The sequence below is a fragment of the Pseudomonas flavescens genome (assembly GCF_013408425.1).
GTDB classification, from domain to species: domain Bacteria; phylum Pseudomonadota; class Gammaproteobacteria; order Pseudomonadales; family Pseudomonadaceae; genus Aquipseudomonas; species Aquipseudomonas fulva_A.
Genome location: NZ_JACBYV010000001.1, coordinates 1093591 through 1151261, shown reverse-complemented (window position 1 = coordinate 1151261; position 57671 = coordinate 1093591). Strand labels below are relative to the sequence as shown.

At 59.8% G+C, this 57671-nt stretch carries 49 protein-coding genes and 4 tRNA genes (2 of these 53 only partly in view); 19 read left to right on the top strand and 34 right to left on the bottom strand.

Going from position 1 to position 57671, the window contains the following annotated elements:
• The 3 genes from FHR27_RS04995 to FHR27_RS04985 form a co-directional block, all read left to right on the top strand.
• Positions 1-967 carry the end of an acyl-CoA dehydrogenase gene (locus FHR27_RS04995; protein WP_179537977.1) on the top strand. It extends 1481 nt beyond the left edge of the window, so the window shows 967 of its 2448 coding nt (coding positions 1482-2448); its start codon lies beyond the left edge, outside the window; its stop codon occupies positions 965-967.
• Positions 968-1042: 75 nt separating this feature from the next.
• Complete coding sequence (locus tag FHR27_RS04990; protein WP_042556636.1) at positions 1043-1453, top strand: PA2817 family protein; 411 nt, start codon at positions 1043-1045, stop codon at positions 1451-1453.
• A gap of 138 nt (positions 1454-1591) precedes the next feature.
• Positions 1592-2158, top strand: a complete 567-nt coding sequence (locus tag FHR27_RS04985; protein ID WP_042556637.1) for a TetR/AcrR family transcriptional regulator — start codon at positions 1592-1594, stop codon at positions 2156-2158.
• Here the strand turns inward: FHR27_RS04985 and FHR27_RS04980 are convergent.
• The 6 genes from FHR27_RS04980 to FHR27_RS04955 form a co-directional block, all read right to left on the bottom strand.
• The gene (locus FHR27_RS04980) at positions 2127-3470 is read right to left on the bottom strand and encodes a glycosyltransferase (RefSeq protein ID WP_179537976.1); all 1344 of its coding nucleotides are present in this window, start codon (positions 3468-3470) and stop codon (positions 2127-2129) included. The genes FHR27_RS04985 and FHR27_RS04980 overlap by 32 nt on opposite strands.
• Positions 3471-3533: 63 nt before the next feature.
• On the bottom strand, positions 3534-5297 hold the full coding sequence (locus tag FHR27_RS04975; protein WP_179537975.1) for an isocyanide synthase family protein: 1764 nt from the start codon (positions 5295-5297) through the stop codon (positions 3534-3536).
• Complete coding sequence (locus tag FHR27_RS04970) at positions 5297-5755, bottom strand: protein tyrosine phosphatase family protein (RefSeq protein WP_052493874.1); 459 nt, start codon at positions 5753-5755, stop codon at positions 5297-5299. The genes FHR27_RS04975 and FHR27_RS04970 overlap by 1 nt, the downstream gene beginning before the upstream one ends.
• 5 nt (positions 5756-5760) lie before the next feature.
• Positions 5761-6966: a Bcr/CflA family efflux MFS transporter gene (locus FHR27_RS04965; protein WP_042556640.1), complete on the bottom strand. Its 1206-nt coding sequence runs from the start codon at positions 6964-6966 to the stop codon at positions 5761-5763.
• 56 nt (positions 6967-7022) lie between these two features.
• The gene (locus FHR27_RS04960) at positions 7023-7694 is read right to left on the bottom strand and encodes an HAD family hydrolase (RefSeq protein WP_042556641.1); all 672 of its coding nucleotides are present in this window, start codon (positions 7692-7694) and stop codon (positions 7023-7025) included.
• Complete coding sequence (locus FHR27_RS04955; protein WP_179537974.1) at positions 7694-8716, bottom strand: isocyanide synthase family protein; 1023 nt, start codon at positions 8714-8716, stop codon at positions 7694-7696. Before FHR27_RS04955 ends, FHR27_RS04960 begins: the two co-directional genes overlap by 1 nt.
• A gap of 222 nt (positions 8717-8938) precedes the next feature.
• Here FHR27_RS04955 and lpdA point away from each other — a divergent pair, with 222 nt between their 5' ends.
• On the top strand, positions 8939-10372 hold the full coding sequence (lpdA, locus tag FHR27_RS04950; RefSeq protein WP_042556642.1) for a dihydrolipoyl dehydrogenase: 1434 nt from the start codon (positions 8939-8941) through the stop codon (positions 10370-10372).
• Positions 10373-10902: 530 nt separating this feature from the next.
• On the opposite strand, the gene FHR27_RS04945 is transcribed toward lpdA, so the two are convergent.
• The 8 genes from FHR27_RS04945 to FHR27_RS04910 all read right to left on the bottom strand — a co-directional run bounded on the left by FHR27_RS04945 (position 10903) and on the right by FHR27_RS04910 (position 21202).
• Positions 10903-13179, bottom strand: a complete 2277-nt coding sequence (locus FHR27_RS04945; protein WP_231570244.1) for a TonB-dependent receptor — start codon at positions 13177-13179, stop codon at positions 10903-10905.
• A gap of 149 nt (positions 13180-13328) precedes the next feature.
• Positions 13329-14306: a siderophore ABC transporter substrate-binding protein gene (locus FHR27_RS04940; RefSeq protein WP_042556644.1), complete on the bottom strand. Its 978-nt coding sequence runs from the start codon at positions 14304-14306 to the stop codon at positions 13329-13331.
• Positions 14303-15085: an iron ABC transporter ATP-binding protein gene (locus tag FHR27_RS04935; RefSeq protein ID WP_042556645.1), complete on the bottom strand. Its 783-nt coding sequence runs from the start codon at positions 15083-15085 to the stop codon at positions 14303-14305. Before FHR27_RS04935 ends, FHR27_RS04940 begins: the two co-directional genes overlap by 4 nt.
• On the bottom strand, positions 15082-16032 hold the full coding sequence (locus FHR27_RS04930; RefSeq protein ID WP_042556646.1) for an iron chelate uptake ABC transporter family permease subunit: 951 nt from the start codon (positions 16030-16032) through the stop codon (positions 15082-15084). Before FHR27_RS04930 ends, FHR27_RS04935 begins: the two co-directional genes overlap by 4 nt.
• A complete protein-coding gene (locus FHR27_RS04925; protein ID WP_082045926.1) occupies positions 16029-16973 on the bottom strand; it encodes an ABC transporter permease in 945 nt (314 codons plus the stop codon). Before FHR27_RS04925 ends, FHR27_RS04930 begins: the two co-directional genes overlap by 4 nt.
• Positions 16970-18739, bottom strand: a complete 1770-nt coding sequence (locus tag FHR27_RS04920; protein ID WP_179537973.1) for an ABC transporter ATP-binding protein — start codon at positions 18737-18739, stop codon at positions 16970-16972. Before FHR27_RS04920 ends, FHR27_RS04925 begins: the two co-directional genes overlap by 4 nt.
• Complete coding sequence (locus FHR27_RS04915; protein WP_179537972.1) at positions 18733-20523, bottom strand: ABC transporter ATP-binding protein; 1791 nt, start codon at positions 20521-20523, stop codon at positions 18733-18735. The genes FHR27_RS04920 and FHR27_RS04915 overlap by 7 nt, the downstream gene beginning before the upstream one ends.
• Before the next feature lie 160 nt (positions 20524-20683).
• A complete protein-coding gene (locus FHR27_RS04910; protein WP_042556650.1) occupies positions 20684-21202 on the bottom strand; it encodes a sigma-70 family RNA polymerase sigma factor in 519 nt (172 codons plus the stop codon).
• Positions 21203-21431: 229 nt separating this feature from the next.
• Here FHR27_RS04910 and FHR27_RS04905 point away from each other — a divergent pair, with 229 nt between their 5' ends.
• Complete coding sequence (locus tag FHR27_RS04905; RefSeq protein WP_179537971.1) at positions 21432-23585, top strand: condensation domain-containing protein; 2154 nt, start codon at positions 21432-21434, stop codon at positions 23583-23585.
• A 46-nt stretch (positions 23586-23631) separates the two neighbouring features.
• Here the strand turns inward: FHR27_RS04905 and basC are convergent, their stop codons facing one another.
• The gene (gene basC / locus FHR27_RS04900) at positions 23632-24948 is read right to left on the bottom strand and encodes a putative histamine N-monooxygenase (RefSeq protein ID WP_306456072.1); all 1317 of its coding nucleotides are present in this window, start codon (positions 24946-24948) and stop codon (positions 23632-23634) included.
• Positions 24949-25028: 80 nt separating this feature from the next.
• Positions 25029-29360, bottom strand: coding sequence for an amino acid adenylation domain-containing protein (locus FHR27_RS04895; protein ID WP_257026822.1), 4332 nt, complete (start codon positions 29358-29360; stop codon positions 25029-25031).
• Between the two features lie 161 nt (positions 29361-29521).
• Here FHR27_RS04895 and FHR27_RS04890 point away from each other — a divergent pair, with 161 nt between their 5' ends.
• The 4 genes from FHR27_RS04890 to FHR27_RS04875 all read left to right on the top strand — a co-directional run bounded on the left by FHR27_RS04890 (position 29522) and on the right by FHR27_RS04875 (position 34171).
• On the top strand, positions 29522-30670 hold the full coding sequence (locus FHR27_RS04890) for an isochorismate synthase (RefSeq protein WP_231570246.1): 1149 nt from the start codon (positions 29522-29524) through the stop codon (positions 30668-30670).
• A 26-nt stretch (positions 30671-30696) separates the two neighbouring features.
• Positions 30697-32532, top strand: a complete 1836-nt coding sequence (locus FHR27_RS04885; protein ID WP_179537968.1) for a (2,3-dihydroxybenzoyl)adenylate synthase — start codon at positions 30697-30699, stop codon at positions 32530-32532.
• A 39-nt stretch (positions 32533-32571) separates the two neighbouring features.
• Entirely contained in the window at positions 32572-33750 is a 1179-nt protein-coding gene (locus FHR27_RS04880; RefSeq protein WP_042556656.1) for a histidine decarboxylase, read from the top strand.
• 85 nt (positions 33751-33835) lie between these two features.
• The gene (locus FHR27_RS04875) at positions 33836-34171 is read left to right on the top strand and encodes an isochorismate lyase (protein ID WP_179537967.1); all 336 of its coding nucleotides are present in this window, start codon (positions 33836-33838) and stop codon (positions 34169-34171) included.
• A gap of 868 nt (positions 34172-35039) precedes the next feature.
• Here FHR27_RS04875 and FHR27_RS04870 read toward each other — a convergent pair.
• The 4 genes from FHR27_RS04870 to FHR27_RS04855 form a co-directional block, all read right to left on the bottom strand.
• Positions 35040-35115, bottom strand: a tRNA-Gly gene (locus tag FHR27_RS04870).
• Between the two features lie 10 nt (positions 35116-35125).
• A tRNA-Glu gene (locus FHR27_RS04865) sits at positions 35126-35201 on the bottom strand.
• A gap of 47 nt (positions 35202-35248) precedes the next feature.
• A tRNA-Gly gene (locus tag FHR27_RS04860) sits at positions 35249-35324 on the bottom strand.
• Between the two features lie 27 nt (positions 35325-35351).
• Positions 35352-35427, bottom strand: a tRNA-Glu gene (locus FHR27_RS04855).
• A 375-nt stretch (positions 35428-35802) separates the two neighbouring features.
• Here FHR27_RS04855 and FHR27_RS04850 point away from each other — a divergent pair.
• Positions 35803-36573, top strand: coding sequence for a hypothetical protein (locus tag FHR27_RS04850; RefSeq protein ID WP_179537966.1), 771 nt, complete (start codon positions 35803-35805; stop codon positions 36571-36573).
• Between the two features lie 9 nt (positions 36574-36582).
• On the opposite strand, the gene FHR27_RS04845 is transcribed toward FHR27_RS04850, so the two are convergent.
• On the bottom strand, positions 36583-37065 hold the full coding sequence (locus tag FHR27_RS04845; protein ID WP_179537965.1) for a GAF domain-containing protein: 483 nt from the start codon (positions 37063-37065) through the stop codon (positions 36583-36585).
• The gene (locus FHR27_RS04840; RefSeq protein ID WP_179537964.1) at positions 37062-37952 is read right to left on the bottom strand and encodes an ATP-binding protein; all 891 of its coding nucleotides are present in this window, start codon (positions 37950-37952) and stop codon (positions 37062-37064) included. Before FHR27_RS04840 ends, FHR27_RS04845 begins: the two co-directional genes overlap by 4 nt.
• Positions 37953-38051: 99 nt before the next feature.
• Between FHR27_RS04840 and FHR27_RS04835 the strand changes: the two genes are divergently transcribed.
• Positions 38052-40361 carry a hybrid sensor histidine kinase/response regulator gene (locus FHR27_RS04835; protein ID WP_179537963.1) on the top strand — a complete coding sequence of 770 codons (2310 nt, stop codon included), beginning with the start codon at positions 38052-38054 and terminating at the stop codon, positions 40359-40361.
• 4 nt (positions 40362-40365) lie between these two features.
• On the opposite strand, the gene FHR27_RS04830 is transcribed toward FHR27_RS04835, so the two are convergent.
• The 3 genes from FHR27_RS04830 to msrB form a co-directional block, all read right to left on the bottom strand.
• The gene (locus FHR27_RS04830) at positions 40366-40818 is read right to left on the bottom strand and encodes a MarR family winged helix-turn-helix transcriptional regulator (protein ID WP_179537962.1); all 453 of its coding nucleotides are present in this window, start codon (positions 40816-40818) and stop codon (positions 40366-40368) included.
• On the bottom strand, positions 40811-41299 hold the full coding sequence (locus FHR27_RS04825; RefSeq protein ID WP_042556663.1) for a glutathione peroxidase: 489 nt from the start codon (positions 41297-41299) through the stop codon (positions 40811-40813). The genes FHR27_RS04830 and FHR27_RS04825 overlap by 8 nt, the downstream gene beginning before the upstream one ends.
• A 116-nt stretch (positions 41300-41415) precedes the next feature.
• Complete coding sequence (msrB, locus tag FHR27_RS04820) at positions 41416-41814, bottom strand: peptide-methionine (R)-S-oxide reductase MsrB (protein ID WP_042556664.1); 399 nt, start codon at positions 41812-41814, stop codon at positions 41416-41418.
• Positions 41815-41961: 147 nt separating this feature from the next.
• On the opposite strand from msrB, the gene FHR27_RS04815 reads away from it, so the two are divergent.
• From FHR27_RS04815 to FHR27_RS04800, 4 genes are all read left to right on the top strand, one after another.
• A complete protein-coding gene (locus FHR27_RS04815; RefSeq protein WP_042556665.1) occupies positions 41962-43173 on the top strand; it encodes a pyridoxal phosphate-dependent aminotransferase in 1212 nt (403 codons plus the stop codon).
• 21 nt (positions 43174-43194) lie between these two features.
• Positions 43195-43641, top strand: coding sequence for a hypothetical protein (locus tag FHR27_RS04810; protein WP_042556666.1), 447 nt, complete (start codon positions 43195-43197; stop codon positions 43639-43641).
• 226 nt (positions 43642-43867) lie between these two features.
• The gene (htpX, locus tag FHR27_RS04805) at positions 43868-44740 is read left to right on the top strand and encodes a protease HtpX (protein ID WP_042556667.1); all 873 of its coding nucleotides are present in this window, start codon (positions 43868-43870) and stop codon (positions 44738-44740) included.
• A gap of 104 nt (positions 44741-44844) precedes the next feature.
• A protein-coding gene (locus tag FHR27_RS04800; RefSeq protein ID WP_179537961.1) for an IS3 family transposase occupies positions 44845-46064 on the top strand; the annotation gives its coding sequence in 2 pieces (ribosomal slippage) (positions 44845-45193 and positions 45193-46064; 1221 coding nt in all).
• A 59-nt stretch (positions 46065-46123) separates the two neighbouring features.
• Here the strand turns inward: FHR27_RS04800 and FHR27_RS04795 are convergent.
• Positions 46124-46774: a thiopurine S-methyltransferase gene (locus FHR27_RS04795; protein ID WP_179537960.1), complete on the bottom strand. Its 651-nt coding sequence runs from the start codon at positions 46772-46774 to the stop codon at positions 46124-46126.
• 106 nt (positions 46775-46880) lie between these two features.
• Here FHR27_RS04795 and FHR27_RS04790 point away from each other — a divergent pair, with 106 nt between their 5' ends.
• A complete protein-coding gene (locus FHR27_RS04790; RefSeq protein WP_179537959.1) occupies positions 46881-47648 on the top strand; it encodes a DODA-type extradiol aromatic ring-opening family dioxygenase in 768 nt (255 codons plus the stop codon).
• Here the strand turns inward: FHR27_RS04790 and pabB are convergent.
• The 4 genes from pabB to FHR27_RS04770 all read right to left on the bottom strand — a co-directional run bounded on the left by pabB (position 47645) and on the right by FHR27_RS04770 (position 52430).
• Positions 47645-48997, bottom strand: coding sequence for an aminodeoxychorismate synthase component I (pabB, locus tag FHR27_RS04785; protein WP_179537958.1), 1353 nt, complete (start codon positions 48995-48997; stop codon positions 47645-47647). The genes FHR27_RS04790 and pabB overlap by 4 nt on opposite strands.
• 197 nt (positions 48998-49194) lie before the next feature.
• Positions 49195-50877, bottom strand: a complete 1683-nt coding sequence (locus tag FHR27_RS04780; protein WP_444964374.1) for a DEAD/DEAH box helicase — start codon at positions 50875-50877, stop codon at positions 49195-49197.
• A gap of 324 nt (positions 50878-51201) precedes the next feature.
• Positions 51202-51600: an ester cyclase gene (locus FHR27_RS04775; RefSeq protein WP_179537956.1), complete on the bottom strand. Its 399-nt coding sequence runs from the start codon at positions 51598-51600 to the stop codon at positions 51202-51204.
• Positions 51601-51656: 56 nt separating this feature from the next.
• Positions 51657-52430, bottom strand: coding sequence for a spermidine synthase (locus FHR27_RS04770; protein WP_218878450.1), 774 nt, complete (start codon positions 52428-52430; stop codon positions 51657-51659).
• 167 nt (positions 52431-52597) lie between these two features.
• Between FHR27_RS04770 and FHR27_RS04765 the strand changes: the two genes are divergently transcribed.
• From FHR27_RS04765 to FHR27_RS04755, 3 genes are all read left to right on the top strand, one after another.
• Positions 52598-53944, top strand: coding sequence for a class II 3-deoxy-7-phosphoheptulonate synthase (locus FHR27_RS04765; protein ID WP_042556673.1), 1347 nt, complete (start codon positions 52598-52600; stop codon positions 53942-53944).
• A 152-nt stretch (positions 53945-54096) separates the two neighbouring features.
• On the top strand, positions 54097-54264 hold the full coding sequence (locus FHR27_RS04760; RefSeq protein ID WP_179537955.1) for a DUF2897 family protein: 168 nt from the start codon (positions 54097-54099) through the stop codon (positions 54262-54264).
• A 44-nt stretch (positions 54265-54308) separates the two neighbouring features.
• Positions 54309-55064, top strand: a complete 756-nt coding sequence (locus tag FHR27_RS04755; protein ID WP_179537954.1) for a CPBP family intramembrane glutamic endopeptidase — start codon at positions 54309-54311, stop codon at positions 55062-55064.
• 52 nt (positions 55065-55116) lie between these two features.
• On the opposite strand, the gene FHR27_RS04750 is transcribed toward FHR27_RS04755, so the two are convergent.
• From FHR27_RS04750 to FHR27_RS04735, 4 genes are all read right to left on the bottom strand, one after another.
• Positions 55117-55647 carry a hypothetical protein gene (locus FHR27_RS04750; RefSeq protein ID WP_179537953.1) on the bottom strand — a complete coding sequence of 177 codons (531 nt, stop codon included), beginning with the start codon at positions 55645-55647 and terminating at the stop codon, positions 55117-55119.
• Positions 55648-55764: 117 nt separating this feature from the next.
• Positions 55765-56352 (bottom strand): hypothetical protein, encoded by a 588-nt coding sequence (locus FHR27_RS04745; protein WP_179537952.1) that lies wholly within the window; start codon positions 56350-56352, stop codon positions 55765-55767.
• On the bottom strand, positions 56349-56939 hold the full coding sequence (locus FHR27_RS04740) for an RNA polymerase sigma factor (RefSeq protein WP_179537951.1): 591 nt from the start codon (positions 56937-56939) through the stop codon (positions 56349-56351). Before FHR27_RS04740 ends, FHR27_RS04745 begins: the two co-directional genes overlap by 4 nt.
• A gap of 2 nt (positions 56940-56941) precedes the next feature.
• On the bottom strand, positions 56942-57671 hold the final stretch of the coding sequence (locus FHR27_RS04735; RefSeq protein ID WP_373565114.1) for a vWA domain-containing protein. Its footprint extends 932 nt past the window's final position; only the last 730 of its 1662 coding nucleotides appear in the window; the start codon falls outside the window, past its right edge; the stop codon is at positions 56942-56944.

The following is a 57671-nucleotide window of genomic DNA, read 5'->3' as shown; positions in this document are numbered from 1 at the left end:
GATCTTCATCACGGTCGAGGGCGCCAACATCCTCTCGCGCAACCTGATGATCTTCGGCCAGGGGGCGATCCGCTGCCATCCTTACGTACTCAAGGAAATGGCCCTGGCCAATCGCGAAGACCGCGACCAGGCGCTGGTGGAGTTCGACGAGTTGCTGATGCAACACATCGGCTTCGCCGTCAGCAATGCCGCCAGCACGCTGATTCTCAGCCTCAGCCTGGGCATGCTCGGCAAGGTGCCGGGCGACCGCATCAGCCGCCCTTACTTCCGCGCCCTGAACCGCCTGAGCGCAGCCTTCGCCATGCTCGCCGACCTCAGCATGATGCTGCTGGGCGGCGAGTTGAAGCGTCGCGAGCGCCTGTCGGCACGCCTGGGTGACGTACTCAGCCATCTGTATCTGGCCTCCGCGGCACTGAAGCGTTATCACGATCAGGACTACCCGGAGCATGTCCGCCCGCTGCTGCACTGGGCGCTCGAGGAGAGCCTGGGCAAGGCCGAGGACGCCATCGACGCCCTGCTCAGCAACTTCCCCAATCGCTTGCTGGGAAGCGCCCTGCGCGTGCTGGTCTTTCCCTTCGGCCGTCGTCACCAGGGCCCAGACGATCACCTCGACGCTCAGGTCGCAGCGATCATCGGCCGCAATGCTGGCGATCCGGCACTCGAAGAGCTGCTCGAAGGCTGCTTCCGCCCAAGCGCCACGGACGATCCGGTTGGCGCCCTGCAACACGCCTTCAATCTGCTGCAGGAAACCCAACCGCTGCAGAAGAAGCTGCACAAGGCCGTCAAGGCCGGGCAGGTTCGGGAAACGCCGGGGCAGAACGAGATCGAAACGGCAGTCGCTGCCGACGTACTCACTGCCGAGGAAGGCCAGCAGTTGCAACGGGCCGAGCTCGCCCGTCGTGTGGTGATCGATGTCGATGACTTCAGCAAGGAAGAGCTGCTGCCGAGCGAGGGTAAAGTCAGGTAGGCATACTGCAGGCACGACAGCGGGCGCCGTGGACTTTATACTCCGGCGCCCGTTTTACTTTCAGGATCACCGGACATGGCCAACACCCATCTCGATCACCACATCGCCCTGCTCAACCACCTGCGCACCATTCTGGTCGCCCTGGGCGAAGCCGAGCAGATTCTCGATGACAGCCATGCCAACTTCCTCGAGCGCTATGACGAACTGCTGGCGGAGCTGCCAGTGGATTTCGAACGCAGCCAGTACCTGGGTCAGGACCTGATCAGCCAGATCTTCCAGCGCTACCCGCAGATCGCCCACCTGGTGCCCCGTGACCTGCTGTGGTTCTTCGGCGGCGACTGCCTGCACTTCATGCCCGACGAAGAGATCGAGCTGTATCAGCAACTCGACGAGCGTCGTTTCTACGCCGAAGAAAACGACGAACCGTTCGACTGGAATCAGGAAAAGCAGCTGCTGGCGATGCCGGCGCCAACCAGCCGCCACTGACAAAAAAATCGCCAGCACTCAACCCATGCTGGCGGCCTCAGAAAGCCAATCCGGATCGCATGATGGGCATCGCCCGGCCATAAACTCGCATTGAACTCGAGTCAGATATGAAACTGTGGGTCTGGAGCCAATGAAGACATGAACAATACTGCCGAACGAATTCTCGACATTGCGGAGCGCCTGATCCGTTCACGAGGCTATCAAGGGTTCGCGTTCAGAGAAATTGCCGAGATCATCGGCATCAAGAGCGCCAGTATTCATTATCACTTCCCCGCAAAGAAAGACCTGGTGGAAGCGGTCATGAAGCGCTATCTGGCCCGCTTCGAGCTGGCTCTGAACAACCTTGACAGCCAGCCCGGTACGCCGCTGCAACGTGCGGAGCGCTACATGAACATGTACCGCGAAGAAATTACCAGCCATCGAACCATGACACTGTGCATGATGTTGGGCGCGGATATCGAGATACTCCCTGACAGCGTTGTCAGTTCCCTGAAGAACTTTTATAGGCTGAACCTGGATTGGATCGGAAAAATCATCCTCAACATGGCCTCATCACTCAGCCGTGACGAACAAGGGAAGATAGCTGCACAGATACTTGCATCGCTCAATGGCGCGATGATTGGCGCACGCGCCCTGGACGATATGGCATATTTCGACCACGTCGCCGAAGGCGTCAGTGTACGTCTTCGCGCATTGGTGCATTGATTAGACTGCTGCGCAAAATGGGCGGCAACGTCCATGATGCGGCGCTGAGGCGGGCTTGCTCTGCACGTTTCGAAGCATCCGTCGACTCTCTGCTGGCGGATGCATCATCGAAATCGATGACACGCTGCACTAACTGCGGCAGTTGCTGGCGGTAGTCCATAGACCCTAGTTGCTCGGCCAGGACTCGCACGCTGTGCTGGCATTCGCCATTGAGCAATGACTGCACCCGGCTATCGAAACGGCCGGAGGCGATTTCGCCGGGACGCAACAGATATCCACCTCCCAGGCGCTGCAGGTTGCTCATGGCCAACAACTGGTCCATGTTCACCGCAACTCCCAATACAGGCGTGCCCGCGGCCAGAGCCTGATAAGACGAAGGACTGCCGCCATTGGTAATGACCAGGCTGGCGCGTCTGGCGATCACTTCACCAGCGACCAAAGGCGCAGACCTGACTCTATGATCCCAGCTAGCCGGTCGATCCTGTTTGGCAACACCGCTGACGACTAATTCGAGCCCCAAGCGCATCAAGCGCTCGACCACCGCCCCAAGCACTCCCGCCCCCGCCGATGACCCGAGTGCCACATACACAAAGGGGTCGGCCAGCCCATCAAGCAATTGATCCGAAGGAGGCACCGCGGTCGGCTGCCACGGCACGTGACCGATGAAATGATGGTTGGCAGGTAGCGCTGGCAAATCGAAATGCGCAGGCACGTCGTAGTAGGCCGTATGGTCGCCGAAAGTCCAACCATGCAAGCAATGTGAAAACGGCGGGAGGCCGAAGTGCTCACGGGCTTGATTCAAGGCCCTGCCTTGAACATGGAATATGATTCTGCTCATCAGTGGCATTACGTGTTTCATACCGGGAATGCGATGTAGCGCAACCTGTCGCAGCTGTGGAACGGGCAGCACCATTTGATGCTGCCAAGGGCTCCAATAGGCATTGATCAGGTTGATATACAGGGCGCGAGCCAGACGCGTGCTTATCGATAACGAGTGCCTGAAGTCGCCCATGACCAGGTCGGGCGACAGCCGCCTGATCAACTCGACCTCTTCACCCACATAGTCGATAAGCTCTTGGGCCGAGTAAAGGCAGCGGCCGGTTTCTACACGTTCTAGAAAGCGCCCATGCGCTACCGACTCAATCCAGTGATGCTCGATATCCGGCTGGTCGAATACGAACTGGAATCGATCGGCACTGGCAAAGTGCACCCGGTAGCCAGATTGCACGAGTACCTTGGCCAACTGGTAGGGGCGAACCAAATGCGCGAGCGTGACGGCCTCAGCGAAAATGAGTATTTTTTTTGCTGGCATATCAATTCCTCGAAGCCTGCGAGAGTTGAAGCGCTGGTTACGCGGACCTCGCCGGTTCGACGATCAATAGATTTGGATGCGCCACAGTTCACGCGACCGCGAACGCTCGGTCATCGGCAGACGGCCATGGAGCATTAGCCAATTATCGATAAGTACCAGATCATCCTGCGCCCACTGGTGCTCGATAATGCAATCGGGGTCATAAGCCAGGCTGTTCACTTCGCCGAGGATGCTGCGTTGCTCTGCCGTCGACATATCATCAATGTTTAAGTCGAAGGTTTGCAGTGCCGAATCGCTGCCCTCCTGATATCTAAAGATCAGCCGGCCATCGAAGGGGTGCGTATCGACCAGTGGGTAGCTGCGCGGATTGCCTCCAAAGTAAGTCATTTTCGTAAAGTAGGTGACGCGGGTTCTAGCCCACTCGCGCACCTTTGCCAGCCCGGCCTTAGCCAATACATTACGGCCGTCGACGATCGTAGTTTGGCCCTCCCCCCCACATGGTGGTGTCTTGCAATAGAGCATGAACTTGCTGGCGCTGAATTTTTCATTTCCAACTACGTCCTCATGGGTCAAGGGCAACATGCTCAAATCCCAATGCAAAGGCGTTTTCTCCAGCGAATGCACGAACCCTTCCGGCTCATCTTCGGGCTTGACCACATGCACGGCGCCAAATTTCCACTGGTAGATTTTTCCGAATCCTTCACAGCGGCGAGTGAAGGCTTCTTGATCGGTAAACGCGTAGCCACTCAGGCACACAAAACCGAAAGTTTCGGTCAGCGAGGCGAGAAGAACGCTAGACAACGTATCGAAGCCTTTTCCAAGCGGGTCTCGTACCGCCAACCCGAACAGCGGCAGCTTCTGGAGTTCGTACTCGAATTCCAGAGCCCGCGGATCATCCACCTGGTGATACAGCCAGGGCCGACCTTGATAAGTCACCAACACATGTTTTTGCGCATCGACCTGATTGCGGCATCGCAGTGCCTGGGGGCCATCCAGACCGCACACCGGGACCATATGCCAAGGACTGACAGGTCGTTGCAGGCCAGTCTGCAGAGAAACGGTATATTTAGGGCCCGCGTTATCGTATTGGTGGACTGAAAGACGAATGTCATCAGGGAACGCGCGCTTGAGGACAGCATTCAGTGCGTGCCCGCGCTGCATCATTTGCCAGGCCTTAGTGGAAATATCCTCCAGATACTGGTCTTCTGACTGATCGGCCTGTTTGCCCAGCCGCAGATCGTTGTACAGGTAGCTGCATAGCTTATCGTGACTTGCCGCCAGCTCATGATCCTGCTTGCCCAGAGCCATCAGCCTGTCGATAGATGCATAGGGTAATTGGGCGTGGCGCAGCAGCTCACGCCGCTGCTGCGCCGGTGAATCAGTCGCTGGCAAACAGTCGGCCAGACTCGCCCAAACGATGGTATGGGTGTGACACAAGTCGCGTAGGGCGTCGTTGTACTTCTCGCGGCATTCGTCATCGACACCGACGATATCGTTGAAGGTTGTGCCGTCACTGACGATGGTCACTATGCAGCCTGGCGCATGATGATCCGCCAGGGCGCTGCCTAACTGGTCTAGCCGCTGGATGGCCATGACCTCACCATAGTCGGGCAATACTCCCAGGCTCTTGTCACGGCTATTGGGCGACTTGCAGGGAAATCCGGGGAACAATAGACGCAGTGGCCGCTGCTGGTCGAAGCACACTGCAAGCTGCTTGGCCAGTGCGTTGCGCCCCCGCTCTTCAAAGCGGTCACCGGTAGCACGCAACAAGAACGGCTCGATGATCTCGATGGCCGCTCCAATCCAGTTCTTGCGATTTTCATTCATCAGGCTTGCTCCTGCAGTGCCATGAGTTTTCGAGCCAATGCATCCCACACGGGAAACTCTTCGATATTCCATACGTCACCGATCAACGCCTGGCATTGCTGCGCGGACCACCCCAGTGCGCTCATGGCGTACACACCGTAGAACACACTGACCCGATAGTTGGCGGCGCAGTGAATGAGCATCCGCTCACTCCTCAGCTCATCCAGCGTGGCGGCGAAAAGCTCAAAGTCGGCGATCGTGGGGTTTTGGAAGCTGACCGGCTGATGCACATAACGCATCCCTAAGCTCTGCACCAGTTCCTGCTCGTTAGGTAACGAGTAGCGAGGATCAATAGGCGCTATGTTCATCACCAGGGCAAAGCCGAGCTCATGAAGTGCCACAAGCTCCGTCTTGCTGGGCTGCCCGGCAGTCCAGACCGACTCACTGATGATCCGCAGACTCTTGATGTCATGGACCACGTTGCTCATCCTTGTGCGGTGCAGAGGGGCGTGGTGCCACGGCCAACACTTGTCACACACAACAAGGCCAGGGTGGCGCTGCCCACGACTACTCCAGCCAGGGTGAGGGGGCCAAGGCGTGACAGCAGCAAGGCAGACACCAGCGTGACAGCGAAGGCCAATAGCGAGCTGATCACGTTCATGGCACTAGAGCAGGTGCCTGCACGATGATCCGCGGCGCGCATAACCACGGAGGTTCCCGTAGGGATCGCAACACCGATGGACATCGTTACCAGCATGAACGGCACGATGACCTGCAACGCCGAACTCAGCGATGTCACCCAGAGGCTGATCGTCAGGACAAGGCTGCCCAGCATCGCGCCCAGCACGCCCAGACGAGTGACATGCAGTTCGCTGTATTTACGGCATAGAACCTTGGCGAGCGCCCCGCCACCGCCGAATGCCCCTGCGATGGGAATGAAGGTCAGACCGATTTGCACAGGGCTGTACCCTAAGCCTGCGAACAGGAAAGGACAAAGCGTCAGATACGCCATGTACATCCCGATGCAAAGCCCGAGCGCCAGAAAAATACCAGTCATCCGCCACTGCCCCAGCACCACCGCGTAGCCTTGCAACAGTGACTCGCGACGCTGGCTGTCTGGCATAGCGACAAGGGACTCGCGAAACCCTAGCACCGTCCAGGCAATCAACAGCGCATTGATAGCCAGCAGGAAAATGAAGATTGAGCGCCATCCCCATTGCTCGGTAAGCAGGCCGCCAAGCAGTGGCCCCAATGCGGGGGAAATCCCCAGAAACGGCATGACGATCGCGAAAACCCTCTGCACCTGGGCTGGCGGGTAGATATCGACAACCATTGGCTGCCACAACACATAAGCAGCACAAACACCCGCCGCCTGAATAAAGCGACCTGTCAGGAACCACTCGACAGAAGCGGCCATCAAGCAAGTGAAGCTACCGACCGCGAACACGACCAAGCCCACCAGCAAGACGGGCTTGCGACCAAAACGGTCGGACATCGCGCCATAGATTGGCAATGTCAGCACTGAGCCAATAAAGAACAGACTCAATGACCAACCGACCCAAGTGGAGTCAGTGGCGAAATCTCGCTCGAGAACAGGAAACGCCGACACATATATATCGGAGGCCAACAGATTGACCATGGCCAGCAGAATGGCGAAGAAGATGAATCCTCGCTGCTTTCTCTCATTCATAACCAGATCTCTTCCTGAGGTTTTCCAGCACAAGGCGCCCGTTAAAGCGCAGGCAGTCAGTCGAACAGAAAACTTGCCAACTGGCCGGGCTCTTCGAAGACAGCATGGGGGCTCAACGCCATCAGCGACTGCCTACTCCCGTAACCCCACAACGCGGCGCCGGCGCGCATGCCTGCAGCTCGCGCTGTGAGTACGTCACTCTGGGTATCTCCCAGCAACAGGCAGCACTCTGGACTTGCCCCAATCTCCGCTGCAGCGAAAAACGCCCCCTGGGGGTTTGGCTTGAGGGGCCTTGAAGCGCTGGCGCCAACTGTCGTGACGAATGGAATAGTTGGCAGCAGCGCATCCAATAATCGAGACGCCATAGCCTGGCTCTTGTTGGTGACCACGGCCATGGGTAGAGCCCTGTCACGGCAATGTTCGAGCAGGGCAAGCACACCATCGAAAGGCCGGGAGCGATTTAAAAGACACTGCTCATACAAACGGAGGTATTGCTCGTGCCACTGTTCATCCCAAGGCAATTGCGCATTGGCGCAGACGGCCTGCAACATCGCTCGTGTCCCCCCACCGACCAACCGCCTCAGTTGCGTATCGTCCAATAGCTCCAGGCCACGATCGTTCAATAGGCGGCCCAGTGCCTGGCTAATGTCGGGAAGCGTGTCGATCAGGGTTCCATCGAGGTCCAGCAACAAGGCTTGGAAACCATCTGCTTTGACAGGCCGGGTCATCAGCACTGACTCACGTAATGACACGGGCGACCGTTATGGAAGACCAGGTGATTGCTGCTTTCATCGATATTGCTGCGCTTGTCCAGAGATATCTCGCCGTGACGTTTTACGGCCACCGAATGCCACGGCGTGCGCCAGATATCGCTGCTTGCAACCAGCTGTATGCCGATTTTCGATGAGACCTCGAATTGCGGATGAATGGAGAGGCGTACAAATCCTGGGTAACGCACCTCGAGCAACTCACTCCACGCCTCACTGCGCTGAATCACACGAAGGGCGGCAAGCTTCGCCGCTTTCTGGATCTGGGTATTGGAAACACCCCTGAAATCAACGAGCCCGGAATAGTCCTCAGCCAGAAACCGGGTAATGCCCCGATACATGGCCATGGCGCGAGGTTCACTAAGGGAGCGCTCCTTGAGTTGAATCAGCGAGGTGCCGTGCTCAATCATCAACTCTTCACGCATGGACTCCAAACAGCTCAATCGCGGATAGGCGTCCTTGAGATCGAACATGGCAAAAAGACCTGGATGGGTCTGCTCTGCATAGCGCTGCAAATCCTGGGTGTAGCCCTGTACATGGTGATCCGGAATCTTCACCAGATCGGAGAACACGTAGCCGTCCGAACAGATATGAATTCTGGCACCGGGCGCATGCAGAGCGCGGATCTCCGCGCACAGGCGTCCCAACTCATCGATCGCATGACGTTCGGCAAGATCGGGCAAATGACCAAGGGTCTTTCTTCTGTTGGGCGATTTCCCCGGAAAGGCAGGCAGGATCATTTCAATCGTGCGGCCTGCCACTACCATCGCTGCAATCACGGAAAGATGTGGCCGCAACACATGCGCAGGCGGTAACTCAGATTCATTCCGCCCCGTGACACTCGCCGATCGGCGACCAATGACACAGCGGCGTTTGAACAGGCAATGCAAGATCTTTAGTGCCGTGCCCTCACCATCCAAGGTTGAACGCGCCGGGTGCAGGCCCAAGACATTTGCATTATAGCGAAGCGTTGGTTCGGTCATGTTCATTCCCTTGTATGACACCTTAGACGCCATCAAGCATCTACCTATCTGAAGATAGATTCCTAAAATAGTGTTTAAAGATCAATAGGCCTATCGGCAAAAAATCGGGTTATGCAGTGAAAAATTAGGAATAAGCACAGAACCACAGGATTACTTGCCTTACCGTGAGTCAGGCGATAAGGTCTTGAAACCTACCTGGTGATAGTCAAAAAGGAGATCACCATGCCGTCGTACTTCTCTACTCAGGTATTGGTAATAGGCGCTGGCCCAGGCGGTTATAGCGCAGCCTTCCGAGCTGCGGATCTGGGGCTGCAAGTCACGATGGTGGAGCGCCACACCAATTTGGGTGGCGTGTGCCTGAATGTGGGGTGCATCCCTTCCAAAGCATTACTGCACGCGGCCAATGTGCTCAACGAGACCACCAACGCACAACACCTGGGGCTGCACTTCAACGCACCACAAATCGATCTCGAGCAGTTACGCGGTTTTCGAGATCAATGCATTGGCACGCTTGGCCAAGGCATAAGCGCTCTCGCGAAAGCTCGGGATGTTAAGGTCATTCATGGCACGGCGCAGTTCACGGGAGCCAATCAGGTAGCCGTGAAAGATGGCGCGACGCATACGATCATAAGCTTCGAGCACTGCATCATCGCCGCGGGCTCACGCGCCACCTCGCTGCCCTTCCTACCGGACGATCCCCGCATCTGGGATTCTACCGAGGCACTGGCGCTACGCTCGATTCCCGGACGGCTGCTGATTGCCGGCGGGGGTATCATCGGCCTGGAGATGGCTACGGTCTACAGAGCTCTAGGCAGCCAAGTCACCATCGTGGAGGCCTCGGAGCAACTGATTCCGGCAGCTGATGGCGACATGGTTCAAGTCTATCAACGCTACAACGCCGAACGCTTCGAGATCAGGCTCAACACCAGCATAACCGCTGTTGCGCCAAACACGACAGCGCTCGAAATAGAGTTCACCAATACTGATGGAGCCTGCCAACCCGAGCGATTCGACGCGCTGCTCGTGGCGGTTGGGCGCAGACCGAACAGTGATCGTTTGAACACAGAGGCCGCCGGCGTAGTTCTCGATGAGCGCGGATTCATCAAGGTCGACAATCAACTGCGCACCAGCAAGCCACATATCCTTGCCATTGGAGATATCAATGGCAATCCTATGCTGGCACACAAAGCTTCCCACGAAGGCCATGTGGCTGCCGAGGTGGCTGCCGGCAAGCACTCAGCCTTCGCTCCGCTCACCATCCCGTCAATTGCCTACACCAACCCTGAGCTGGCCTGGACAGGATTGACCGAGAAGCAGGCGGCTGCCCAGGGAATACCGTTCAAGACCGCAGTATTTCCCTGGTCTGCCAGCGGTAGAGCGTTGACGGAAGGACGCACGGAAGGCAAGACGAAACTGCTGTACCACGCCCAAAAGGGAACCGTGCTGGGAGCTACAATAGTCGGCGCCAAAGCCGGAGAACTACTGGGCGAAATATGCCTGGCTATAGAAATGGGCGCCTACATCGAAGACCTGGCCCTGACCATTCACGCTCACCCTACGCTCCATGAAACGGTAGGGCTTGCCGCCGAACTGGCCAGCGGTACGGTTACCGATTTGCTCAACCCCACGATCAGGAAGGCGCGAACACCGTCCTGATCAACAAGGGTCAATCGTCTTTGGCCTGCTCAGGAGACCGGGCACCTGCTTCGAAGCATTGACCCGGAGCATCTGTCGGACCCTGCGGTGCTGATTCCTGGGCACCCGCATGTAGCTGCAGGTGCATCCAGGAAGCTTGCGAGGCGGACACCTTCCAAGCGGACAATCCCGCTTCGGAGCGGGATCCTTTCACCGAAAACTGCAATCGAAGTAGTGGTCAACTAATCACGGACGCTGCGTTAAGTCTTTCCTCAGCCAACGCAGTAGGTACCACTGGGAATGCGGACTTTCGCAATGGTACCGTTGCATCAAAATGCGACCGATATTCCGTCGGGCCCGCGAAAAACTCATTTACCCAGTGGTGGGTATCCACTCTGTCTTCGGGCTGCGAAACAGCCGCTCCATCGGGGCAATGTAATCGCAGCGCTCTCGACGGCTCATCCTCTGCTTGAAGCGATAACGCCAGAGCCTCTGACAAAAGGAGCGTGAGGGAGAACGCCGCAGACCTTCCCCCTTTTGCGGAACTGCGGTTAGAAATCAACCGAGGCCGAGAGCTGAAGGGTACGTGGCGCACCAAGGCCACCGGAAAGGCCGCTGCCGTCCCCACCGTTGTACGAACCAATCCAGTAGGCACGGTTCGCGACATTTTCCACGTTGGCCCGCAAGGTCACCGGTTTAGACATGACATTGGTGGTATAGCGCCCGCCGATGTCGAAGACGGTGTACGACGGCAGCTCCATGCGGTGATCGTCGGTGACGTAGCGGCTGCCGATGTAATTGGTGCCGGCGGTAAGAGTCAGCCCCGAGACAGTCTCCAGGTCATACTCAGCGCCAAGCTTGGCGATGACCCTAGGCACGCCGGTCACTTGGTTGCCCTCGTTGCGCGTGACCAACGCCTTGGTGAGTTCGGCTTTGGTGTAGGAAGCACCGCCCATCAAACGCAGCCCTGGCCGGGCTTCGCCGAAAAAGCTCCACTCCACGCCACGGTTACGTTGCTCGCCGTTTACGCCGTAAATATTGGTGGCCGGATCGGTGTAGGCACTGGGTTTTTCAATCTGGAATACCGCCATGGTAGTGGCGAATGTACCCAGGTCCATCTTGGCGCCGACTTCATACTGCTTGGTCTGGTAAGGGCTCAGGATTTCACCCGAATTGACCGCTGTGGTCGGTGCCGTGCCGCCCTGCGACAGACCTTCGATGTAGTTCGCATACACCGACACATCGTCAGTGACCTTGACCAGCAACGCGGTCGCCGGTGAAACGCGGCTATCTTTGTAGCTTGAGGTCTTGACTCGAGCCGCTGTCAGGTTGTCGCTTTCCACGGTCTGGTCGCGCCAGCCCAGGGTCCATTGCACGCGCCCATCGAGGAACGACAGAGTGTCGAGAAACGCAAAGCTTTTAAGCCTGGCTTCGGTGCGCGAGGTGATAGCACCGTATCTGCCCAGAGGTGGTGTAGGACCGAAGTCGAGGTTGTCGTAGTTGGTCACTGCGTAGTTGGGGATCTGCAGGTCTTTGTAGTGCATTTCCGATTTGTACTGAGTGGCCGCGAGAGACCAGGCGTGACCGACGGGGCCAGTGTCAAATACGCCCTTGAGGCCCGCTTCACCGGACTTCTGTGTGCCCTGCCCGTCCGAACGATAGGCCAGGACGTTGATGTCTCCGTCGTTGTTGATCAGCGAGCCACGTGTCATCAGCGCATTACGGCCACCGTCGCGCTGACCATAGGCCGCGAAAGCCGTGAGCGAGTCGTTCAAATCCGCCTCGCCCCTGATCAGCAGGGTTTCAGTGGTGTTGATGGTGTACGCCCAGTCTGGCGCCAGGTTGTAGTCACCTTTTTTCGGGCTGGGTACTTTGTTGACCGAGGATGCGATCGAAGAAATACCGAAGTAGTTGGCGCCGTCCAGACGCTCACGCTGCTTGTAGGCATCCAACGACAAACGCACGCGCTCGCTGCGCCAGTCCAGGCCCAGTGCGTTGAGCTGCATTTCCTGTTTCTGATCATCGACGGAGGTGTCGCCATCGCGATACACGCCGTTGTAGCGGATACCGAACTGGTTGTTTTCACCGAACCGACGACCCACATCGGCGTGTGCACCGTACAGGCCATTGGATTCGTAACTGGTGGTCAAGCGTGTGAGGGGTTCATCGGCTGCGCGCTTGGGCACCAGGTTGATGCTGCCGGCGATGCTGCCATCGGGGGGCATGCCGTTGAGCAGCGCAGACGGGCCTTTGAGCACTTCGACCCGTTCGGCCAGCTCGGTCGCGCCGCGCAGATTCGGCGCCATACCGGCCAGGCCGTTGTAGGTGATGTCGTTGGCGGTGGTATTGAAACCACGAATAAAGAAGGTTTCGATGATAGCCCGCTTGGACGGGACATTGACCGACGGGTCCGTTGCGCCGATCACCGAACCAATGTCCTTGGCCTGGTGGTTGCGCACGAAGTCATCGGTGTAGCTGATGGCGCTGAAGGGTGTTTCCATGAAGTCCTTGTTGCCGAGCAGACCGACCCGGCTGCCCGTGGCAATCTGCCCGCCGGCATAGGCCGGTGGCAGGTTGTCGGTGGCGAGCATTTTACCCTCGATCGTCGTTTCCGACAGGACTAGGCGGCCTTTGTCCGCCTCTGCCCGGGATTGCGTGGACCGCTCCGGTTCAGGAGCGGCGCATACCCCCATCGCCGTGCCACTCAACCCTAACAGGAGCGCCATCTGTACGGCAGGTAACGTGCGGTTCAAGGCAAAGGGGAACGTGCGAGACGTGGCCTGCAAAAAAACAGGGTTGGCGTGAATGGGGCGACCGTGTTCCGACATGCTGGATTCCTTTCAATGCGAAGTGTTGAAGTGCATTCATTAGGTTTCCGTACCAGAACTTTAAATCCTCAATCTAAATGATAAATATTATTAAATGACCTATGCCTGAATATCAGCGGCTCCGAATGCGGTTGATACACCGCCTGAAATCAGCCTTCGTACCCCTGCATCACCTCATCAGCCATGCGGTTGAGGCAGGTCACGCTGGCGGTGCACAGGTACCAGGTCTGAGCATCGACGAAGATCACGTTCCCGTTATTCCAGGCTTTGGTCTTGCGCAGAAGCGGGTTGTCCAGGCTATTGATGTCGAGCGCCGGACGATGCTCCATCACGGCCGTGCGGTCGATGACATAAAGAATGTCGGGGTCGGCCTGCTGAATGAATTCGTTGGAAATCGGTTGCCCATGCAAACCGGCCTCAATGTCTGTACTGGCCGGTTTCACACCAAGGGTGTCGAAGACAAAACCGTAACGTGACTTGACGCCGTAGGAGGTGAAGGCGCCATTGTTATGAAGCACGATCAAGGCTTTCTCTGGGCGCCCTTCGGTGACCCGGCGGGTCTGTTCTACCTTGGCGTCCATTTCCGCGACCTTCTGACGGGCCAGGTCCGGTTTTTCGAGAATCCGACCCAACAGGGTCAAATGCGCCTTGGCGGTCTCGATGAGGTTGCCTGTTTTATTGGTCAAATCCACATCGTCATACACGGTAGGAGCGATCTGACTGAGCTCCTCGTAGCTTTGTGCCTGAAGTGGCGAGATCAGGATCAAGTCGGGCTTTAGTGCATGCAGCCGCTCCAGGTTGGGCTGGATGGTGGAGCCGACATCCGCAACGTTTTCATCGTCACGGTAGCGGACCAAAAAGCTGCTGACGTAGTCCTTGGCGATACCGACCACCGGCGCGCCCAGTTGATCAAGGGTATCGAGTTCGCTCATGTCGAACGCCACCACGCGCTCAGGCAACTTAGAGACCACAGTGGTACCAAGCGGGTGCTCGATGGTGATCGGTTCATAGTAGGCCTGCGCGGTCACAGCCGGTTTGGCCTCCGCTGTCTGCTTGTCGCACCCTTGCAATCCGACGATTGCGGTCATTGCCAATAGCAGTGCGCAGATTTTGTGATCGGTGCTCATATCTGTTCCCTTGATGGTAATGGGTTGAAGTAGTTGCAGACGAACCCCTGTTCGCTCTGCAGAATTTCAAAATCAAGATCAAACAGTTCACGCAGATTGGCCTCGGTCACCACCTGCGCGACCGGGCCATGGAGGTGAATGGCACCGCCTTTCATGGCCACGATATGATCGGAGTAATTGGCCGCAAAGTTGATGTCGTGCACCACCAGGATCACCGTGCGGCCATGCTCATCGCACAATCGACGCAGGGCACGCATGATTTGCACCCCGTGTTTCATATCGAGGTTGTTGAGCGGCTCATCCAGCAACAGATAATCGGTTTGCTGGGCAATGGTCATCGCCAGGAACGCCATCTGCCGTTGCCCACCGCTGAGTTCATCGATGTAGGAGAGGCGCAGGGGCTGCAACGATAGAAATTCAATGGCCTTGTCGATTACCTGACGGTCGTGCGCGGTCAGCACTCCACGGCTGTAGGGGAAACGGCCGAAGGCAACCAACTCCTCGACGGTCAAGCGCAGATTGAAATCCGGTGACTGACGCAAGGTCGCGACGCGCTTGGCGTAATCACCTATCGGCACATCCGTAATGCTGCGCCCGCCCATCAGTACCTCACCACGGGTGGGTGTCAGCAAACGCGCGATCAACATCAACAACGTGGACTTGCCCGCACCATTGGGACCGATCAGTGAAGTCACCTGCCCCTGCGGGAACTGCACGCTGACGTCGCTCACGACATGCTTGGCGCCATAGGCTTTGTAGACGTGATTGAGGGAGATCATGCAGTGCCTCGGGTTCGAATCATCAGCGCGAGGAAATACACACCACACACCAGGTTGATGAGAATGCTGACGGAGGTGTTGTAGTTGAACAGTTGCTCGACCAGGTACTGGGCGATGATGAAAATACCGATGGCGATGGCGCATCCGAGAGGCAGCGTGACCTGATGCCGAGCGGTCCGAGCCAGCGCGTAGGCGATATTCGCCACGAACACGCCCATAAACGCGGTCGGCCCAACCAGGCTGGTGGAAACAGCCACTAAAATGGCGATCAACCCGAGTTGCAAGCGCACACTGACCGGGTAATCCACGCCCAGGGAAATGGCTTGATAGCGCCCCAGTGACAGTACGTCGAGTACCGGCAGAGTGCGCTGGGCGATGAAGCACACCGCCGTCACCAGCACACCGGAATAGATCACTTGCCCAGGTTGGGCCTTGTTGAAGGAGGCGTAGTTGAAGCCCTGGAAAATAGAGAACTCCCCGGGGCTGATCTTCAGCTGGATGAACTGAGTGACGGTCGCCATCACCATGCTCAGCACCAGCCCGAGCAACAGCAACAGGTAGACGTTGTGGCTGCCCTCACGGAACAACCAGCGGTGGATGAGCCACGAATAGCCGAGCATCAGCAGCACCGACAACAGGACATTGCTGTCGCGCCCCAGCAACACCAGGCTTTGAGTACCCAGCACCAGAATCAGCAACGCCTGGAACAGCAGATAAATCGCCTCATAGCCCATGATGGCCGGGGTGAGTATGCGGTTACCGACAATGGTCTGAAAAATCACTGATGAGTACGCTATGCACACGCCTGCAACGCACATCGCCGCCAGGCGGGTGAGGCGCTTGGGAATCACATAGCTGAAATCCAGGCCCGAGCCCAGCAACAGAAAGGCCATCGCCAACATCAGGACCAGCAGCCAGGGAACGTAAAGGGTTGCCATGCGCGTCATGCGTACTTCCTGACCAGCAGCACCAGAAACACGACACCGCCGACGCAGCCGGCAGTCAGACCTATAGGCACTTCAAAGGGATGGATCAGCAGGCGACCGAGGATGTCGCAGGCAACTAACAGCGAGGCGCCGCACAGAGCGACGATGGGCAATGTGCGCTGCAGATTTTCGCCGTAATGCAGGGCCACCAGGTTGGGAATCACCAGCCCGACAAAAGGGATCGCACCCACCGTAATCACCGTGACGGAAACAGTGACCGCCACCAGCATCAACCCCAACGCTGCATTGGCCGCGTAGTTCAAGCCCAGGCTGCTGGCCATGCCCTCGCCCATACCCAACACGGTAAAGCGGTGGGCATACAGGTAGGTGAGCACGATAACCGGCAAGATCAGGTAAATGATTTCGTAGTTGCCCTGCACGATCTTTGAAAAGTCGCCGAGCATCCAGCCCTGCATGCTCTGCAAAATGTTGTTACGGTAAGCGTAGAACTCGGCGACGGCGCTCAAGACACTGCCATACATCAGGCCGATGACGGGTACCATCACGGTATTCTTGAACTTGATGCGACGAATGATCGCGACATAAATCAGGCTGGAGACAAAGCAGAATGCCAAGGCGAACAGCATCCTCCCGGCGCCCCCCGCCGCGGGTGCTACCGTCAGTGAAATCAGAATGCCGAGCTTGGCGGAATCCAACCCACCCGATGTACCGGGTTCGACGAACCGGTTACGCACAATCTGCTGCAGAATTACGCCGCACACGGCCAAACCGACCCCGGTAAGGATCAGGGCCACGAGGCGCGGAAGCCGGCTGGCGGTCAGGGTCAACCAGGCATCGTCGGAGAAACTCAAAAGATCCGACCATGCGACCTGCTTGACCCCGACCATCAGCGAAAGACAGCAAAGCACTGCAAACAGGGCCAGTAGAGCTGCACGACTCAAGAATCGTCCTCACAGCCGGAGGCTGCGGCGATCTGCCAACCCTTTGCCGCGCGACGCTGCGCCAGAAAGTGCGCGTAAAGCCCGGGCTTGGCGATCAATTGTGCATGAGAACCTTGCTCGCTGACTTGGCCATTATCGAGCACCAGAATCTGGTCGGCCATCGCCACCGTGGAGAGCTGGTGCGCGATGACGATTAAGGTACGTTCGCCACGCAGGCGCGCCAGCGCCTCGGCGATGGCCGCCTGATTCTCGGCATCGAGCGCGGCGGTGGCCTCATCGACCAGCAGGATCGGCGCGTCCTTGATCAGCGCACGTGCGATGGAGATGCGCTGACGCTCGCCGCCGGACAACCGGGCGCCGCCCTCACCCACTGGGGTGTCCAGGCCTTGGGGCAAACGTTCGATGATTTCGACGACACCGGCCTGACGCGCCGCCTCCAGCACCTGCTCGTCAGTGGCGCTAGGTTTACCGATGCGAATGTTATCGGCAATGCTGCCCTGAAACAGATACGTTTCCTGAAAGATCTGACTGATCTGCCCGGCCAGTCGCGCGCTGGAGATGTCGCGCACATCCACGCCACCCACGTTAACGCTGCCTTGAGTTACGTCGAAGAAACGTGCGATCAGGCGCACCAACGTGGTTTTGCCCGAGCCCGATGCACCGACCAGCGCGGTCATGCTGCCAGGCTCGATGCGCAGGCTGACATTGCGCAACACATCAGCTTGTCCCTCAGCATAACGAAAGCTGACGTTGCGCAGTTCAACGGAAGCATCGACGGGCGGTTGGTGTACCTCTGACTCAGGCAACGGACGAACCGCAAAAATCTCGCTCACGTCGCCCAACTGGCCACTCGCGCCCCGCAGCACTTCGCTATAACCCGCCACGTCCAGTAGTGGGTCGACAAAGCGGCTGACCAGCAACAGTGCGACCATCACAGCGATAACCGAACTGAGCTGCAAACCAGCGCTCAGCAGATCCCCCAGCCATAACGTGGCCGCCACCAGCAGCGCTGCGAAACCGACCTGCACGGCCCAGGCATTGATAACGACCGACATCGCCGAAACATGGATCAGGCGCTTGGCAGACTGCTGCTGGCGAGCGATGGCCTGCTCCAGAAACTGCGAGCCACCAGCGTCACCATTAAACGCGCGCAGCACGGACTGCGCTTGGGCGAACTCGACCATCCGCTGGCTGGTCAGCGCTGCATTGTGCTGGAAGTCCTGATCTGCACGCTGCCCCATACGAGCCGTCAGCACAAATACCGCCAACAGCACCGGCAACGTCGCCAGAGCGATCAGGCCCATTTGCCAATACAGGGCGAACAACGCGACCAGCATCACCAATGGCGTGATCACACCGGTCAGCAGCGGCGTAAACACATGCGCGGGCAGTTGCGCAATTTCCATCATGCCCTGGGTCGCGACATGGCTAAGCCGTGCGGTGTTTTGAGCGGTGAACCAACCCACCGGCAAACGTGCCACATGGTCGCCAAGCCGATGGCGGCCACGCTGGAGTACGGCAATACCGACACGGATACCGGCCTTTTCGACGACGCGCCGCAATGCCCAACACACCACGACACCTACCATCAACGCGACGAGCCATTGCCCTGCGCCCTGTGTGTCACCGCCCAGCAGCCGCGTGACGATCGGCACCAATGTCACAATCGTCAGCCCGTAGAGCAGACCGTAGATCAGTGTCATCAATATATAGCGACGCAGTACCGGAGCGTCTTCGCCCAGCAGTTGAATGAAGGTTTTCAGCATGACGACACCGCCTGATCGTTGGCCTGCTCATAGCCGCCCAACGCCCAAAGCCTGGCGTAGCGGCCCTTGCGTGCGAGCAGTTGCTGGTGAGTCCCTTGCTCGCTGATCGCACCCTTGTCGATCAGGATGATCTGGTCGGCATGCATCACCGTATCGAGCCGGTGAGCAATCACCATCAACGTGCGGCCCTGGGCGAATCGCGACAACGCTTGCTGCAGCTTCACTTCGTTCTCCGCATCCGCTGCGGCAGTGGCTTCATCCAGCACCAGAATCGGCGGGTCGACCAGCACGGCGCGAGCGATACTCACGCGCTGCAACTCACCACCGGAGAGCTGCACGTTTTCACCGATGACCGAGTCATAGCCCCGCGGCAAAGCAAGGATGCGTTCGTGAATGTTCGCGATGCGCGCTGCGGCCTCGATTTCCTGTTGGCTGGCCGAGGGTCGGCCCAGGGCGATGTTGTCACGCAGGCTGGCATGAATCAGGCGCACCTCCTGCAGCACGAAACCTATGCGCCGGTACAGCTGCGCGCTCTCGATGAGCCTCAAGTCGACGCCCCCTAACGTGATGCGCCCATCGCTCGGGTCGAAAAAACGCAGCAACAGCCGCGCCAGTGTCGACTTGCCGGAGCCGGAGGCCCCAACGATTGCAGTGACGGTGCCAGGCTTGAGGGTGAAGTTCAGCCCCTCAAGCACCGGGCTCTCGCCATCGTAGCTATAGCCCAGTTGCTCGACGCAAATCTCGTCATTGTCAGGCAATGACGAGGACGCGCCACCAGGGGTTTCGAGTACCGGCGTTTCCAGCAACTCTTGCACGCGCTGGGCGGCGGCGGTTGCGCTGTTCAAGTCGTGAGTGATGTAGCTCAACAGCAGCAGTGGCGCACAGATACCCGGCGCCACCAAGGCAAAGGGCAAGATATCCACCGGCGTGATCCAGCCCAGGCTCACACCCAACGTGCCGAAGGCCAGCACCACACCGAGCACCGCAACCGGAGTGATCATGGCGTGGGCGTTGGCCATCGCGCTGACCAGCGGGCGGGTAAAATCGGTGAACGCCTCGGCGAAGGCATCGACGGCTCCACGGTAGCTACTGTGGGCCTTGCCTTCGACGCCGAACGCCTTGACCACAGGAATACCATTGACGAACTCCACCACGGCATTGTTGATGCGGGTCATACCGGCGCCGAACGATTGCATGTTCGCGCCACTGGCCTTGGTGGCTCTGGAGAAAAACAGGAAGAACAGCGGGAATGGCAGCAGCGAGACGATTGCCATGCGCCAGTCCATCGCGAACAGGTAAATGATACCGATCAGCACCGCGCCAACCGTGCGGCCCACCGTCGTAAAGAAGTGCGCCGTGAGGCTGTGCAACGTACCGATGTCATCCTGCATGGCCTGTTTGACTTCACCTGACGAACGTCCGGTAAACCAGCCCATCGGCACCTTGGCCAACCGGCGGGTAATGGCCAGACGCAAGTGACCGGTAATGCGATGGTCGGCCAGGTGAGCCACCACCTCCCCCACTGAAATCAGGCCCATGCCGAGGAACAGGCACGCCAGGCTGACACCAACCACCCGCCAGATCGGCTCCTGCAGCTGACTCCAACTGGAAACCGTCTCGGCCTGACCGATGGCCAACTGGGCAATATGGGCGATGCCGGCCAGGGGCACCATTGCCAGCATGGTGCCAATGGCGGCAAGTATGGCGGCGACAATCAGCCGACCGCGAATGGGCTGCAATATCTGGGATATCGGGTTTGCTGCGTTTTTTTCTTCAACACTCATGCGCTCTCCTGAATAGCCACTGCCGACAGCGTTGAGGCATGTCGGCCTTCCTTTGCGCTCAAGCGCTAGGCGCGCTCCTACTGGGTGTTCCCAACGGCTCAGCAGAGCGCTCAACCCAACCGTCGATCGATTCGCTGTACACCCTCAATGAAACGGCCGCTCACAACCCGGCCGTCGAAACGTAGGGGTAACAAGCCCGAAGGCCGGCAGCGATGTACTTTTCGACGGATGACACCGACACCTTCAATTCAGCGGCGATATCCCGGTGGCACATGCCATGCAGTTTGCACAGGAGTAATGCTTCACGTGCCTTCGAGGGTTTGTCGTGCAGGGCTTGTTCGATCTGGACCAGGGCCTCGGCGGCCAGCGCGCGCGTCTCTTCCGAAGGCACCAGAGACTCCTCCTGCTGCATCAGAGCTTCGAGGTGATTAGCTTCCAGATGGCGACGACGGTACAGGTCAATCACCAGGCCTTTGGCGATCTGGGTCAGGTGGCACCGGGAGTCTTCAACGGAAGGCACCCGGCCCTTCCTGATGAGATTGAGATAGGTGTCATGGGCGAGGTCCGCAGCATCCACCGAATTGCCCAACTTGCGACGCAACAGGCTGCACAACCAGCGATGGTGCTCGATATACAGCCGTTCAAATTGCTGTTTGGACGCGAACGCTCCGTTGTCCACAACACTTCTCCTGACACGATTCTCTTCGAGTTCAGACTTTGACCAATGATAATCTTTATGATTATTATTCTCGATAATACGGTATTCACAAAGTCCCTGCAACGCAGCCTGTTTGCACGTTCTCTGAAGCCCAGGCTCCGGGGCATCACAACAGACCGAGGATGGGTCTGTCGGCACTCGATGCCACCTCTACTTCTTACTGTTCAGTTTGATAAGGCGGGAAAACTCCATGATGGACTTCAACCCAGATACGCTGTCGAAACGCTCTGCCAGCGAATACGAGGAACATGTCTGGCTCCTGCAGCAACAATTTCCCGAGCGCGCGCTCAAGCACCTGAAGGCCTGGGAGATTGACGCCGATATTGATCTTTCACGCCTTGAATCGGCCCTCAGATCGGTAGTCGAGTCGCTGCCCGAGCTGAACGCCCGCTTCCACTTCAACGACGACGGTGAAGTCGAAAAAGTCCAGGCACTTGACTGGCAATCCTGCGTCGAGCGCATTCAACCGACAGGCGACGCCATCCAGCACCTGCTCTCTGAGCAGGCGGCGGCGTGGGATGCGCAGCAGCAGCCCCCTTTCAAGGCGTTGATCGTGCAAACCGAAGAGGCGCCGATCCTCGCATTGGTGCTCCATCAGATTCTCGACCAGACCTGCCACGCGGACGAGCTTTATCGCAGGATCATGGACAACTGCGCCGAGCAGCCGGTCAGCGATATCCCGCCCTCTTGGTTCCAGCGTCACCCGGACAACGACGAAAACGCTAACGCACGCTCCGCCCAAGCGGATAACGGCATAATCGCGGCGATAATCCTCGACGAATTTCGCGAAACGCTGGCAGAACCCGGCATCTGCGCGACCGATGATTTCTTCGACTTTGGCGGTCATTCCCTGCTGGCCACCCGCATAATCGGCAAGCTGTTGAACGGCCATGGCATCGAAGTTCAGTTCAATGACTTTTTCAGCGCGCCCTCAGCAGCAGCCTTAGCATCCCGCGCCCGTATCGTCACCCGAAACGATGCGCCAACGGCTGCCGAAGGCGCGCCGTCAGATATACAAAAAACGCCGTTTGCGCTGGCCCAGGCCTCCCTTGGGCGAGCTTACGCAGCATTCGAATTCGGCACGATTTTCAATCTGCCGTTTGCCATGGAGTTCCTCGACAAGGTCGATGAAACGTTATTCGAGCAAGCCTTTAATGATCTGTTCGAGCGCCACGCGAGCCTGCGCACCACGTTTCATTTCGAACAGGATGAGGCCTATCAGCAAATCGTGCCGGTCGCGCAGTTGCCGCGATACAAATGGTTCTGGTCGAGTAATGAAAGCCAGAATGCAACCCTGCAAAGCGAAGCAGCGCATCAGTTCGACCTGGCCCGCGAACTGCCTCTGAGGGTGCGTTTTATTTACGACGCACGACACCAGCGTCAAACCCTGTCGTTGCTGGTGCAGCACATGGCGATTGATGAATGGTCGCTCAACGTGATGATGGAAGAACTGGCCCAGGCGTACCTTGCCCGTGCCGCCAATAAGACGCCGCAGTGGAAAAGCCCGGCTCCTTCATTCCATGAGTTTGCCGTACGCCAGCAGGCAGCCGGGATCAACCAGCAGCACCTCGATTACTGGACGAGCATGCTGCGCGACGCACCCCGCGGCCTGACGCTCCCCTCCTCAGAGCATCAGCCTGACGTACCAGCCACCCAGGCATCGACGAAAGCCGAGTGGTTCGAGATCAAGCCGAATCAGAGCACTGTCGATCAACTCTACGCTTTCGCCCGTCAAAGCAAGGCCTCACTGTTTGGCGTGATCTACTCTGCGATCGCACTCTCGCTACATAAAGTCGGCGGCTTAAAAGACCTGGTGATCGGCACTTCCGCGTCCGGCCGCACCGACCCTGCGTTTTACGACACGGTGGGCTACTTCACCACGATGGTGGCGCATCGCGTGCAGTTCGATACCCAACAGACCGTTGGCGAAATGATCGAAAACGTCAGCCGTTTGATCAACGACTCCATGGCCTACGCCGATGTACCGATGGAGCAGATTCAAACCGCCCTGGGCATGACACCGACCGACGGCCTGCTGTTCGACGTCTACATTCAGATTCACGCCAATAACGCCTTGAATGGCGCCCTGAGCACACCAGATGCTGAAGTAATCCGTTACCGCCAGATTGACCCGGACAAAAACCAGTCGATGTTCGGTATTCAATTCGAGATCATGGAGAATACGATCGACGGCAAACGCTCACTACGCCTGGTGATCACGTACCGATCTGACCGCTACAGCACCGAGCAGATGAAGCGACTGAGAGTCGCGATAGAGGGGATGCTCGCACTGTTTTCAACCGCCGACGCCGGCCACATCACCGTGGACCATATCCGCGTCTGACCAGTTACAGGGCCTTGCTCGTTGGCAAGACCCTGTGCATCTTCAGCTAATTCTCGTGCATCCCATAACGCTGGAACGACGACCGCCTTGGCAGGCGGTAGTGCTGGCAACCGAGCAATTGATTGGCAATGGTCGCATTGCGAATGGCTGCAATACCAAGGTCGGGCGAGCCTACACCATGCTGGAATATCTCGGCGTTCTGCACAAAAATGCGCCCTGCCCCGGCGTCACAACGACGTGCGGTAAAGTCCTCGTCCACTATACAGTCGCCGTACTCATCGGTTTCCAGCACCGCCCCTTTAAGCCGTTCAAACCACCGTGGCCAGGTATGCCGGTAGCCGGTGGCCACAACAACCGCTTCCGCCTCAAGACTGCTCGTCTGATCCAGTTCGCGATGCCGATAGGCAATTCGAAACGTACCATCGATGTCTTCGACCGTCTCGACCTCACAGTTGGACAGCAACGTCAGGCCTGGATCACTGCCACCGATCGAGCGTTCATAGATCAGGTCGTAAATGTCGGCGATGGTCGAAAAGCTGATGCCCTTGTACAGCAAGTCTTGCTTGGCCACGACTTCACGGCGCCGCTCACGCGGGATACTGTGGAAGTACTCCATGTAGGACGGGGTAAAGCATTCTTGCCCCAATTTCGAATACTCCATCGGATGGAATCCGGGTGAGCGTGTGATCCAGCGAATCGAGGCGCCGGCTGCGATCCGCTCGGGCGTCAAATCGTTGAACAACGCCAGCACACACTCTGCGGCACTTTGGCCGGAGCCAATCACTGTGACACGCCGGCACTCCGCCAATTGCGCCTGGCGTTTGCCGAACTCTGCCGAGTGCATGATCGGCGCATCGCTTTTCACCTGCGCCCACTGCGGCAACAGCGGCGTAGTGCCAACGCCCACCGAAAGGTTACGGCTGGCGTAACGACGCTTGAAGCCCGACACAGACTGACTTTCTATCAGGAATAGACCTGCCCCCGCTTCGTAGCTCACATCACAAATGTTCTCACCGAAATGGCATGACGGCAGCTGTTGCGATGCCCAACGGCAGTAATGATCATACTCGCGGCGCGGCACCTGAAAGTTTTCATAATAATAGAACTGGTATAGCCGATCATGCTGGTGCAGGTAATTCAAATAGCTCAATTCATGGGTCGGGTCCGCCATCGTCACCAGGTCTGCCAAGAACGGCACCTGTAACGTGGTACCCGGCAACAGCAGCCCTTCATGCCAGCGGAATTCGGCTTTCCGATCGAGGAAAATGCTGGTGGTGCCAGGGTGCTTGGACAATAAAGCCGCCAGCCCAAGGTTAAAGGGCCCGATACCGACACCGGCGACATCTACAATGGGTAAATCCATCATCCAATCCATCCCCCTGGATACTGCTGTGTGGTTAGGCGCCGGCGCCGCAAAAGGCACTGCGCTTGATTCATGTGCGCTCATGCAGGTTGTGCGGCGAGCAGTGCTTCAACGTCCTGGGCGTTACGGCAACGCAGCAATTGCCCAGGTGAAAGCTGCACGGAAAGCTCTTCGCGCAACCGCGTAGCGATGGACTTCAGATGCTGAGGCCGCAAGCCCAGGCTGATGAAGTCGACCGAGGCATTTGCACCGTCTTCCGGCGGCCGCCCCAAGACGCTTAGATAGATCGCCAACACCTTGCTGCTTTGCACCGAATCCGCGGCAGCCTCGTCAGTGGGCGCCATCAGCAAGCTGCGGGCCCGATGGCGGTCAGGCTTGCCGTTCTGCGACAGCGGCAGCGCCTCGACCTGCATGAATCGCGTGGGCACGTGAGACTGCGGCAACTGCTCGCGCGCGAATTGGCGCAGTTGGGCGGCGCTCAGCGGCGCGCCTTCTTCGGCGACGACGTACAAGGCACCAATGCCCACATCGCCTTGGCAATGCTCGTCATAATCCACCACCAGTACGTGCTTGACCGAAGGCTGCTTGATCAGCTCGATCTCGATGTCGGGCAGCGATACGCGCACACCGCGCACCTTCACATAGCCATTGATCCGGCTGGCGAACATCAACGTGCCGTCGCGGCGATAGCGCCCGCAGTCACCGGAACGAAACGCGCGTACAGCCTCGCCCTGTTCATCGATGACGGTGATGAACTCACTCTGCGTCAGCTCACCGCCTTCCAGATACCCAAGCGCAAGATTGACGCCCGCGGTATGAATCCGGCCGACAACGCCTGCCGGGCAGTGCGCACCCTGGGCGTCGAGTACCAGATAACCATTACCTGGCAGAGGCCGACCATAGGGTATCTGCGCCTGGTCATCGGCACTGATGTCGTGCCAGATACTCCAGATAGTCGTCTCGGTCGGTCCGCCGAGGGAGATCAGGCGTGAAGCCGGCAGCAACTCGCGCAACTCTGCGATAACACCAGGCTTGATGTAGTCGCCGCCTTGGGCGATCACGCGCAGGCTGTTCAAACTCCATGCGCCACGGCAGGCAAGGAGCATTTCAAGAATGGCCGGTACGGAACACCACAGCGTTACCCCGTGCCTGGCAATCAGCTGATTCCAGCGCAGCGCATCCTTTTCCTCGCCGAGTCCGGGCAGCACCAGAGTCGCCCCAGCGGTCAGGCTGCCGAAGACATCGAACACCGACATATCGTGGTGTAGCGGAGTGACCGACATGAACACATCGTCGGCGCCCACTCCCCAGTGCGACAATGTGCTGCCGATGACATTGGCCGTGGCGCGGTTGCACAGCACCACGCATTTGGGCTTGCCGGTGGTGCCCGAGGTATAGAGGTAATACGCTGGCGCGTCGCTCAATGACAGATCATTCAGCGCGGCTGGCAAGGCAGCGGGCTCTGCCAACAGTGCTTCGGGCGTCGCTACCGGATGCTCTGCCGTTTCGCCAACACTTATGACCACCAGATCGGGCCGGCAGTTTTCCAGCAGATAATGCCGGCGCTCAGCCGGTGCCGACGCGTCGATGGGCACCCAGATCACGCCCGTCAACGCACAGGCGAGCGTCACCATGGTGTGCTCCGGGCTGCGTGACAGGCAGATAGCGGCCACATGCCCCTGGCCAAGGCCGCGCGCCTTCAACCCTGCAATGACTCGCGAGACGCCCTCGCCCAGCTCGGCGTAGCTGATGTGCCGTTCGCCGCTGATAATGGCGATACGCTGGTTGGCGGGATTAAAAAGGTGTGTGGCGATCCGAGCCAGGAACCTGTCCTGGCGCGCGTCAGTGACCGGGCTGTTGAGTCGGTAGTGATGCTTGTCGATGATCGCGGCGCAATCAAAGGCAAAAACGCCGCTCGCTGCAATTTGACTGACGGCCTGTTCAAGGGTGTCGAGAATATCGCTGACAATGGCGCAGTGAAGGGCCTCGCGCGCGTAGTCGATATCCAACATCAACGCGCCATCAGCATTGGCCCAAAAGCGAATGTCCATGGCGACCTGGGGTGTTTGGGTCAACCCGCCCTGCAGGCGCACGGGGCTGTCCGCAGCTATAACCGGCCAGGAAAAGCCGTTGGTTATCACCACCGGAAGCACAGGCCCTGGACCGTGGGATTCGAACAGCAGCCGGGCAAGGTCCACTCCCGAAAAAGCCAGGTGCTGAAGCCCTTCCAACACATCGACTTGCAGCCTCGCCGCACGCTCGGTAAAGCTGCCTTGGGCCTCGCCTCCATTGATTGCGATAAAGCTCGAACGGTTGGCGAAAGCGCCAGCAGTTGGCGGTGCCACGGGCACAGCCACGCACAACCCACCCTCGTCGAGCCAATGGGAAAGCACTTCGAGTACCAGCGCCATCAAAGCCGAGTTCTTGAACAGGCGCTGCCGGGCGCCCAGCTTACAGAACACGTCGAATACCTCTTTGGGCACCTGCCGACTCTGGCGTGAATAGCGCGCAGCCCCCACCTGGTCCAATGGCACACGCCACGGCAAGCGTGGCGCGCCACTCACCGCCGCAAGCTTGGCTTTCCAATAGAGCGCATCGACCTTGCGTTGATCGGTCAGATCCAGTGGTTCGGGCGCATCCTCGGCGACGGGTTGCTCGCTGATCACACCGTCGAACAACTCCACCAGCAACGCTGCGATGGAGCGACCGTCGAGGATCAGTGCATCCAGGCGCACAAAGACGGTTAACAGGTCATCGGACAGTTGGAAAATGGTGACATCCCAAGGTGAACGATCCAACTCGAAAATACCGTGCGCATAAGCCTCACGACATGCATCGATATGCGCCTGCGCTGCGTCGCGCGACAGCGCTGTGAGGTCGATGGTTTGCAGGTTTACCTGGACCTCATCACTGACATAGGACAAAAGCTTGTGCGCATCGATTCGCGTGCGCAGGCTGGCATGGCGCTCGACCATCGCGACCAGACGATTACGCAGCACGGCCACCTCTATGCGTCCGTGATACTCACGAAACTCCTGCATGGCTACACCTCCCAGCGGCACTTGCGTGCCACGGCCAAGCAGGTAGGCCTGTTGCAAGGCGGACAGCGGGGTTTCGATGGCGCTGGAGCGCGGCTGCAGTGGCTGATCGAGCGCGCCAGAACTGGCCACCACTTCACGAGTGACCGCCACGAAACGCTCGAAAAAAGCCGACACCCACGCCAGCGGCAGCGCATCGAGACGGATATCCCAGTTAATCAGTATGCCGTCGTCGACGCAGACAATCTGAGCATCGAGCGCCACCTGGGGACCTTGGGAAATAGCCCAGTTCATCGGGCCGAAAACACGCCGTACACGCGCCGAAAACAAGTCGCCACCCGGCATGTCCAGCGCGGCGGTGAATACCACGGGAGCCAGTTGCGGCGAACCATGATGGCGGGAAAGATCGCGCATCACATTCACGCCGCTATAGGCGCTGTGCTCAAGCAGCCCCAGCATTTTTCTCGCCAACTGATCGCACAGCGCGCCCAGCGTGCCGGCCGATTCGATGTCCACGTCAAGAATCAATACGTTGGCAAAGTCGCCCACTATCCTCTCGACCTCGTCCACCAATGGCTGGCGCCAAAACGTGGGGACATTGAGCCGGAAGGTCTTGTCGCCGGTTTGAGTCCCAAGTACCGCTGCGAACAACCCCATCATCAAGGTCGAGAGGGTCATTCGACGTTCACGCGCCACGCGTTGCAGCGCCTGGCGTTCTTGCGGGCCCAGCCAAGCGTTCAGTCGCTCGCTCCGCGCAGGTCCGGGCGGGGTCTCGATAAACGGCAATGTCGGTGCAGGGGCGACACTGGCCAAGCGCTCACGCCACCAGACACGGTCACGATCATGAACGGCTTTGAGTGCGGCGTCGGCGCGTGCCTTGTCGTACCAATCGAAAAATGACGGCGTGTGCGGCGCCTCGTTATCGGGCCGCTCGTAAAAACGTGCGAGATCTTCCATCAGCGTGCGGAAGCTTGATGGGTCGACAGCAATCATGTCTGTGTCGACATGCAGGCGAAACGCATCGCCCGCCAAGAGACTCACGCCGAATCGGGCGCCGGGCTCCTGGCCAAGATCGAGTTGTTGATGCGTCCACGTCTCACGTTTGGCGAGCAGATGATGCGCTGCCTCCTGCTCGGTCATGGCGCACAAGTCTTCGACTTCCAACTGAGGCGCCAGGCCCATTCCAGAGATGGTTTGCAGCCCCTGTGAATTTATCCGAACCCGCAGCATGGGATGCAGCAGACCTACTCGCTCGAGGGCTTCGCGTAACCGGCCCAGCTCAATGAAATGGCCATCGAACTCGGCATAAAGATGAGCCGAAACTCTCCCTAAAGACGCATGAGCAGTACGCCCGACCCAACAGGCGGCTTGCATTGGAGTTAACTCTCTCATGGCTCACCCATGTGATTGACAAATCTAAATGATTGGCGTCACCTATATAAGAATGATAATGATTATATTTCAAGTATAAATTTTTCTACCAAAAGCCATGGAGGCTTTCGCAAATGAGAGCGGGCACCCTAAGGACGAATGACATGAACCAGGAGCAGCTGCTTGTTGACGCAAGAGACAGTTTTTCCTTCACCTCAGGTGATCGTGAGCTCGCTGTCACCGGGATGCTGCAAAGGATCGAAACGCCAGCTATTGGCGGCGAAAACGCTGACAGTGCGTTCCAAAAGACCATTGCACATGCACTCGATCAAGCGCGCGAAGCTGGCCAGCTCAACCCGATCATCGTCGGCGCCATTCCTTTCGACCCCGCCGAAGCGTCCTGCCTCTACATCCCCGAACATGCGCAATGGCAAACCCGAAATACCGCCTTATCTACGGATGTCACGCCCCTGCCAAAATTGCTAGACCAAAAAAGCATCCCGGACGAACAGGGCTTCAAACATGCGGTGGAGCACGCCATCGTCAACTTCCACCACAGCGATGTGCGCAAGGCAGTGCTTTCGGTACAACGTGAATTGTTGTTCGCCAAGGATGTCGATGTGAGCGCCATGCAGGACAACCTGCGGGCGCAGAATCAAAGCGGCTATCACTTCCGCGTGCCCATGCCGGACGGTGAGACGCTGATTGGTGTCAGCCCCGAGCTGCTGGTACACAAAGATGGCCTGAGTTTCGTGTCGAACCCCTTGGCAGGTTCGATCAAACGCATGGCCGACCCGCACGAAGATCGTCGCAATGCCGATTGGTTGGCCGCATCGGAAAAGGATCACTACGAGCATCGCCTCGTAATCGAAGACATCGCCAGCCAGCTGGCGGAACTGTGTACGCAACTGAACGCGCCCCAGTGCCCGAGCCTCATCAGCACGCCCGCACTCTGGCACCTCTCGACACGAATCGATGCCACATTGGCAGACCCCACTGTGTCGGCATTGCAGCTGGCTTGCCGCCTGCACCCTACCCCAGCCGTCTGTGGCTTCCCCACAGAACGCGCGCGGCGCCTGATCCGTTTCGTCGAGCCCCTCGAGCGTGGCCTGTTCACCGGCATGGTGGGCTGGTGCGACGCGCAGGGGAACGGCGAATGGGTGGTGACCATCCGTTGCGGCACCGTCAAACGCAATAGGGTCCGCCTGTTCGCCGGAGCAGGCATCGTCGAAGCCTCCAACCCCGACTCCGAGTGGACCGAAGTCCAGACCAAGCTCGGCACCATGCTACGTGCATGTGGTTTGTCTCGTTAAACACCTCTTTTTCAGCAGTGACTCCCATGACTATAGAATTCACTCACTGGCCCCTCGACAGAGCGCAAAGCTATCGGGAAAAAGGCTACTGGATCGACCAGCCACTCACCCAGTTGCTCCACACAGGCAGCCAATCGCATCCTCAATCGTCAGCGGTCATTTGTGGCGAGCGGCGTTTCAGCTATGGAGAACTCGACCAGCTGTCTTCCAATCTGGCCTCGCGCCTGGCGGCCAGCGGGCTTGGCACAGGCGACACCGCTCTGGTGCAGTTGCCCAACATCGCCGAGTTCTACATTGTGCTGTTTGCGTTGTTCAAGGTCGGGGTCGCACCGCTAAATGCGCTCTACAGCCATAGAAAGCTTGAACTCAAAAGCTATGCCAAGCAGATCACGCCCAAGCTGCTGATTGCGTCCCGCGAGCACGAAGTGTTTCACGACGACGGCTATCTCGACGACCTCAAGGAAACAGGAGCAAGCCCACAGGTCACTCTGTTGTTGGGCGAGTTGCGCGATGAAAACAACCTCATGGCCTGGATAGAAACCCCGGCCGACACCCAGGCAGCGTTTTCACCCAGCGCGCCGGATGAAGTCGCGCTGTTCCAACTCTCGGGCGGCAGTACGGGTACACCCAAACTCATTCCGCGAACCCACAACGACTATCACTACAACGCACGCGCCAGCGCCGATATCTGCGGCCTCACAGCGCAAACACGCTTTTTGTGCGCCCTGCCCGCAGCGCACAACTTCCTGCTCAGCTCGCCGGGTGCGCTGGGCGTGCTATATGCCGGCGGCACCATCATCATGGCGCCGAACCCTGAACCTCAGACCTGTTTCTCGATGATCCAACGTCATGAGGTCAATACCGTCGCCCTGGTGCCCAGTGCAGTCGCGCTATGGTTACAAGCCGCCCCCAACTGCCGCGATCAATTGCAGTCGCTGGAGTTTCTCCAGGTCGGCGGCGCGGTCTTCGCCGACTCGTTGGCCCGTCAGGTCCCATCGCTCCTCGGCTGCAAACTGCAGCAGGTGTTCGGCATGGCGGAGGGCCTGATCAACTACACCCGTCTCGGCGACACCGCCGAACAGATATTCACCACCCAGGGCCGCCCGATCAGTCCGGGTGACGAAATCAAAATCGTCGACGAACATGGTAACCCGGTGGCTAACGGCGAACCCGGCTTGCTGGCTACACGTGGCCCCTACACATTCTGCGGATACTACAAAAGCCCCGAGCAGAACGCGCAGGCCTTCGATGCAGAGGGGTATTACTATTCCGGTGACCTGGTGCAGATGACACCAACTGGCGACCTGCGCGTCGTCGGCAGGGTCAAGGACCAGATCAATCGAGGTGGCGAGAAGGTCGCGTCGGAAGAAATCGAAAACCTCATCGTTCTACACCCGGACGTGACCCACGCCGGTCTGGTGGCAATGCCCGACGACAGACTGGGAGAAAAGAGCTGCGCCTTCGTCGTCTCGCAAAACCTCAAACTTACCCCTCCAGCCTTGCGAAGGCACCTGATGGAGCTCGGCATCGCCGAGTACAAATTGCCCGACCGCATCCGGCTTATCGAAACCATGCCGCTCACCGCCGTGGGCAAGATCGACAAAAAACAGCTGCGCAGGCTGTTGGCAGCTGAAACCACCCGCACCTGGCTGCAAACCCGTGTGCTGCAGCTGATTGAAGAGGGAGAAGAGCTGGACCCCGAGGAAAACCTGATTTTCTACGGACTCGACTCGCTGCAAGTGATGAAGCTCGCCGCAGAGCTCAAGGAACGAGGCATCGCCGTGAGTTTCGAGGAACTGGCCAACTCACCAACGCTCGCCAGTTGGTGGACGCTGGTAGACGCGCGACAAAAACTGGTCTGACCGGGCCGCGTCACCAAGTCGATTTAAAAGGAGTTAGACATGACTTTATCCTCGGCAGACCAAAGCCGACTTGAACGCTTCTGGCAGCATTGCGTGACCAACCAGTACTTCAATATCGGCTACCCCGAATCAGCCGATTTTGACTACTCTCAGATACACCGTTTCCTTCAGTTCTCGATCAATAACTGCGGGGACTGGAACGAGTACAGCAACTACTTGTTGAACTCGTTCGACTTTGAAAAAGACGTCATGACGTATTTCGCCGAGCTGTTCGATATTGCACGCGAAAATAGCTGGGGCTACGTCACCAATGGCGGTACTGAAGGCAATATGTTCGGCTGCTACCTGGCACGCGAACTGTTCCCGGACGGCACGCTGTATTACTCCAAAGACACCCATTACTCGGTGGCAAAAATCGTCAAGTTGCTGCGCATCAAATGCCGCGCAGTCGAATCGCAGCCCAATGGTGAAATCGACTATGACGACTTGATGGTCAAGATCGTCGCTGACCAGGAGCGTCACCCGATCATCTTCGCCAACATCGGCACTACGATGCGTGGAGCCGTTGACAACATCGCCACCATCCAGCAACACCTGCAACTGGCCGGCATTGCCCGCCGCGACTATTACCTACATGCGGACGCAGCGCTGAGCGGGATGATCCTGCCTTTCGTGGACCACCCGCAGCCCTTCTCCTTCGCCGATGGCATAGATTCGATCTGCGTCTCCGGGCACAAAATCATTGGCTCACCGATTCCTTGCGGGATCGTCGTGGCCAAGCGTAAGAACGTTGAGCGTATCTCCGTGGAGGTCGACTACATCCTGGCACATGACAAAACCATCAGTGGTTCGCGCAACGGTCATACGCCACTGATGATGTGGGCTGCGCTGCGCAGCCACTCGTTTGCCGACTGGCGCCGGCGGATCCACCACTGCCTGGAACAGGCACAGTACGCAGTGGACCGGTTTCAGGCTGCGAGCATCGATGCCTGGCGCAACGAGAACTCCATTACCGTGGTGTTCCCGTGCCCGTCAGAGAGGCTAGCGAAAAAGTATTGCCTGGCAACATCCGGAGACTTCGCGCACCTGATCACAACGCCACACCATCATGACAGCGTGATGATCGACGCCCTGATCGACGAGATCATCACCGAATTCCAAACAGATACCTGGCGATACCGGGGCGTAAATACCCGAAACGCAGAGAACAGGCGCTGACTTTCGAGCGACCCAACGGTCATCTGCCCGCACCTTGACGTTATCTGCAGCAGGGCACTAACCATCACCTTTAGAGACAAGCACCATGTCGCAACTTAAAACACCTGACGCCTGTGAAAGTCTGAATGACATCAGGGCCGGCATCGATTTTTTTGACCAGCAGATTCTTCAAGCCCTGAAGCAGCGCCTAGGCTACGTGAAGGCCGCCATCGAGTTCAAAGCTAATGAACAAGCCATTCCGGCGCCCGAGAGAGTCGTTACGATGCTTGAAGACCGCCGCCAATGGGCGGCTGCTGCAGAGTTTGATGTGGCTTTTGCCGAGAAGCTCTTCGAGCAAATCATCCACTGGAACATCCAGCAGCAGATTTTGCACTGGCGGGAAACCCACTCCACCCCGACAGGCCTGACGTCTAGTCGCTGAAACAGAGGCCACCAAGGATCGGCAATCTCCACTCCACAGCATTAAAAAAGATAGTCAAAGCCAATACGGTCGGCGATTGGCCCTGCGTGAACTTCACGCGTCGTTGCGGGTACATACCAAGTTGTCCGCCGGCAATGCCGAATTTCGGCGCCAGACTGCGCCGATCAGCCTCCCAGTGACCTCAGGTCTCGGACTCATGGAAGCCAGGGATGATCGCCTGCTCGCTCCGGCCCAGCCCGACCAGAGCCTCATTGATTGCATCGGTCACAGACATAGTGCTGGGGCCAGTCTTGCGTGTCGCGCAGTTGGCGATCCCAGAACCAAGTCGACGTTGCGCCCGGCAACACACTTTGAATACGCACGGCCTAATCGCTGAGATCACCTAGCAGTATGCGGCCGAAGTTGAGCACATCAGGGTCTCGACGCGCCGTAGACACCGTTTAGCATTTCTCCGGAGCCCCCACCACCGAGGCAATGTTTGCATGGGGTCATATCGACCAGTACTTACCCACCACCCCGAAAAGTAAGCCACTCACGATGCGGATCATGACCGTACGACTTCCTGGGAGAGGCGATCGATTTCGCCAAGGGTGCAGTCCTTGCCGGTTGCTTGCCCTGACCCGGCGAACGGCCATGTCCGATAGCGCCATGTTCCAGCGCCTAACCTGAGGAGTCTGGGGTAGGCCCTAGAACCGCCACCCCAGCAAGAATGCGGAACCTCAAACTCCGTTTTTTATAGACTGAGAAATGGACTGAAAAGCCCGCAAGGCAGGTAGATTCCAGCGGCCGTATCTGGAACGAAAAAAGGACCCGAAGGTCCTTTTTTCAATGACTTACAGACTCAAACGGACACCTGCATGTCATAAATTGGAGCGGGAAACGAGACTCGAACTCGCGACCCCGACCTTGGCAAGGTCGTGCTCTACCAACTGAGCTATTCCCGCATTTACAAATTGGCGTCCCCTAGGGGACTCGAACCCCTGTTACCGCCGTGAAAGGGCGGTGTCCTAGGCCACTAGACGAAGGGGACCTGGAACTTTTTTTCAACGATCCAGCCGCCAAGCTGAATCCAGAATCTGGAGCGGGAAACGAGACTCGAACTCGCGACCCCGACCTTGGCAAGGTCGTGCTCTACCAACTGAGCTATTCCCGCATTTGTTGCTTCCACTTCTTTTCGAAGTGGCGTCCCCTAGGGGACTCGAACCCCTGTTACCGCCGTGAAAGGGCGGTGTCCTAGGCCACTAGACGAAGGGGACGTTGCCCGGAATTTCCGGCTTCCTCGTTGTGCTTTTCAGCATTACCGTGGAAGTGGCGCGCATTCTATGGAGCCTTTCAACGGTCGTCAACCTCTCAAATAAATATTTTTAAAATCAACGACTTCACCCGGGATTTCAGCCACCCGGAGAGAGCCGTGGCCCCTTCTTGCCAGCAGTCCCTATAGAGGATGGCAGTCAAGCGTGTTGCTGCCATGCTGGCAAGTGGCCCACAATGCGAATGATCGGCGGCTCGGCTTGCCTACGGGCTATGGCCACAGGGTCTGCGCTGCTCCCCTGGCTCGGCGCAATCACCGCTAGGAGCCTACTCAACTAAGCACTACACTCGTGTCGAAAGGCGCTCTAGAGGTTAAAACGATGTCCTCGTTGATGATTACCATGGCGATAGTAGCTGGCATCACCTTGCTGGTGCTCATCGCCTATCTGAATCAACTGGCCGAAAACAACAAGCGCAAGAAGGCACGCCTCAAGGCGGACCTGGGCGAGCGCTACCGGCGTATCGCCGATCTCAACGAGCAGTTCGCCGGCCAACTGATGAACCCGGAGCTGAAACTGCTGCTCAGCCGCCTGCAGTTGCACTTCGCCGAACGCCTGCTGGAAGTCGACAAGAAGGATGCGGCCTATGCCGCCATGGCCGAGGAACTGCGCAAGTTCATTGGCCAGGGCGAAGCCATCGCCGTTCGCAACGCGCCCTTCCCGGTGACCGATGATGAACGCGCCAAACTGGTTCGCGCTCAACTGGAAGCCCTGCATGGCCAGATCACCAAGGCGGCGCAGACCGGTCTGTTACCGGTCGATGAGGCCAAGCACTGGGCACAGGAAACTCGCCACATGCTGGCCCAGCTCTATATAGAGCTGTACGGCAATCAGGCCCGTCAGGCGCTGCAGCAGCAACAGAACGGCCATGCACGCCTCGCTCTGGAGCGCGGTGTGCAGTTCCTGCAGAAGCAGGCCGACACCGCACGCTACCAGGCACAGTTGGCGCAGTTCCAGAAACAGTTGGCGCGCGTAAACGCCACGCTGGTCAGCCCGGAGCGGCAGGAAGGCGACGAGTCCAGCGAGCTCAACGAAGGGCTGAAATCACTGGAAGGCGATGGTGACTGGAAGAAGAAGGCGCTGTACGACTAGCGCCTCCCCTCAGCAATCACTCGCCTGTAGCAGCACAGCCGCAAGGCCTTCGATACCGCGCTGGTCTGCCTCGCTGAAGCGACCGATCAGCGGGCTGTCCAGGTCCAGCACACCGATCAGCCGGCCGTCCTTGATCAACGGCACGACCAGCTCGCTGTTTGACGCACTGTCGCAGGCGATATGCCCGGCGAAGGCATGCACGTCCTCGACCCGCTGGGTTTGCAGCGATGCCGCCGCAGCGCCGCATACGCCGCGGCCGAACGGGATGCGCACGCAGGCGACCTTGCCCTGGAATGGCCCCAGCACAAGTTCATCGCTCTTGACCAGATAGAAGCCGGCCCAGTTGAGCCCTTCGAACTCGTGGAAGACGAAGGCGCTGAACTGCGCAGCATTGGCGATGAAATCCCGCTCGCCACTCAGCAGCGCCTCCAATTGGGCGGTCAACAGCGGGTAGCCGTCGAGGCCGGCACCACTTTCACTCAAATCGATCATCGCGACGTCTCCAGCAGTTGCAGGCCCACCCACTGGCGGGCGAATTGATAGGCACAACGGCCGTTGCGATTGCCACGCCCGGTCGCCCAGCGCACGGCAAGCTTTTCCAGATCCTCGTTCCACTGCCACTGCAGGCCGTTCTCCGCCGCCTGAACCTCGATCCAGTGGCGCACCACATCTAGGTAATGCTGCTGGGTAAAGGGATAGAAGGACAACCACAAACCAAAACGATCCGACAGCGCGATCTTGTCCTCGACCGCCTCGTTCGGGTGCAACTCGCCATCGACGACCTTGGTATTGGCGTTGTCACTCTCGCGCTCCGGCACCAGGTGGCGACGGTTGGAGGTGGCGTACAGCAGCACGTTCTCCGGCGAGCGCTCCAGGGAACCGTCGAGCACGCTCTTGAGCACCCGGTAATCGCCCTCGCCCGCCTCGAACGACAGGTCATCGCAGAACAGGATGAAACGCTGCGGCAGTTTCATCAGTTGCTCCACCACACGCGGCAGATCGGCCAGGTGATCACGCTCGATCTCGATCAGGCGCAGCCCGGCGCTGGCATGTTCGGCCAGCAGCGCGCGTACCAGTGACGATTTTCCGGTACCGCGAGCGCCCCACAGCAGCGCGTGGTTGGCCGGCATACCCTGAACGAACTGGCGGGTATTGCGCGCCAGTTGCTCGCGCTGGGTGTCGACACCGATCAAATCGCTGAGGCTCATGTCCAAGCTCACCTTCAACGGCTGCAGATAGCCGCCGCGTCCTTCACGCTGCCAGCGAGCGGCCAGGCTGCGCTCCCAGTCCAGCGGTTCGCGGGTGGCAGGCAGCAACGGCTCCAGACGTGTCAGAACGCTGTCGGCACGTTGCAGAAAATCAAGCAAGCGGGAATCCACGGTCAGTTCCTCGAATCATCAGTATGTGAGGCAGGTGTGCCGAAAAGCAGGCCATATCGACTATGCTTGAGCAGCGATCGGAACGAGACAGCGCCTTATATGGAAATCCCACTGACACAGCGGCTGTCATTCAAACAGGCCGGTATCACCGTCATGGTGGCGTTCATCATTGGCACGCTGCTCAGCCTGGTGCAGATAGGCGTCGATTATGCCAGCGAAGATGCCGCCATCAACCGCGAGATTCGTGCGCTGATGGAGATCAGCCACAATCCTGCCGCGCGTATCGCCTACAACATCGACGCCGAACTGGCACAGGAGCTGGTCGCAGGCCTGTCACGCTCGCCCGCCGTGACGGGCGCACGCATCGTCGACAGCAATGGCGAATCCCTGGCCAGCACCACGCAGCCCCCGGCGGAAAGCAACTATCGAATCTTCAGCGACTTCCTGTTCGGCAACAGCCGCCATTTCGAAACTCGCCTGTCGGTCGAGCATGCGCCTGACGAACAACTGGGCATGCTGCAACTGGACATCGACACCTACGCATTCGGCAGCAACTTCCTCAAGCGCTCGCTGCTGACCCTGGTCAATGGTTTTACCCGCAGCCTGCTGCTGTCGGTGATTCTGCTGGTGCTGTTCTATTTCATGCTGACCAAGCCACTGAACCAAGTAATCCAGGCGCTCGCCGATCGCGACCTGCGCACCCCGGATCGCACCCGCCTGCCCTGCCCGCCCGGCCACGAGCGCGACGAGATCGGCGTGCTAGTGGATGTCGCCAACCGCCAGTTCGCCAGCATCGCCACCGAGATCGAGCATCGACGCAACGCCGAAGACCGCCTGACCGACTACCTGGGCGAACTGGAAGCCATCGTTTCCGCCCGCACAGTCGAGCTGAAGGCCGCCAACAGCCGCCTCAGCCGCTCCAACGAAGAGCTCGAGCAAGCCCGGCACGACGCCCTGGCCATGGCCCAGGCACGCTCCATTTTTCTGGCCAACATGAGCCATGAGATCCGTACCCCGCTGAACGGCCTGCTGGGCATGCTGGCACTGTCTCTGGAAGGTCCATTGGGCAGCGAGCAGCGCCAGCAACTGTCGATCGCCCATGATTCCGGCAAGGTGCTGGTCGACCTGCTCAACGATATTCTCGACCTGTCGAAATTCGAGGCCGGGCAGCTGGAACTGGAACGCATCGCCTTCGACCCAGGCGCACTGGTGGAAGGTACCGCGAGCCTGCTATCGCAGAATGCCCTGCCCGGCGTGGAGCTGACCTGCCTGATCGACCCGAACCTGCCTGCCCAGTTGCTCGGCGACCCGACGCGGGTGAGGCAGATCATCAGCAACCTGCTGTCCAATGCCCTGAAGTTCACCCGTGAGGGCCGCGTCGATATCCGCATCAGCGCGGAGGCGGAGCGGGTTCGCATCGAGGTCTGTGACACCGGCATCGGCATCGCCGCCGATGCCCAGGCACGTATCTTTCAACCCTTCACCCAGGCAGGCGCGGACATCACCCGGCAATTCGGCGGCACAGGCCTGGGCCTGGCGCTGACCCGACGCCTATGCGAAGCCATGCAAGGCCAGCTGGAACTGCAATCCACGCCTGGCAGCGGCAGCCGCTTCACCGCAACGCTGCCACTGCCGAGCCTGCAGGCGGCGCCAACAGCACCTCGGCTATCTGGGCGTGTACTGGCGATCTGCGCAGCCGACACCGGCCTCGCCGAACTGCTGCCCACCCTGGTGGAAAGCTGGGGCCTGGATTACCGGCGCCTGGACAGTGCCGAACAGGCCAGTGACATCGATGCCGACGTGCTGATCAGCGACTGCCCGAGCTGCATGAAGCGCCTGCGCCAGCGCACGGCGACGCCGATCATTCTGGTGACTGCCTACGGCAGCTTTCTCGACACCGAACAGGCCATCGCGCTATCGCCGCTGGAGCAGGTCGCCAGGCCCCTGACCCGCCAGCACCTGCTACAGGCGCTCGGCCACGCCCTGCAGGAGCCCGCCGAGAACCCGGCAGGCTCACAGGCACCTGCCGCGGCGCCACGCAAGCAGGCGCGTGTATTGCTGGTCGAGGACAACCCGGTCAACCAATTGGTGGCCAAAGGCATGCTCAGCAAGCAGGGCATCGACGTGACGCTGGCCAACAACGGCGAGCAGGCACTGGAACGACTGCAGGAGGAGACCGTCGATCTGGTGCTGATGGATTGCAACATGCCGATCATGGACGGCTACGAAGCCAGCCGACGCATTCGCGCCAACCCCGCCTGGCAGCATCTGCCGATCATCGCCCTGACCGCCAACGCGCTTTCCGAAGAGCGCGAGCGCTGCCTGGCAGCGGGCATGAGCGATTACCTGGCCAAGCCCTTCCGTCGCGAAGAGCTGCTCGGCCTGCTCGACAAGTGGCTGCCAGCCTGACGGTTCAAGGCACCTGAAGACTGCGCATGCGCTGCAGCAACTGATCCAGTTGCGCGCGCAGCGGCTCCAGTTCCGCGCTGTCGACAGCGTGTTCGCAGAGCAGTTCGCGCTTCAGTTCTGGCACTTGGGCGCGCAACTCGCGCCCAGCGGCGCTGAGTCCCAGATGCACTTCGCGCTCATCCTCGGCACTACGTCGACGCTGCACCAGGCCGGCTTGCTGCAGGCGCTTGAGCAGAGGCGTCAGGGTGCCGGAGTCGAGCAGCAAGCGTTCGCCAAGAGCCTTCACCGTCGGTTGCTCAGGCGGCGTTGCATCCCACTCCCAGAGCACCAACATGGCCAGATACTGGGGATACGTCAGTTGCAACCTGTCGAGCATCGGCTTGTAGGCACGCACCACCATGCGGGAAGCGGCATACAGCTTGAAACACAGCTGCTGATCGAGTTGCAGTTCATCCATCGAGCAGCGCTTCGATGGCAGCGCTCAGCGCCTGGGGCTTGGTGGTGGGCGCGTAGCGTTTCACCTGGCGGCCATCGCCACTGATCAGGAACTTGGTGAAATTCCATTTGATGCGTTGCGTGCCCAGCAGGCCGGGCGCCTCGCGCTTGAGCTGCACGTACAGCGGGTGCGCGCCATCACCATTGACCTCGATCTTGCGAAACAGCGGGAAACTGACGCCGAAATTCAGCTCGCAGAAGCTGGAGATCGCCTTCTCGTCACCCGGCTCCTGCTTGCCGAACTGATTGCAGGGAAACCCCAGCACCACCAGCCCTTTGTCGGCGTACTGCTTCCAGAGGCTTTCCAGGCCCTGATACTGCGGTGTGAAGCCGCACTGGCTGGCGGTGTTGACCACCAGAATCGCCTTGGCGCCGAAATCCGCCAGGCTCTTACGCTCGCCGCTGATCGTGATGCAGGGTATCGCCAACAGGTCTTGGGTCATGGGTGCGGGCTCGCCGGGGTAAAGGAGCGAGAAGAATAGTCAGCAATTGAATTGCACACAATTCAATTGCTCAAAAACAAGGCCCGTCATAAGCGGGCCGAATGATGACTCGCGCTCTACGCCTGGCGTGGCACGTGCTTGAGCGACACCGAGTTGATGCAATAACGCAACCCGGTCGGGCGCGGGCCATCGGGAAATACGTGTCCCAGGTGAGCGTCACAGTTGCTGCAGCGCACTTCGATACGGTGCATGCCGTGGCTGAAGTCTTCCAGCTCGGTGATGACCTCGGCGTTCAGCGGCTGGAAATAACTCGGCCAGCCGCAGCCGGAATCGAACTTGGCATCGGAGTCGAACAGTGGCGTGCCGCAGCACACGCACTGGTAGACGCCAGGCACCTTGCTGTCGTGGTACTCCCCGGTGAACGGACGTTCCGTGCCGCCCAGCCGGCAGACGTTGAACTGCGTGTCCGACAACTCCTCGCGCCAGGTTTCCAGTGGTTTTTCGAGCTTGCTCACAGGCCGTCCTCCTCGGGATAAAAAAGCCCTATCTGTATCTTTGCCCGACTCAGGCTGACACGTATGATTCGACACCTCAACCCGCCACGGCTCGCCGCCGCCTCGGCCCGCTGAAGGCCGCACCTCTTCGATTCGGGATTCTTCACCATGCAGGTCAGCAAATCCAACAAGCTCGCCAACGTCTGCTATGACATTCGCGGTCCGGTGCTCAAGCACGCCAAGCGTCTGGAAGAAGAAGGCCAGCGCATTCTCAAGCTGAACATCGGCAACCCGGCCCCCTTCGGTTTCGAAGCACCCGATGAAATTCTCCAGGATGTGATCCGCAATCTGCCTACTGCACAGGGCTACAGCGACTCCAAGGGCCTGTTCAGCGCGCGCAAGGCGGTGATGCAGTACTACCAGCAGAAGCAGGTGGAAGGCATCGGTATCGAGGACGTCTACCTCGGCAACGGCGTATCCGAGCTGATCGTCATGGCCATGCAGGCACTGCTCAACAACGGCGACGAAGTGCTGATCCCGGCCCCGGATTACCCGCTGTGGACCGCTGCCGTGGCCCTTTCCGGTGGTAACCCGGTGCACTACCTGTGCGACGAACAGGCCGGCTGGTTTCCGGACATCGCCGACATGCGCGCCAAGATCACCCCGAACACCAAGGCCCTGGTGCTGATCAACCCGAACAACCCCACCGGTGCGGTCTACTCTCGGGAAGTACTGCTGGACATCGTCGAGCTGGCGCGCCAGCACAACCTGGTGGTGTTCTCCGACGAGATCTACGACAAGATTCTCTATGACGAAGCCCAGCACATCTGCACCGCCTCCCTGGCGCCGGACGTGCTCTGCCTGACCTTCAACGGCCTCTCCAAGTCCTATCGCGTGGCCGGCTTCCGCTCGGGCTGGGTAGCCATTTCCGGGCCCAAGCACCGCGCCACCAGCTATATCGAAGGCCTGGATATACTCGCCAACATGCGCCTGTGCGCCAACGTGCCGAGCCAGCATGCGATCCAGACCGCCCTCGGTGGCTACCAGAGCATCAATGACCTGGTACTGCCCAACGGCCGTCTGCTGGAACAGCGCAACCGTACCTGGGAACTGCTCAATGACATTCCGGGTGTCAGTTGCGTCAAACCCATGGGCGCGCTGTATGCCTTCCCGAAGATCGACCCCAAGATCTGTCCGATCCACAACGACGAGAAGTTCGTGCTCGACCTGCTGCTCTCCGAGAAACTGCTGGTGGTTCAGGGCACCGCGTTCAACTGGCCGTGGCCGGACCACTTCCGGGTCGTCACCCTGCCCCGCGTCGATGACCTGGAGCAGGCGATCGGCCGAATCGGCAGCTTCCTCAAGACCTATCGCCAGTAACGGCATCGGGGACCGAGAGCCATGGACCTGCAGATAGACGACTTCTACAAGGACGCCGCCAGCGGTCTGCTGGCGCTGTATCAGGTATTCCCGCGCAAGGCCGCGTTGTACGTGGAAGACCTGATCGGCCGCGAGGAGCCGGATGAGTTCGGCCTGCCGAGCAAACGCCACCAGGCCTGCCTGGACGCTCTGCTGTGGCTCGCCGACGAGGGTTACCTGCGTTACGAGTCGACTATCGGCTACGACGCCGTCGACCAGGCGGTCCTGACGGAAAAAGGCTTCCTGCGTCTGTCGCGCAGCCTCCCCCACGCCCTGCCCGATGGCGAGGTGCCTCCTCCGGCAGTACACCGGGTGATGGCTACCCTGGCCTTTCAACTGCGTGAAGCCCTGGCTCAGCAACATGGTGAACGGATTGCGCGACTGACCCGCCAGCTCTTCGAACAGCGCGCTGCAGCGCCCCGCTCCTAGCGGCAGAGGTGCCGGGAAAACCGCAATAAACGCGGTTTTTCTCGGCCTCGATTGAAATAAACCGGAAAAACCCCATCTAAGCAGCTGTCCCCCTGCTGCGCAGTGGTCCCTGACAGGGGCCGTGCGACACAGTTTGAAATAGTCACTCGGTTGAATAGCCACAGGGCGAGCCCTTATATAGCCGCCGTATCGAGCCTGTATTTCCCGTGAGGAGTCGTTTCACACCATGATGCGCATTATGTTGTTCCTGGCTACCAACTTGGCGGTGCTGGTCATCGCCAGCATCACCCTCAAACTGCTGGGGGTTGATCGCTTTACCGGCCAGAACCACGGCAGCCTGCTGATTTTCTGCGCCGTCTTCGGTTTCGCCGGCTCGCTGATCTCGCTCTTCCTGTCCAAATGGATGGCGAAGATGAGCACCGGCACCGAGATCATCACTCAACCCCGCACGCGCCATGAACAGTGGCTGCTGCAGACCGTCGAAGAGCTGTCCCGCGAAGCCGGCATCAAGATGCCGGAAGTGGGTATCTTCCCGGCCTACGAGTCCAACGCGTTCGCCACCGGCTGGAACAAGAACGATGCACTGGTCGCCGTCAGCCAAGGCCTGCTCGAGCGCTTCTCGCCCGATGAAGTGAAAGCCGTACTGGCCCACGAAATCGGCCACGTCGCCAATGGCGACATGGTTACCCTGGCGCTGATCCAGGGCGTGGTGAACACCTTCGTGATGTTCTTCGCCCGCATCTTCGGCAACTTCGTCGACAAGGCGATCCTCAAGAACGAAGGCGGTCACGGTATCGGTTACTTCGTGGCGACCATCTTCGCCGAGCTGGTACTGGGCATCCTGGCCAGCATCATCGTCATGTGGTTCTCGCGTAAGCGCGAATACAAGGCGGACGAAGCTGGCGCCCGACTGGCCGGCACCGGTGCCATGATCGCTGCGCTGCAGCGCCTGCGCGCCGAACAGGGCGTTCCTGTACAGATGCCTGACAGCCTGACCGCTTTCGGTATCAATGGTGGCCTGAAGAACGGCCTGGCCGGCCTGCTGATGACCCACCCCAAGCTGGAAGATCGCATCGAAGCCCTGCGCCGCCTGGGCTGATAGCGACGCGAACGAAAAAGGCGACCGCGAGGTCGCCTTTTTTGTGCCTGCTGTCCCGTCCTGAATAAGGTTTACACCTTCTGCCCGAGAATCTGGAGAACTCAATGGAGCAAGGTGCTAAACGTACGCAGCGTGATTACTCGCTGACTTTTAAATTGTCGGTGGTCGATCAGATCGAAAAAGGCGAGCTGACCTATAAACAGGCTCAGGACCGGTATGGCATTCAGGGCAAGTCCACTGTTTTGGTATGGTTGCGTAAGCATGGTCGGCAGGATTGGAGTCAGGGGGCCTCGATTCGAGCCGGCAGGAGCCAGATCGTGACCGATCCCAAAGACCTGACGCCCGAGCAACGCATCAAGGATCTGGAGCAGCAACTGCAGTTCATGAGCCAGAAGGCACAGTTCTTTGAAGCTGTGGTCGACGTGCTGAAGAAGGATTACGGTGTTTCGATCGTAAAAAAGCGACCCGGCAAGTCATCTCGCAAGGGCAAGCCCAAGGGCTGAGCATCGTCAGGGCTTGCCAGTTTCTATCCATCAGTCGCCAGGCTTATTACAAGCACAACCGTGTTGCTGATCAGCGCGCTATACAGAATGAGCTGATCGCGTGTTATGTCCAGCGGTTAAGGCTTCGCCAGCCAAGGATCGGCACGCGCAAGTTACATTACCTTCTGCACCGCCAACCCAATGACAGCCTGAAGGTCGGGCGCGACCGGCTATTCAAGATATTGGCCGAACACCGCCTGCTGGTACTGCCCAAGCGCGCGTATCACAAGACCACGCAGAGCTTTCATCGTTTTTATCGGCATCCGAACCTGCTCAAGTCTGGAGCTGATCAGATTACGGCGACAGCGCCCGACCATGTTTGGGTGGCGGATATCACCTATCTGCCGGCCCGAGGCGGCCCGCTGTATCTGAGCTTGGTCACGGATGCGTACTCCCGAAAGATCGTCGGCCATCACGTCCATGAAGGCTTGCATGCAGAGTCCGTGGCGGTTGCCTTCAGGCGAGCACTAAAAAGACGCCAGGGTAACCAGGTACTCGTCCATCATTCTGATCGCGGAATCCAGTATTGCTCAGCGCTCTACCAGGCACTGCACAAATACCACGGTGTGCAGTGTTCGATGACCGATGGCTACGACTGCTATCAGAACGCGCTTGCGGAGCGGGTCAATGGAATTCTGAAGAACGAACTGCTGCTACGCAGCCCCAATGATCTAGAACAGGCCAGATCAATGGTTAGCGAGGCGGTCAGGATCTACAACACGGAGCGGCCGCATCTGGCCCTGAAATACAAAACGCCCGATGCGGTGCATCGGGCATTTTGAGTACCGCAAACCTAGCTGAAACGGTGTAAACCTATTTCAGGACTAGACATGCCATTCGCTCAGAGCAGCCGCAATCGATAGACACGCTCATCCATGCGAGTGAGCCCTCGGGCAGTGAATCGCTCCTCCATGGCGTCCTGGCTTTCCAGCAGTTGGCTATCCCAGACACTGCCGGACCAGCCGCTCACCTCCTCATCGCTGACGGAAAAGGGTGGCCCGTTCATCAACGACTGATCGTAGTCCAGGGTCACCAGCAACCCCTGGCTTCCTCCAGGCAGCACGCTCTGCAGATGGCGGACATAACGCTCGCGCATCTCGGCTGGCAAGGCGATCAGAGCTGCGCGGTCGTAGAACAGCGCACAATCTGCGAGCTGTTCGCTGTCGAGCGCGAAGAAATCACCACAGTACAGCTCGATCCTTCCGTGCCGGTAAACCCGAAATGCCCCCTCCTGAGTGACCGTCGCGTCCAGACCCTGCTCGGCGAAGAATGCCTCGACGGCGGTGCGTGCCAGCTCCACGCCAATCACCCGATGCCCCCGCTCGGCCAGCCAGACCATATCCAGGCTTTTGCCACACAAGGGCACCAGCACCCGAGCGCCATCCGCTGCCGTAAAACCAGGCCAATAGCGGCGCAGGAACGGGTTGACCTCGGCCGCATGAAAACCGATCTGATTATTCTGCCAACGCGTTTGCCAGAACGCTTCCTGCATGATGCCTCCACGAAACAATCGATAAAACAGATAAAAACAGCCACCAAATAGCCGTTGTTCACCCAGCCTAGCTGATAGATCATCATCCTACCTTCAGGAGATCATCATGTTACCCAGCCTGTTCATTTCCCACGGATCACCCATGCTTGCCCTGCAGCCAGGCGCCAGCGGCGTTGCTCTCAGCCGTCTTGCTGGGGAGTTGCCGAAACCACGCGCCATCGTGGTGGTATCGGCGCACTGGGAAAGTGCCGAATTGCTGGTGATGAGTGCGGCTCAACCGCAAACCTGGCACGACTTCGGCGGCTTTCCCCCGGAACTCTATCAGGTGCAATACCCGGCGCCCGGCAACCCGCAACTGGCAGAGGACATCCTGCAGCGCCTGAAGACCGCCGGCCTGCCTGCCCGTGCCGATGAGCGCCGGCCGTTCGACCACGGCAGTTGGGTACCGCTGTCGCTGATGTATCCGCAAGCGGACATTCCGGTGGTGCAGGTGTCGCTGCCAAGTCACAAGGGCGCAGCCCTGCAGGTGCAGGTTGGCGAGGCGCTGGCCGGGCTGCGTGAGCAGAACGTGCTGCTGCTCGGTTCCGGCAGCATCACTCACAACCTCGGCGAACTGGACTGGCGTGCCGCTCCGGAAGAGGCGACGCCCTGGGCTGCGGAGTTTCGCGACTGGGTGGTCGACAAGCTGCAGCGTGATGACCTGCAGGCGCTGCTCGACTACCGCCAGCAAGCGCCTCACGCCCGTCGCAATCACCCCAGCGAGGAGCACCTGCTGCCGCTATTCTTCGCCCGCGGTGCCGGCGGCACCTGCCAGATCGAACACCAGGGTTTCACCCTCGGAGCGCTGGGCATGGACATCTACAGCTTCGCCTAGCAGAAGCGCTCCAGGGTGCTGAGCAGGACCTGCACCTTGGTAATCGACTCCTGATACTCGGTCTGCCAGGCCGAGTCGGCAACGATACCGCCACCGCCCCAGCAACTCATGGTGCCGTGCCTGGCCAGCAGGCTGCGGATGGCGATGGAGCTGTCCATCTCGCCGCGCACGTCCAGATAGAGCAGCGAACCGCAATACAGACCGCGCCGGGTGGGCTCCAGCTCGTCGATGATCTGCATCGCGCGAATCTTCGGCGCGCCGGTGATGGAGCCGCCCGGAAAGGCGCCCAGCAACAGGTCCAGCACATCCTTGTCGGCAGCCAGCTCACCGGTCACCGCACTGACCAGATGATGCACGTTCGGGTAGCTCTCCAGTGCGAACAGCTCGGGCACGCGCACCGAGCCGATCCGGCAACTGCGCCCCAGGTCGTTGCGCAGCAGATCGACGATCATCAGGTTCTCGGCGCGGTCCTTGGGGCTTTCGAGCAAGGCGCGGGCATTGTCCGCATCCTCCTGATCGCTGCGCCCACGGGGCTGAGTCCCCTTGATCGGTCGGGTTTCCACCTGCCCCTTGCTGACCCGAATGAAGCGCTCGGGCGAGAGGCTCAGCACCGCACCGCCATCTGCCAGCGTCAGGTAGCCGGAAAACGGCGTCGGGCAGGCCTGGCGCAGGGCGCGGTAGGCCTGCCAGGGCTCACCCTGGTAGCTGGCACGAAAGCGCTGGGCGAAGTTGACCTGATAGCAGTCACCGGAAGCGATATAAGCATGAATGCGGGCGATGGCACTGGCGTACTCATGTGCCTCGATGTCGGCCTGGAAGGGCCCAAGCAAGGCGAATGGCGCCTCTTGCGACGCGACTGGTGGCGTGCACCGGAACAGGGCGAGCAAGCGCGCCTGCTCGCTGCTGGAGAGCGATGGGTGAAACACCAGTTGACTGGTCTGTGCATGGTGGTCGCTGATCAATGCCCAGGGGTACAAGCCGAATACGGCATCGCCAAGACCCAGGTCATCCCTGGCCTGCTCGGGCAGCGCCTCGATGCGACGACCGAAATCATAGCCGAGGTAACCGAGCAGGCCACCCGCGAACGGCAACTCGAGCCCGGCCGGTAGCTCGGCCTCACCCAGAGCCGCCAGCCCCTCGCGCAGGCGCGCGAAGAAGTCCATGCCTGACTCACCCTCCTCCGCGCTCAGCGTCGCCTGAGGCCAGGCGCTGAGCAGGTCGTAACGCCCACGCGACGCGATCGGCCGACCGGAATCCAGCAACACCGCACCCGGTGCCTGGCGCACCCGTTCGAAATAAGCGGCGGGATCTGCCTGATACGGCAGGGAGTGGACGAGACAGGTAGGCATTCAATGCATCACACGGACAAGGACGGCCGATTGTAGAGCCGCCGAGGGGATAGTCCTAGGGTCTGTTGCCGTTTCAGCACGACCGCGCCACAGCGGCAACAGGCCCTGGCTTCCAGCGCCTGGCTGAACGAGCTTTTCGAGGCCCGGAAACGACTCGGGGGAGCCAATGGCTCCCCCGAGTTCTACAGCATCGCGGATCAGTCTTCGCGATAACGACGCAGCTTCAGCGGCTTGCCGGCAACACGGGTGTCCTTGAGCTTGCTCAGCAGACGCTCGAGGCCATCTTCCGGCAGCTCGACCAGGCTGAAGCTCTCGCGGATCTGGATCCGACCGATCGCTTCACGAGCCAGACCACCTTCGTTGAGGATAGCGCCCAGCAGGTTCTTGGCAGCGATGCCATCACGCGCACCCAGCGCGGTACGGCAACGCGCACGACCTTCGCCCAGCGGCATCGGCGCCCGGCGCTCGCGGGGATCGCTACGCTCACCACTGCGCTCGCCTTCACGCTCGCGACGCTCACGCGGAGCACCACCAACGCCCGGCACCAGCGGCTGCTCGCGCTCGACGCTGGCCAGATCCAGAGGCTGACCATTGGTGGCCTTTTTCAGCAGCGCAGCGGCCAGGGCACGTGGCGTGCAGCCGATGTCAGCGGTCAGGCGATCGAGCAGCTCACCATGGCTGGCCTCGGCATCGGCAACCAGCGGCGCCAGGCCATTGGTGAGCTTCTTGATGCGCGCATCGAGAACCTGCTGGCCGTTTGGCAGTTTGACTTCACCAACCTTCTGACCCGTTACTCGCTCGATTACCTGCAGCATGCGACGCTCGCGCGGCGTTACCAGCAGCAGCGCACGACCTTCGCGACCGGCACGGCCGGTACGACCGATACGGTGCACGTAGGACTCGGGGTCGTACGGCATGTCGACGTTGAATACGTGGGTGATACGCGGCACGTCGATACCACGGGCAGCGACGTCGGTAGCGACGACGATGTCCAGACGGCCATCCTTGAGGGACTCGATCACGCGCTCGCGCTGGTTCTGGGCGATGTCACCATTCAGGGCGGCAGCCTTGTAGCCTTTGGCTTCCAGCGCAGCGGCCAGATCCAGCGTCGCCTGCTTGGTACGCACGAAGGCGATCAGCGCGTCGAATTCTTCGACTTCCAGCAAGCGCAGTACGGCGTTGGTCTTCTGATCGGCATGGATCATCAGATGCGCCTGCTCGATACGCGAAACGGTCTGCGTCTTGGCCGCGATCTTGATGTGCTGCGGATCACGCAGGTGCTTTTCAGCGATGGCGCGGATCGAGTGCGGCAGGGTCGCGGAGAACAGCACGCTCTGGCGGCTTTTCGGCATGGCTTCGAAGATCACTTCGAGGTCATCCATGAAGCCCAGCTTGAGCATTTCGTCCGCTTCATCGAGCACCAGGTACTGGATGGTCGACAGCACTTTCTCGTCGCGACGCAGGTGGTCGACCAGACGGCCCGGGGTGGCAACGATAACCTGCGCGCCCTGGCGGATGGCCTTGAGTTGCGGGCCCATAGGCGCACCACCGTAGACGGCGACCACGTTGAGGCCGGGCATCTGCTTGGAGTAGGTTTCAAACGCGGTGGCGACCTGCAAAGCCAGCTCGCGGGTCGGCGCCAGAATCAGCGCCTGGGGCTCGCGCTTGGCCGGATCGATTTTCGACAGAATCGGCAGCGCGAACGCTGCGGTCTTGCCGGTACCGGTCTGAGCCTGGCCGATCATGTCCTGGCCGGAGAGAATCACCGGAATGGCCTGGTACTGGATGGGCGAAGGCTCTTCGTAGCCGACGGCGGTCAGGGCGGAGAGAATATTGGCGTGAAGGCCGAGTGCGGCGAAGCCGCCGGTTTCCTGGGTCATGGGTCTGCCTCTAGTGCATCCGCAAAGACCCATGTTCCAAAGCTGCACATGCCATGTAGGACCTTGTGGGTCACCCTGGCAGCCATGTCGGCGGGGATTTGCGAAAACGTGGTGAAAAGTGAATCGTCAAGATAGCCCGCATGGCGGACTGGCTGCCGAAAATAGCTTCCGGGCGAGTTGCACTACTTGAACGTGGCCATGAATTGGCCGGCGCGTACTATACCGGAATTCATATAGACGTGTGCGTTTTTTCACACAATAAACAGTCCATTGCGGCCCGTCAGACAACCTGCGGCATTGTGCCACGGGCCGTATTGCCGGTGGTCAGACCCTGCTCGTCAATTGCGCCTCGATGGCGGCTTTATCCACCACCGACCAGACTTCGGCGATCTTTCCGTCGCGAAACGCGTAGAACACGTTTTCGCTGAAGGAAACTTTGCGACCATTGACTGGCAGATCGAGAAAGCGGCCTTTCGGTGCGCAATGAAAATCCAGGCGACTGCCGATGGTCGATTCTTCGCAAGTCAGCAAACGGATGTTGAAGCGCAGATCGGGGATTTCCTGAAAGTCGCGCTCGAGCATCTCTCGGTAGCCGGTGAGGCCCAGGCGACGACCGTTGTGCACCGCGTCGTCGTGAACGAAATTCCCCAGGTTCGCCCAGTCCTGACGATTCAGGCAGTCGATATAGGCGCGGTACACCGCCGCAAGGTCTTGCTCACTCATGGTAATACTCCGTCAGAATGGTTTACTGACAGTGCATACGCCGGTTAATTCCTGATTCAGCTGGCCATGCGCACGGCATCGATCAATGGCTGCAGCGAATAACCCAGGCGCGCCTGCAAGGCTTCGGCGCGGCGGCTCACTGCCTCGCGGTCGAATTGCTGGTCCAGCTCGGCGGGCACCAGCACCACCACGTTGCCCTCGATCACCGGGCACTCCCAGTAATGCCGGTGATAGAGGCCACGCAGCAGCGCAGCACCCAGCGGCTTGCCGTCGTCACCGGCCCACTGGTTGATGATCAACCAGCCGCCCGGGTTGAGCTTGGCGCGGCAGTCATCGAGAAAGCGCCAGGCCAGATGACCGACACCCGGACCGGTGTCGGTATAGAGATCGACGAAGATCAGGTCGGCACTCTCCGCACTGGGCAGCAGCTCCATGGCATCACCGATGCGCATGGTCAGGCGCGGGTCGTCCTCCAATCCCAGGTATTCCATGGCCAGGCGTGGCACATCGGGGCGCAGCTCGATGGTTTCGACATCGTCGAGCGGCAGGAACTTCAGGCACGCCTGGGTCAGGTTGCCGGCCCCCAGGCCAAGGAACAACGCAGTCTCCGGTGCCTCGTGGCACAGCGCGCCAGCGAACATGGCGCGGGTGTAGTCGTACTCCAGCCAGCTTGGATCGGCACTGAACACACAGCTCTGCTCGATCGACTCCCCGAACTCGAGAAAGCGGTATTCGCCGATTTCCACCACGCGGATAACGCCAAAGGCGTCGTGCACCTCGGCCAGCACGACCTCGTCCTTCATTTCCTCCACCGGAGGCAAGCCAGGCATACGCAGATTCTCCACCATCGCGTTCCCCGGCTCAGGCCGGGCTGGCATCGATTGTCGATGATCGCGCGCACTCAGGTCACGCGATAAATGCCTGACGATAGCCTCAGCGCGCCTTGGCACACCCGGCGATCGGTTACCATGGCCGATCACCAACAAGAGATGCCGCCATGAGTCAGCCCTGGAGCCCCGATAGCTGGAGAGGCAAAGCCATCCAGCAACAACCTGTCTACCCGGATGCCGCGCAACTGAGCAAGGTCGAGCAGACCCTGGCCAGCTTCCCGCCGCTGGTGTTCGCCGGCGAGGCGCGGGAACTGCGCAAGCAGTTCGCCGAGGTGACCCAGGGCCGGGCGTTCCTGCTGCAGGGCGGCGATTGCGCGGAGAGCTTCGCCGAGTTCAGTGCGGCGAAGATCCGCGACACCTTCAAGGTGCTGCTGCAGATGGCCATCGTCATGACGTTCGCAGCTGGCTGCCCGGTGGTCAAAGTCGGGCGCATGGCCGGCCAGTTCGCCAAGCCGCGTTCGGCCAATGACGAAACCATCGACGGCGTCACCCTGCCCGCCTACCGTGGCGATATCGTCAACGGCATCGGCTTCGATCCGGTCAGCCGTGCTCCCGACCCTCAGCGCCTGCTGCAGGCCTATCACCAGTCCACTGCCTCACTGAACCTGTTGCGCGCCTTCGCCCAGGGCGGCTTCGCCGACCTGCATCAGGTCCACCAGTGGAACCTGGACTTCATCGCCAACTCGGCACTGGCTCAGAAGTATCACCAGCTGGCCGATCGCATCGACGAGACCCTGGCGTTCATGCGCGCCTGCGGCATGGACGGCGCGGCGCAGGTTCGCGAAACCAGCTTCTTCACCGCCCACGAAGCCCTGCTGCTCAACTACGAAGAAGCCTTCGTACGCCGCGACAGCCTGACTGGCGGCTTCTACGACTGCTCGGCACACATGCTGTGGATCGGCGATCGCACCCGCCAGGTGGACGGCGCCCATGTCGAATTCCTGCGCGGCGTGGGTAACCCCATCGGCGTCAAGGTTGGCCCGAGCATGACCGACGAGGACCTGATCCGCCTGATCGACATCCTCAACCCGGACAACGACCCAGGTCGCCTCAACCTGATCGTACGCATGGGCGCCGACAAGGTCGAAGCCGGCCTGCCACGCCTGATCCGCACCGTGCAGCGCGAGGGCCGCCAGGTACTGTGGAGCAGCGACCCGATGCACGGCAACACCATCAAGGCATCGAGCGGCTACAAGACCCGCGACTTCGCGCAGATTCTCGCCGAGGTTCGTCAGTTCTTCGCTGTCCACCACGCCGAGGGCAGCTATGCGGGCGGCATCCATATCGAGATGACCGGCCAGGACGTCACCGAGTGCATCGGCGGTGCCAAGCCGATCACCGAAGCCGGTCTGTCGGACCGTTATCACACCCATTGCGACCCGCGGATGAACGCCGATCAGTCTCTGGAACTGGCGTTCATGATTGCCGAGACGCTGAAACAGGTCCGCCGCTAGCGCGGCAGGGGCAACGGTGGGTCAGGCCACATTGATTCACCGTCATCAGCCCGCCTGACGCTGCTTTAACCTGAACGAAGACAACCGACAGACGGTCTTCTGTACAGAGCCGATCGACACCGAGGCTCACCTATCCATAGAAGGAGTCGCACATGCCCTGGTATGCCTGGTTGATCCTGATTGTGGCGATCGGCTCCATCGTCGGTGGCCTGTTCATGCTGCGTGATACGGCGAAGAAACTGCCACTCAGCGACGAGCAACTGAAACGCATCCGCGAGCGCAACGTCGAGCAGGATGCCAAGGACGCTCAGGATCGCTGATCCCATCCGAGCGCTGTAAACTGCGTCTCCGCTCAGGAGGCGCAATGCCCTTATCTCTTCGACTGCTATTGCCGCTTTGCCCCCTCGCCACCGGCGTAACCCTGGGCTTCATCGAGCCTGCGGGCCTGTTAGTCGCCTGCCTGTTCATCGCCCTGGTACTTGCCCCCAACCACCTGCCTGCGAGGATCCGGGACAGCCTGGTGATGATTGCCAGCCTGTTGCTGGCCGCGCACCTGCTGCCCGGCTTCGCCCCCTGGGTCCTGGGCGAGCCCGAGCGGATCAGCAGTGACGCACCGCCCTACCTGCTGCGCCTTTCGTGGGACAAACTGCTGGTGGGTTGCACCCTGCTCGCCTGGTGGCTCGGCCAGCCCCCGCGACACGGCGACAAGCCGATGCTGGCCGTGCCCGTGTATGCGGTGACGCTGCTGGCGGTCCCCGGTCTGGCATTGTCGCTGAGCGTGGTGGGCTGGCAGCCGAAGTGGCCCGACATGCTCTGGCCCTGGCTGATCATCAACCTCGGCGTGGCCGTATTGGCAGAGGAGTTGCTGTTTCGCGGCCTGCTGCAGAGACGTCTGGTCGAATGGCTGGGTACCTGGCCGGGGATTCTCTGCGCCTCCCTGCTGTTCGGCGCTGCACACATTCCCTTCAGCCCCTGGTTCGCCGTGGTGGCGACCGTCGCCGGGCTCGGCTACGGCGTGGTGTTTCACCTGACCGGCCGGCTGAGCGTGGCCATCGCGTTGCATGGCCTGGTCAACCTGCTGCACTTCACGCTGCTGAGCTACCCGCTGCGTATCGGCTGACCGCCACGGCCGGAAACCGGTACGCTGGGCGATTTTGCTGGTGCAGCCCTGCCTAGCGGCGGAACTCGAAATGCAGCTCGGCACCCTCCACCGAATTGGAAAACTCGGTACCCGCCTCTCCCGTGAGCAACCTGCCACTCAGCTGGAAAGGGTTGAGCGTGGGTTTCTTCTCTTCGAAAAAAGCCGGCAGGATTGGCGCGATACCGTCATCCGCCGCACGGTTTTCAGCATCGAGCTGGGCAGCCAGTTCCTTCGGCAGGCTCAAATCGAGCTTGGTCTTGGGCGGCGCCGCCTGCACGACTTTCTGCGGTTTTTTCTCGGTCTTGGCTCGCTCTGCCGCCTTTTTGGCGGGCGCAGCATGCTTGGCTTCGTCTGCAGCATCTGCGGCTGGCGCTTGCACCGCTGGCGCCGCCTCTTCGGGTGCAGCCTTGGCCGGCTGCTCGGCGGGCTCGGCTGGCTTGTTCGGGGTCTGGCTGGCGGCGACCGCCGGCTCACTGTTCTTGCGCGGCGTCTCCCCGCCCTGGTCATCGGAACCACAGGCGCTGAGCAGCACGGCACAAAGTATCGGCAATAGGTAACGCATCGAGGTCATCGCGGCAGTTCACGCAGTTGCGGTTAAAGACTCATTCTAAAACGCCTGAAGAATAACGCCAGCCGGGCTGCCGAATGGCAGCACCGCCTGTCGATGCCCATCGATGCGTCATGGTTGCGGCCAACGCAACAGCTCGGCCTCGACGTCCAGATCGGGGTACTGCTCTTTCAGGCGTGCCACCCGCTGCTCGGCCTCTTCCCCTTCGCCGCGCGCCCGCAGATCGGCGATCTCACGCAGCGCGCTCGACACATTGCCCGGCAGTGTCGCCATCTTGGCCGTCATACGCGCGACGATCTTCGGCGCCTCGGCCGCTTCGCCCATCACCGAGCTCGAGGCGGGGCTTGGCGGTGCCTGCAACGCCATCGGCGCGGGGGCCTGACGCTGCATCACCGTGGGCGGCGCATCATAGGCAGGTGGAACCTGCTCGAGCGTTTTCAGGCTCAGACCAAGCCCCAGCCCGAGCAACGCCAGGCACCCGAAGGCTGCCGACCAGCGCCCGCGCCCCGATGCGCCAGCCAACCAGCCCAACAAACGCTGCCAGGCGCTTTGCGCCTGTGGCTCGTGTGCTCTTGCGGCCTCGGCGGCGGCAGCCAGAATGCGGGCATCGAGTGCCGACGACGGCCGCTGGCGATCGTACTGGCGCACGTGCCGCAGCAGTTCCTCGTCACCCTCGAAATCGTGCCGGTGATCGTTCATGGAGATACCTCTTCGGCCACGCTGAGCAGGCGACGCAGTTTCTGCATCGCATAGCGCAGGCGACTTTTAACCGTTTCTGCCGGCGTGTGGGTCAGCTCGGCAATCTCGTGCAATTCCAGGTCGGCGTGCGCGCGCAACAGAAAGACCTCGCGCTGCTCCGCGGGCAGGTCATCGAGTGCAGCCTGGATCCGCGCCTGGTCCTGGCTGAGGCTCAGTTGCCGCTCAGGATCGGGATCGCCGCTGGGCTGATCATGCAGGTGCTCGTCGAACACGTCCTCGTGCTGCTGACGCTTGCCATGCTTGCGCCAGTGGTCGATCAGGCGGTTGCGGGCGATCTGGTAGAGCCAGGTCTTGAACAGCACTGCCGCCTCGCGCTGCAGGGACTCGCTGCGGATCAGGCTCATCCAGGTGTCCTGGAATACCTCTTCGGCGACCGCGTGATCGCCGCACAAACCAAGCAGAAATCGAAACAGACCAAGGCGGTGCCGCTCGTAAAGCTGCGTGAACGACGCGGCATCGCCGCCCCGGTAGCGGCGCAACAACTCGGCATCGCCGGGCTCTACGGCGGTTGGGGGATTGGCGGTCACACTCAGTCGACTCCGGTAGCACGGGAATCGCCAGTTTGCAGGCTTTGCGCCAGTTCCACCAGTTGCACGAACTCGTTGCGCAGACCGAACGGATCGTCGCCACGACTGCCCCGCGCCAGCGCCGCCGTAGCGGCCCAGTCGAAGTTCCCGGTGTAGCGGCCCCCGCTCAGTTGCTGGGCGAAGGCTGCCACGGAGGCCGCGAAACGCAGGTCCTCACTGGCCTTGCTGATTGGCGTGTAGGACACAGGCGCCTCGATGGCCGTTTCCAGCAGGCGGCTGTGATTCTGCTCGGGCGTCTTGTAACGGATGCGCAGCCAGGCCAGCTCGCTGTCGCCCGAGCTCGCTTGCGCCGCCTGCCGATAGCGCAGCGGCTCCAGCCAGCCCTCGTTGCCGACCGGCACGATCTCGTACAGCGCTGTCACGCTGTGCCCGGCACCGATGTCGCCGGCATCGACCTTGTCGTTGCTGAAGTCTTCACGCTTCAGCGCGCGGTTCTCGTAACCGAGCAGACGGTACTCGCTGACTCGAGCCGGGTTGAATTCGACCTGAACCTTCACATCCCGGGCGACCGTGGCCAGGGTCGAGCTGAGCTGTTCGACCAGCACCTTGCGCGCCTCGCGCAGGTTGTCGATGTAGGCGTAGTTGCCATCGCCAGCATCGGCCAGCTGCTCCATGAGCCGCTCGTTGTAGTTGCCCGTACCGAACCCCAGGGTGGTCAGCGAGATACCGCTC

What these genes read in the sequence shown, in the direction of transcription:
- FHR27_RS04815 (WP_042556665.1), top strand. Translation starts at nt 41,962, where the DNA reads ATGCAGGTCAGCAAATCCAACAAGCTCGCCAACGTCTGCTATGACATT.
- FHR27_RS04745 (WP_179537952.1), bottom strand. Translation starts at nt 56,352, where the DNA reads ATGAACGATCACCGGCACGATTTCGAGGGTGACGAGGAACTGCTGCGG.
- FHR27_RS04955 (WP_179537974.1), bottom strand. Translation starts at nt 8,716, where the DNA reads ATGACCGAACCAACGCTTCGCTATAATGCAAATGTCTTGGGCCTGCAC.
- FHR27_RS04965 (WP_042556640.1), bottom strand. Translation starts at nt 6,966, where the DNA reads ATGAATGAGAGAAAGCAGCGAGGATTCATCTTCTTCGCCATTCTGCTG.
- FHR27_RS04905 (WP_179537971.1), top strand. Translation starts at nt 21,432, where the DNA reads ATGATGGACTTCAACCCAGATACGCTGTCGAAACGCTCTGCCAGCGAA.
- FHR27_RS04920 (WP_179537973.1), bottom strand. Translation starts at nt 18,739, where the DNA reads ATGCTGAAAACCTTCATTCAACTGCTGGGCGAAGACGCTCCGGTACTG.
- FHR27_RS04765 (WP_042556673.1), top strand. Translation starts at nt 52,598, where the DNA reads ATGAGTCAGCCCTGGAGCCCCGATAGCTGGAGAGGCAAAGCCATCCAG.
- FHR27_RS04775 (WP_179537956.1), bottom strand. Translation starts at nt 51,600, where the DNA reads ATGAGTGAGCAAGACCTTGCGGCGGTGTACCGCGCCTATATCGACTGC.
- FHR27_RS04880 (WP_042556656.1), top strand. Translation starts at nt 32,572, where the DNA reads ATGACTTTATCCTCGGCAGACCAAAGCCGACTTGAACGCTTCTGGCAG.
- htpX (WP_042556667.1), top strand. Translation starts at nt 43,868, where the DNA reads ATGATGCGCATTATGTTGTTCCTGGCTACCAACTTGGCGGTGCTGGTC.
- FHR27_RS04750 (WP_179537953.1), bottom strand. Translation starts at nt 55,647, where the DNA reads ATGCGTTACCTATTGCCGATACTTTGTGCCGTGCTGCTCAGCGCCTGT.
- FHR27_RS04810 (WP_042556666.1), top strand. Translation starts at nt 43,195, where the DNA reads ATGGACCTGCAGATAGACGACTTCTACAAGGACGCCGCCAGCGGTCTG.
- lpdA (WP_042556642.1), top strand. Translation starts at nt 8,939, where the DNA reads ATGCCGTCGTACTTCTCTACTCAGGTATTGGTAATAGGCGCTGGCCCA.
- FHR27_RS04980 (WP_179537976.1), bottom strand. Translation starts at nt 3,470, where the DNA reads ATGCCAGCAAAAAAAATACTCATTTTCGCTGAGGCCGTCACGCTCGCG.
- FHR27_RS04975 (WP_179537975.1), bottom strand. Translation starts at nt 5,297, where the DNA reads ATGAATGAAAATCGCAAGAACTGGATTGGAGCGGCCATCGAGATCATC.
- FHR27_RS04945 (WP_231570244.1), bottom strand. Translation starts at nt 13,179, where the DNA reads ATGTCGGAACACGGTCGCCCCATTCACGCCAACCCTGTTTTTTTGCAG.
- FHR27_RS04850 (WP_179537966.1), top strand. Translation starts at nt 35,803, where the DNA reads ATGTCCTCGTTGATGATTACCATGGCGATAGTAGCTGGCATCACCTTG.
- FHR27_RS04895 (WP_257026822.1), bottom strand. Translation starts at nt 29,360, where the DNA reads ATGCAAGCCGCCTGTTGGGTCGGGCGTACTGCTCATGCGTCTTTAGGG.
- FHR27_RS04780 (WP_444964374.1), bottom strand. Translation starts at nt 50,877, where the DNA reads ATGACCCAGGAAACCGGCGGCTTCGCCGCACTCGGCCTTCACGCCAAT.
- FHR27_RS04990 (WP_042556636.1), top strand. Translation starts at nt 1,043, where the DNA reads ATGGCCAACACCCATCTCGATCACCACATCGCCCTGCTCAACCACCTG.
- FHR27_RS04795 (WP_179537960.1), bottom strand. Translation starts at nt 46,774, where the DNA reads ATGCAGGAAGCGTTCTGGCAAACGCGTTGGCAGAATAATCAGATCGGT.
- FHR27_RS04755 (WP_179537954.1), top strand. Translation starts at nt 54,309, where the DNA reads ATGCCCTTATCTCTTCGACTGCTATTGCCGCTTTGCCCCCTCGCCACC.
- FHR27_RS04985 (WP_042556637.1), top strand. Translation starts at nt 1,592, where the DNA reads ATGAACAATACTGCCGAACGAATTCTCGACATTGCGGAGCGCCTGATC.
- FHR27_RS04940 (WP_042556644.1), bottom strand. Translation starts at nt 14,306, where the DNA reads ATGAGCACCGATCACAAAATCTGCGCACTGCTATTGGCAATGACCGCA.
- FHR27_RS04845 (WP_179537965.1), bottom strand. Translation starts at nt 37,065, where the DNA reads ATGATCGATTTGAGTGAAAGTGGTGCCGGCCTCGACGGCTACCCGCTG.
- FHR27_RS04915 (WP_179537972.1), bottom strand. Translation starts at nt 20,523, where the DNA reads ATGAGTGTTGAAGAAAAAAACGCAGCAAACCCGATATCCCAGATATTG.
- basC (WP_306456072.1), bottom strand. Translation starts at nt 24,948, where the DNA reads ATGGATTTACCCATTGTAGATGTCGCCGGTGTCGGTATCGGGCCCTTT.
- FHR27_RS04830 (WP_179537962.1), bottom strand. Translation starts at nt 40,818, where the DNA reads ATGGATGAACTGCAACTCGATCAGCAGCTGTGTTTCAAGCTGTATGCC.
- FHR27_RS04790 (WP_179537959.1), top strand. Translation starts at nt 46,881, where the DNA reads ATGTTACCCAGCCTGTTCATTTCCCACGGATCACCCATGCTTGCCCTG.
- FHR27_RS04825 (WP_042556663.1), bottom strand. Translation starts at nt 41,299, where the DNA reads ATGACCCAAGACCTGTTGGCGATACCCTGCATCACGATCAGCGGCGAG.
- FHR27_RS04770 (WP_218878450.1), bottom strand. Translation starts at nt 52,430, where the DNA reads ATGCCTGGCTTGCCTCCGGTGGAGGAAATGAAGGACGAGGTCGTGCTG.
- FHR27_RS04760 (WP_179537955.1), top strand. Translation starts at nt 54,097, where the DNA reads ATGCCCTGGTATGCCTGGTTGATCCTGATTGTGGCGATCGGCTCCATC.
- FHR27_RS04890 (WP_231570246.1), top strand. Translation starts at nt 29,522, where the DNA reads ATGAACCAGGAGCAGCTGCTTGTTGACGCAAGAGACAGTTTTTCCTTC.
- FHR27_RS04835 (WP_179537963.1), top strand. Translation starts at nt 38,052, where the DNA reads ATGGAAATCCCACTGACACAGCGGCTGTCATTCAAACAGGCCGGTATC.
- pabB (WP_179537958.1), bottom strand. Translation starts at nt 48,997, where the DNA reads ATGCCTACCTGTCTCGTCCACTCCCTGCCGTATCAGGCAGATCCCGCC.
- FHR27_RS04930 (WP_042556646.1), bottom strand. Translation starts at nt 16,032, where the DNA reads ATGACGCGCATGGCAACCCTTTACGTTCCCTGGCTGCTGGTCCTGATG.
- FHR27_RS04935 (WP_042556645.1), bottom strand. Translation starts at nt 15,085, where the DNA reads ATGATCTCCCTCAATCACGTCTACAAAGCCTATGGCGCCAAGCATGTC.
- FHR27_RS04875 (WP_179537967.1), top strand. Translation starts at nt 33,836, where the DNA reads ATGTCGCAACTTAAAACACCTGACGCCTGTGAAAGTCTGAATGACATC.
- FHR27_RS04885 (WP_179537968.1), top strand. Translation starts at nt 30,697, where the DNA reads ATGACTATAGAATTCACTCACTGGCCCCTCGACAGAGCGCAAAGCTAT.
- FHR27_RS04960 (WP_042556641.1), bottom strand. Translation starts at nt 7,694, where the DNA reads ATGACCCGGCCTGTCAAAGCAGATGGTTTCCAAGCCTTGTTGCTGGAC.